Origin of the sequence: Nocardia sp. CY41 (assembly GCF_009829325.1) — a bacterium.
GTDB lineage: Bacteria > Actinomycetota > Actinomycetes > Mycobacteriales > Mycobacteriaceae > Nocardia.
The window spans coordinates 57,672-115,342 of record NZ_VUOS01000026.1 but is presented as its reverse complement, the minus strand read 5'-3'; the positions used below and the strand labels follow the sequence as shown (position 1 = coordinate 115,342).

Annotated in this window: 46 protein-coding genes, 1 tRNA gene and 1 pseudogene (2 of these 48 cut by a window edge); 24 read left to right on the top strand and 24 right to left on the bottom strand. The window is 66.1% G+C overall.

The genetic code is table 11. The features are described 5' to 3' along the window. Positions 1-283 carry the 5' end (the start) of a hypothetical protein gene (locus tag GVY64_RS27970; RefSeq protein WP_159847699.1) on the bottom strand. Its footprint begins 374 nt before the window's first position, so only the first 283 of its 657 coding nucleotides appear in the window; it begins with the start codon at positions 281-283; its stop codon lies beyond the left edge, outside the window. An 18-nt stretch (positions 284-301) separates the two neighbouring features. On the opposite strand from GVY64_RS27970, the gene GVY64_RS27965 reads away from it, so the two are divergent. After that, on the top strand, positions 302-550 hold the full coding sequence (locus GVY64_RS27965) for a hypothetical protein (RefSeq protein ID WP_159847696.1): 249 nt from the start codon (positions 302-304) through the stop codon (positions 548-550). Between the two features lie 21 nt (positions 551-571). Here the strand turns inward: GVY64_RS27965 and GVY64_RS27960 are convergent, their stop codons facing one another. Beyond that, positions 572-3,370, bottom strand: coding sequence for an ATP-binding protein (locus GVY64_RS27960; RefSeq protein ID WP_201298184.1), 2,799 nt, complete (start codon positions 3,368-3,370; stop codon positions 572-574). Positions 3,371-3,585: 215 nt separating this feature from the next. Here GVY64_RS27960 and GVY64_RS27955 point away from each other — a divergent pair, with 215 nt between their 5' ends. Further along, the gene (locus GVY64_RS27955; protein WP_159847694.1) at positions 3,586-3,942 is read left to right on the top strand and encodes a VOC family protein; all 357 of its coding nucleotides are present in this window, start codon (positions 3,586-3,588) and stop codon (positions 3,940-3,942) included. 53 nt (positions 3,943-3,995) lie between these two features. Then, positions 3,996-4,469 carry an iron chaperone gene (locus GVY64_RS27950; RefSeq protein WP_159847691.1) on the top strand — a complete coding sequence of 158 codons (474 nt, stop codon included), beginning with the start codon at positions 3,996-3,998 and terminating at the stop codon, positions 4,467-4,469. Between the two features lie 39 nt (positions 4,470-4,508). Here the strand turns inward: GVY64_RS27950 and GVY64_RS27945 are convergent, their stop codons facing one another. The 5 genes from GVY64_RS27945 to GVY64_RS27925 all read right to left on the bottom strand — a co-directional run bounded on the left by GVY64_RS27945 (position 4,509) and on the right by GVY64_RS27925 (position 10,778). Then, complete coding sequence (locus GVY64_RS27945) at positions 4,509-5,783, bottom strand: dihydrolipoamide acetyltransferase family protein (protein WP_201298183.1); 1,275 nt, start codon at positions 5,781-5,783, stop codon at positions 4,509-4,511. Between the two features lie 19 nt (positions 5,784-5,802). Beyond that, a complete protein-coding gene (locus GVY64_RS27940; protein WP_201298182.1) occupies positions 5,803-6,786 on the bottom strand; it encodes an alpha-ketoacid dehydrogenase subunit beta in 984 nt (327 codons plus the stop codon). A gap of 19 nt (positions 6,787-6,805) precedes the next feature. Further along, positions 6,806-7,951, bottom strand: a complete 1,146-nt coding sequence (gene pdhA / locus GVY64_RS27935; protein WP_201298181.1) for a pyruvate dehydrogenase (acetyl-transferring) E1 component subunit alpha — start codon at positions 7,949-7,951, stop codon at positions 6,806-6,808. An 11-nt stretch (positions 7,952-7,962) separates the two neighbouring features. Continuing rightward, a complete protein-coding gene (lpdA, locus tag GVY64_RS27930; RefSeq protein WP_159847685.1) occupies positions 7,963-9,414 on the bottom strand; it encodes a dihydrolipoyl dehydrogenase in 1,452 nt (483 codons plus the stop codon). 167 nt (positions 9,415-9,581) lie between these two features. Beyond that, positions 9,582-10,778 carry a PucR family transcriptional regulator gene (locus GVY64_RS27925; protein WP_159847682.1) on the bottom strand — a complete coding sequence of 399 codons (1,197 nt, stop codon included), beginning with the start codon at positions 10,776-10,778 and terminating at the stop codon, positions 9,582-9,584. Positions 10,779-10,942: 164 nt separating this feature from the next. Here GVY64_RS27925 and GVY64_RS27920 point away from each other — a divergent pair, with 164 nt between their 5' ends. From GVY64_RS27920 to GVY64_RS27895, 6 genes are all read left to right on the top strand, one after another. After that, positions 10,943-11,341 (top strand): TOBE domain-containing protein, encoded by a 399-nt coding sequence (locus GVY64_RS27920; RefSeq protein WP_159847679.1) that lies wholly within the window; start codon positions 10,943-10,945, stop codon positions 11,339-11,341. Positions 11,342-11,352: 11 nt separating this feature from the next. Further along, on the top strand, positions 11,353-12,132 hold the full coding sequence (modA, locus tag GVY64_RS27915) for a molybdate ABC transporter substrate-binding protein (protein WP_159847676.1): 780 nt from the start codon (positions 11,353-11,355) through the stop codon (positions 12,130-12,132). Between the two features lie 50 nt (positions 12,133-12,182). Then, positions 12,183-12,941: a molybdate ABC transporter permease subunit gene (modB, locus tag GVY64_RS27910; RefSeq protein WP_159847809.1), complete on the top strand. Its 759-nt coding sequence runs from the start codon at positions 12,183-12,185 to the stop codon at positions 12,939-12,941. Beyond that, positions 12,938-13,987: an ABC transporter ATP-binding protein gene (locus tag GVY64_RS27905; RefSeq protein WP_159847674.1), complete on the top strand. Its 1,050-nt coding sequence runs from the start codon at positions 12,938-12,940 to the stop codon at positions 13,985-13,987. Before modB ends, GVY64_RS27905 begins: the two co-directional genes overlap by 4 nt. A 60-nt stretch (positions 13,988-14,047) precedes the next feature. Further along, the gene (locus GVY64_RS27900; protein WP_159847671.1) at positions 14,048-14,866 is read left to right on the top strand and encodes a class II glutamine amidotransferase; all 819 of its coding nucleotides are present in this window, start codon (positions 14,048-14,050) and stop codon (positions 14,864-14,866) included. Between the two features lie 88 nt (positions 14,867-14,954). Then, a complete protein-coding gene (locus GVY64_RS27895) occupies positions 14,955-16,256 on the top strand; it encodes a glycosyltransferase 87 family protein (RefSeq protein WP_159847668.1) in 1,302 nt (433 codons plus the stop codon). A gap of 106 nt (positions 16,257-16,362) precedes the next feature. Here the strand turns inward: GVY64_RS27895 and GVY64_RS27890 are convergent, their stop codons facing one another. Beyond that, the gene (locus GVY64_RS27890) at positions 16,363-17,469 is read right to left on the bottom strand and encodes a class II histone deacetylase (RefSeq protein ID WP_159847666.1); all 1,107 of its coding nucleotides are present in this window, start codon (positions 17,467-17,469) and stop codon (positions 16,363-16,365) included. A gap of 257 nt (positions 17,470-17,726) precedes the next feature. On the opposite strand from GVY64_RS27890, the gene GVY64_RS27885 reads away from it, so the two are divergent. Further along, positions 17,727-18,563: a glutamate ABC transporter substrate-binding protein gene (locus GVY64_RS27885; RefSeq protein ID WP_159847806.1), complete on the top strand. Its 837-nt coding sequence runs from the start codon at positions 17,727-17,729 to the stop codon at positions 18,561-18,563. Positions 18,564-18,643: 80 nt separating this feature from the next. Here the strand turns inward: GVY64_RS27885 and GVY64_RS27880 are convergent, their stop codons facing one another. From GVY64_RS27880 to GVY64_RS27870, 3 genes are all read right to left on the bottom strand, one after another. Further along, entirely contained in the window at positions 18,644-20,071 is a 1,428-nt protein-coding gene (locus GVY64_RS27880; protein WP_159847663.1) for a DUF4328 domain-containing protein, read from the bottom strand. Positions 20,072-20,237: 166 nt separating this feature from the next. Then, positions 20,238-20,921, bottom strand: coding sequence for a hypothetical protein (locus tag GVY64_RS27875; protein WP_159847660.1), 684 nt, complete (start codon positions 20,919-20,921; stop codon positions 20,238-20,240). After that, positions 20,921-21,847, bottom strand: coding sequence for a hypothetical protein (locus GVY64_RS27870; RefSeq protein ID WP_159847657.1), 927 nt, complete (start codon positions 21,845-21,847; stop codon positions 20,921-20,923). Before GVY64_RS27870 ends, GVY64_RS27875 begins: the two co-directional genes overlap by 1 nt. Positions 21,848-21,898: 51 nt before the next feature. On the opposite strand from GVY64_RS27870, the gene GVY64_RS27865 reads away from it, so the two are divergent. Beyond that, positions 21,899-22,393 (top strand): Rv0361 family membrane protein, encoded by a 495-nt coding sequence (locus tag GVY64_RS27865; RefSeq protein WP_159847654.1) that lies wholly within the window; start codon positions 21,899-21,901, stop codon positions 22,391-22,393. Positions 22,394-22,711: 318 nt separating this feature from the next. On the opposite strand, the gene GVY64_RS27860 is transcribed toward GVY64_RS27865, so the two are convergent. From GVY64_RS27860 to rox, 4 genes are all read right to left on the bottom strand, one after another. Then, positions 22,712-23,515 carry a MerR family transcriptional regulator gene (locus GVY64_RS27860; protein WP_159847652.1) on the bottom strand — a complete coding sequence of 268 codons (804 nt, stop codon included), beginning with the start codon at positions 23,513-23,515 and terminating at the stop codon, positions 22,712-22,714. Beyond that, positions 23,508-24,044, bottom strand: a complete 537-nt coding sequence (locus GVY64_RS27855; RefSeq protein WP_159847649.1) for a VOC family protein — start codon at positions 24,042-24,044, stop codon at positions 23,508-23,510. Before GVY64_RS27855 ends, GVY64_RS27860 begins: the two co-directional genes overlap by 8 nt. A gap of 206 nt (positions 24,045-24,250) precedes the next feature. Beyond that, entirely contained in the window at positions 24,251-24,661 is a 411-nt protein-coding gene (locus tag GVY64_RS27850; protein WP_159847646.1) for a nuclear transport factor 2 family protein, read from the bottom strand. A 255-nt stretch (positions 24,662-24,916) separates the two neighbouring features. Next, positions 24,917-26,353 carry a rifampin monooxygenase gene (rox, locus tag GVY64_RS27845; RefSeq protein WP_159847643.1) on the bottom strand — a complete coding sequence of 479 codons (1,437 nt, stop codon included), beginning with the start codon at positions 26,351-26,353 and terminating at the stop codon, positions 24,917-24,919. A gap of 491 nt (positions 26,354-26,844) precedes the next feature. On the opposite strand from rox, the gene GVY64_RS27840 reads away from it, so the two are divergent. After that, positions 26,845-26,929 (top strand) — tRNA-Leu (locus GVY64_RS27840). Between the two features lie 6 nt (positions 26,930-26,935). On the opposite strand, the gene GVY64_RS38075 is transcribed toward GVY64_RS27840, so the two are convergent. Together GVY64_RS38075 and GVY64_RS37350 are read right to left on the bottom strand one after the other, a co-directional pair. Further along, entirely contained in the window at positions 26,936-27,334 is a 399-nt protein-coding gene (locus GVY64_RS38075) for a hypothetical protein (protein ID WP_159847640.1), read from the bottom strand. Between the two features lie 18 nt (positions 27,335-27,352). Continuing rightward, positions 27,353-28,570, bottom strand: a complete 1,218-nt coding sequence (locus GVY64_RS37350; protein ID WP_236567267.1) for a recombinase family protein — start codon at positions 28,568-28,570, stop codon at positions 27,353-27,355. Positions 28,571-29,371: 801 nt separating this feature from the next. Between GVY64_RS37350 and GVY64_RS27825 the strand changes: the two genes are divergently transcribed. The 3 genes and pseudogenes from GVY64_RS27825 (at position 29,372) to mobF (ending at position 35,238) form a co-directional block, all read left to right on the top strand. Continuing rightward, on the top strand, positions 29,372-30,040 hold the full coding sequence (locus tag GVY64_RS27825; protein ID WP_236567265.1) for a VanZ family protein: 669 nt from the start codon (positions 29,372-29,374) through the stop codon (positions 30,038-30,040). Between the two features lie 441 nt (positions 30,041-30,481). Next, positions 30,482-30,676, top strand: a pseudogene (locus GVY64_RS39225) (relaxase domain-containing protein); the annotation flags it as partial. 290 nt (positions 30,677-30,966) lie between these two features. Continuing rightward, the gene (gene mobF, locus GVY64_RS27815; RefSeq protein WP_159847631.1) at positions 30,967-35,238 is read left to right on the top strand and encodes a MobF family relaxase; all 4,272 of its coding nucleotides are present in this window, start codon (positions 30,967-30,969) and stop codon (positions 35,236-35,238) included. A gap of 85 nt (positions 35,239-35,323) precedes the next feature. On the opposite strand, the gene GVY64_RS27810 is transcribed toward mobF, so the two are convergent. Then, positions 35,324-36,220 (bottom strand): phosphotransferase, encoded by an 897-nt coding sequence (locus GVY64_RS27810; RefSeq protein ID WP_159847628.1) that lies wholly within the window; start codon positions 36,218-36,220, stop codon positions 35,324-35,326. Then, a complete protein-coding gene (locus GVY64_RS27805) occupies positions 36,217-37,677 on the bottom strand; it encodes a helix-turn-helix domain-containing protein (RefSeq protein WP_159847625.1) in 1,461 nt (486 codons plus the stop codon). Before GVY64_RS27805 ends, GVY64_RS27810 begins: the two co-directional genes overlap by 4 nt. Positions 37,678-37,987: 310 nt before the next feature. Here GVY64_RS27805 and GVY64_RS27800 point away from each other — a divergent pair, with 310 nt between their 5' ends. From GVY64_RS27800 to GVY64_RS27765, 8 genes are all read left to right on the top strand, one after another. After that, a complete protein-coding gene (locus GVY64_RS27800; protein ID WP_159847623.1) occupies positions 37,988-38,167 on the top strand; it encodes a hypothetical protein in 180 nt (59 codons plus the stop codon). A gap of 151 nt (positions 38,168-38,318) precedes the next feature. Further along, positions 38,319-38,717, top strand: a complete 399-nt coding sequence (locus tag GVY64_RS27795) for a hypothetical protein (RefSeq protein ID WP_159847620.1) — start codon at positions 38,319-38,321, stop codon at positions 38,715-38,717. Between the two features lie 17 nt (positions 38,718-38,734). Next, the gene (locus GVY64_RS27790; RefSeq protein ID WP_159847617.1) at positions 38,735-40,063 is read left to right on the top strand and encodes a phosphomethylpyrimidine synthase ThiC; all 1,329 of its coding nucleotides are present in this window, start codon (positions 38,735-38,737) and stop codon (positions 40,061-40,063) included. 1 nt (position 40,064) lies between these two features. Next, positions 40,065-41,093, top strand: a complete 1,029-nt coding sequence (locus tag GVY64_RS27785) for a hypothetical protein (RefSeq protein ID WP_159847614.1) — start codon at positions 40,065-40,067, stop codon at positions 41,091-41,093. Further along, the gene (gene galE / locus GVY64_RS27780; RefSeq protein ID WP_159847611.1) at positions 41,090-42,067 is read left to right on the top strand and encodes a UDP-glucose 4-epimerase GalE; all 978 of its coding nucleotides are present in this window, start codon (positions 41,090-41,092) and stop codon (positions 42,065-42,067) included. The genes GVY64_RS27785 and galE overlap by 4 nt, the downstream gene beginning before the upstream one ends. Before the next feature lie 260 nt (positions 42,068-42,327). Then, entirely contained in the window at positions 42,328-44,073 is a 1,746-nt protein-coding gene (locus tag GVY64_RS27775; protein WP_159847609.1) for a type I restriction-modification system subunit M, read from the top strand. After that, entirely contained in the window at positions 44,070-45,329 is a 1,260-nt protein-coding gene (locus GVY64_RS27770; RefSeq protein ID WP_159847606.1) for a restriction endonuclease subunit S, read from the top strand. The genes GVY64_RS27775 and GVY64_RS27770 overlap by 4 nt, the downstream gene beginning before the upstream one ends. Beyond that, on the top strand, positions 45,329-48,463 hold the full coding sequence (locus GVY64_RS27765) for a type I restriction endonuclease subunit R (RefSeq protein WP_159847603.1): 3,135 nt from the start codon (positions 45,329-45,331) through the stop codon (positions 48,461-48,463). Before GVY64_RS27770 ends, GVY64_RS27765 begins: the two co-directional genes overlap by 1 nt. A gap of 169 nt (positions 48,464-48,632) precedes the next feature. Here the strand turns inward: GVY64_RS27765 and GVY64_RS27760 are convergent, their stop codons facing one another. Next, a complete protein-coding gene (locus GVY64_RS27760; protein ID WP_159847600.1) occupies positions 48,633-50,843 on the bottom strand; it encodes a hypothetical protein in 2,211 nt (736 codons plus the stop codon). Between the two features lie 493 nt (positions 50,844-51,336). Here GVY64_RS27760 and GVY64_RS39220 point away from each other — a divergent pair, with 493 nt between their 5' ends. Next, positions 51,337-51,588 (top strand): DUF6374 family protein, encoded by a 252-nt coding sequence (locus GVY64_RS39220; protein ID WP_442939638.1) that lies wholly within the window; start codon positions 51,337-51,339, stop codon positions 51,586-51,588. Between the two features lie 434 nt (positions 51,589-52,022). Here GVY64_RS39220 and GVY64_RS27755 read toward each other — a convergent pair whose 3' ends face one another. From GVY64_RS27755 to GVY64_RS27740, 4 genes are all read right to left on the bottom strand, one after another. Beyond that, on the bottom strand, positions 52,023-53,969 hold the full coding sequence (locus GVY64_RS27755; RefSeq protein WP_159847597.1) for an AAA family ATPase: 1,947 nt from the start codon (positions 53,967-53,969) through the stop codon (positions 52,023-52,025). After that, positions 53,966-54,535, bottom strand: a complete 570-nt coding sequence (locus GVY64_RS38070) for a hypothetical protein (protein ID WP_159847594.1) — start codon at positions 54,533-54,535, stop codon at positions 53,966-53,968. The genes GVY64_RS27755 and GVY64_RS38070 overlap by 4 nt, the downstream gene beginning before the upstream one ends. Then, positions 54,532-55,935: a hypothetical protein gene (locus GVY64_RS27745; RefSeq protein WP_159847591.1), complete on the bottom strand. Its 1,404-nt coding sequence runs from the start codon at positions 55,933-55,935 to the stop codon at positions 54,532-54,534. The genes GVY64_RS38070 and GVY64_RS27745 overlap by 4 nt, the downstream gene beginning before the upstream one ends. Before the next feature lie 769 nt (positions 55,936-56,704). Then, positions 56,705-57,671, bottom strand: the 3' portion of a protein-coding gene (locus GVY64_RS27740) for a restriction endonuclease (RefSeq protein ID WP_236567263.1). 644 nt of this gene lie beyond the right edge of the window; the window shows 967 of its 1,611 coding nt (coding positions 645-1,611); the start codon falls outside the window, past its right edge — the gene reads right to left on this strand; it ends in the stop codon at positions 56,705-56,707.

Here is a 57,671-nt window from a genome sequence, read left to right as displayed (position 1 = left end):
CGTAGCGGTGGGCCCACACCAGCACGGCGTCGCGCAGGTTGTGCAACTGCGCGCCGCGGTGGGCGGTTCCCGACCACATGTCGGGCAGGGATCGTCCGAGTTCCGCGTGCCAGATCAGCGCGGGCAGATCATCGATCACGACGGACATCCCGACATGGTTCACCGGACTGTTGGTCGTCATGCGGATCACCCGGTCGGCCGTGGAATGTCCACGAAACAGCCAGATGTCGCCCGTTCTGGTGACCTCGACCGCACGGTCGAGACTGATGCCCGTCCCCGTCATGGTCGTAGCCTATGCGGTATGAGGTGGTGGAAGGCAGTGGGATTGGCGGGTGTGGCCGGTGTGGTTGCCACCGGTGTCGTGGTGGTGCGCGCGGAGCGCCGCCGCCGTGCCTACACACCGGACCAGGTGCGCGAGCAACTGCACGCGCGATTGGCCCAGGTGACTCCGGAGACGGTCGAATCCGGCGCCGCGCAACCGCGGGGCGCGTTCGATATCCGTGGGCTGGTCGGGCGATTGTTCCGTCGCCGGGCACAGCAGCGGAAATAGCGGCGCCGCCGCGTCGATGCCCTATGAGGCGATGCGAGCCATCGGGACGAAGCCGAGTTCGGCGAGCGCGGCCGCGCCGCGGTCGGCATGGTCGCCGCCGGCCAGCACCCTGGTCCGCGCCGCCTGGTAGGGGCAACCGGCTGCCTCGAACGCATCCGCCGTGGCGAGCAGCCGTTTTTGGTCCTCGGAGAGCAGTGCTTCGGCTCGCTCCACGATGGCGCCTGCGACGGGGTTACCGGCGACGACGGTCCGGGCCTCGGCCAAGCGCTCGACGGCATCGGAGGCCCCGGCGAGCACACCGGCTTCGGCCCGCAGCGCCACATACCAGTGCAGCCAGATCCAGGTGACCCATCGCCACACCTCGTGCGGCTCGGTCGCCATCCGTTCGAGTGCCTCGTGCACCTGCCCACGGTGGAGCAAAACGAGTGCGTCGAAGACCGCGCCGTATCCGTGCGTGTGCGCTGGTGACGTACCGAGCCCACGAACCACCGCGTCCCACTCGCCGCGAGCCTCCTGGTCGCCACGGAGCTCGTGAATCATCGTCACACCCGCCACCGCCGGACCGAGGCCCGACTTGGCGGGATCGCCGACCCGTTGCCACGCCTCGAGGAAGCGGACACTCTGGGCGCGAACGTCATCGACTTTGCCCGCCAACGCGTCGGTCACCAGCAGCCAGCTCGTCGCGCGATGTCCGACCTCGGCCAGCAAGGGATGATCCGCGAGCTGTTGTGCCCATCGGCGGGCGCTACACAGGTCGCCGGCGCCGAGTTCGGCTTCGGCGGCCTCGCCGAGCGCGTCGATCAGCTCAGGGGTGCCGACCGGAGTATGCGGGGTGGACTCCAGCAGCACCATTCGCCGTCGTGCGACGGCCGCGGCGGTGAAGGTGTCACCGGCCAGGCTGTGGGCGCCCGCGAGGGTGTCCAGTGCGGCGGACTCGGCAAGCGGATCGCGTGTACGGTGCGCGAGTTCGACCGCACGCTCGGCACGCGCCACGATCTCCGGCACGCGGTCGCCGGACGCGTGCTGGGCGGTGAGCGCATCGGTGAGCGCCCGCCCGGCCTCGGCCAGCGCCACAGCGGCTCGAGCCGCCGGGTCGTCACCGGCGAGCTGCTGTGCCTCGGTGATGAGTGCGATCGCCTCCTCCGGTGGCAGGGGACGGACGAACTTGCTAGCGAACCGGTAGGCGTTGGCGGCGGCGGTCGCCAGGTCGCGGGCCGCGCCGGCGGAGTCACCGGACCGGAGGGCTGCCTCCGCGGCCGCGCGGTGGAGGCGATGCATGTCGTCCCCCCGCATCTGGCATCCGGCCGCGGCCGCGGCGTGCCGGAACATCACGGCGGCGGTGGCCGGGTCGTCCGCGAGCGAGGCCGCCTGCTCGTAGCGCATCTGGGACTCGCCGATCAGATTGCGGGTGAAGCACAGTTGCGCCATGTGCTGGGCCAAGCGGGACGCCTCCGCGCGCCGCTCCGGCTGGTCGGCCGCCCACGCCATCGCAGCGCGGAAATCGTCGGCCACCGCGTCGAATCGTGGTCGCCACTCCGCGCGTACCACCGTCAGATCGGCGGCCACGGCCAGACACCAGCTCAGGTGACGAGACCGGATATCGGCGAGTTCACCGGCTTCGGTGAGCTGCTCGGCTCCGTACTGACGAATGGTTTCCAGCGCCCGGTATTCGGTACCGGCCGGGGACGCCGTCACCACCAGCAGGCTCTGCTCGGCGAGCCGGGCCAATCCGTCGGCGACGACGCTTTTCCCGGAGGCGGCCACCTCCGCGGCGGCCGCGATGGTGAACGACGTCATGAACACCGACACCCGCCGCAGCAGCACGCGATCGTCGGGCTCCAGCAGCGCGTGGCTCCAGTCCAAGGCCGCTCGGACCGACCGGTGCCGCTCCTCGGTGCGCGAGCCCCCGGCCAGCATCCGGAGTTGATCGGACAGCCCGGCTTCGAGGCCGTCCAGCCCGAGTGTGGTCCAGCGGGCGGCGGCCAATTCGATCGCCAGCGCGACGCCGTCCAGCCGCGCGCAGAACGCGGCAACCTGGTCGCGCAGCGCATGATTCGGCGGCCAGCCGCCTGCCTCCGCGCGCTGCATGAACAACTCGACCGCATCCGACGCACCCTCGCCGGCCAACGACATCGGCGGGACCGTGTACGCCCGTTCGAACGGCACCATCAGCCGCGCCCGGCTGGTCGCCAGCACCGTCACGCCGGGACAGGTCGCGAGCAACCGCTCGAGGAACGGCGCCACTCCGTCGCGCACATGTTCGCAGTTGTCCAGCACGAGCAAGGCGTGCCGGTCGGCCAGCGCGGCGGGCACCGACTCGTCCATGGCGCGTCCGGGCTGCTCGCCGAGTCCGAGGGCGAGGGCGACCGTTCCGGCGACCGCGGAGGTGTCCGGACTGGTGAGGGGGACCAGGTCGACGAACCACACGCCGTCGGGATACTCGCCGCTCAGCTCCGCGGCGACCGTCAGCGCGAGCCGGGTCTTGCCGACCCCGCCGGGACCGACCGCGGTCACCTGCCGGTGTTCCCTGAGCATCGCGGTGAGCTCGGCTCGCTCCCGGCCGCGGCCGACGAACGTGGTCAGCGGGGTCGGCAGCACCGGCGCCGGGCGCGACCGATCGGGGCGAGCCGGAGCGGACGCGCGCTGGGCCAGCGCCCTCCGGTCCGGAACCTCCAGCTTGCGCAGCAGCGAGGAGACATGACTTTCCACGGTGCGCACGGAGATGAACAGACGCGCACCGATCTCCGCGTTGCTGAGATGGTCCCCCACCAGCGTCAGCACCTCGGCTTCCCGAGCCGAGATCTCCACCGTCGCCACCATGGCACCGATTCTGCCGTATTCCCGTCGCGCTCAGACTGCACGGTCGGTTCTGCACCGGGGATGTTGCCGTGGACTATCCGTGCGTCGATCCGTGGCCGGTTCCGTGGTCGCCACGGATGTGGATCGGTGGTGCCGGAGGAGATGCTGTGAGCACACCGGTTCACCTCGGCAGACGAGCACCGGGACCACCTGACCGACGACTCGAAGGAGTGATCGTGCCCAGCTCTCCCACGCAGGGAATCAAAACCGTGCTGCATCCCGTGTCGGACTTGGCGGCGGCCAAGACGCTGTTCACCGCCCTGCTCGGCGTGGCGCCGCAGACCGACACGTCCTACTACGTCGGCTTCGACGCCGAAGGCCAGCACATCGGGCTGGTGCCGACCGGCGGACCGCAAGGGATGACCTCGCCGGTGGCCTACTGGCACGTGCCGGACATCGCGGCGAAGCTCGCGGAGGTGACCGCCGCGGGCGCCACCGTGACCGAGTCCGCGCACGACGTCGGCGGCGGCCGCCTGGTCGCCACCGTCACCGATACCGACGGCAACGTCCTCGGGCTCATCCAGGACCGCTGAGCGCCGAACCGACCACCCCCCTCATCCGTACACGCCACGAAGGAAACCAGCTCATGACCGCGCAGCAGACCACCGCCCGCACCAGCACCAAGACCAAGGCCGCCGTCGGATTCACCGATGAGGAGCGAGCCGCGATGAAAGAGCACGCCGCAGAGCTGAAGACGGCCGCGCGCCGCGGCTCGCGGGCGGCTAAGGCGGACGGGGAGAACGACGTGCTCGCGAAGATCGCCGGGATGTCGGAATCCGACCGCGTCATGGCCGAGCGGCTGCACGCCGTCGTCAAAGCCAGCGCTCCGGACCTGTCCCCGAAACTCTGGTACGGCATGCCCGCGTACGCCAAGGACGGCAAGGTCGTCTGCTTCTTCCAGAGCGCGGCGAAGTTCAAATCGCGCTACGCCACCTTCGGTTTCAACGACATCGCCAACCTCGACGACGGCACCGTGTGGCCGACGGCTTTCGCCCTGACGAAGCTGACCGCGGCCGACGAGGCGATGATCGGCGATCTGGTGAAGAAGGCGGTGGCCTGACCACCGCCGCCGGCCCGGCTGCCGAACGGTCGGCCGATGTCAGGTCACGATGCGGAGGGGATGTTCGAGCAGGTCTTTCAGTTGCTGGAGGAATTGCGCGGCCACGGCTCCGTCGATGACGCGGTGGTCGGCGGACATGGTGACGCGCAGGATCTTCCGGGTCACCACCTGGCCGTCGTGCAGGCGCAGTTCGTCGGTGCCGGCGCCGACGGCCAGGATGGCGGCCTCCGGTGGGTTGATCACGGCGGTGAAATGCTCGATACCGAACATTCCCAGGTTGGAGATGGTGAAGGTGCCGCCGCTCATTTCGTCGGCGCGCAGCTTGCGCTCGCGGGCACGTTCGGCTTTGTCGCGGCTTTCGGTGGCGATCTCGGACACGCTCTTCCGATCCGCGTCGCGCAGCACCGGGACGAGGAGACCTGCGGGGGTCGCGACTGCCATGCCGAGGTGAATGCCTCGGTGCCGCCACACTTTGTCACCCGCGAACGAGACATTGACCGAAGGGTTGCTCCGCAGCGTCACGGCGACGGCTTTGATCAGCAAATCGTTCACGCTGACCTTGGTGCCGGTCGGTGCCAGCGTGGCGTTCACCTGGGCACGGAATCCGAACAGCTCGGTCACATCGACGGCAGCGGTCAGATAGATGTGCGGAGCCTGCTGCTTGCTCTCGGTGAGCCGCGTGGCCGACACCCGTTGGATGCCGGTCAGCGGAATTTCCTCGTAGTCGCCTTGGGCCGAAACCGAGATGTCCGCCATGGGAGCGGGGGCGGATGGGGGCGGCGTATCGATTTGGGCTGCACGATGGGCGGTTTCGACGTCTTGCCGGATGACGCGTCCACCTGGACCGGTGCCCACCACACTGGAGATGTCGACACCGAGTTCGTCGGCGACCTTGCGCGCCAGCGGCGACGTCTTCTTCCGATCCGCCGTTCCGCGGGATCCGGCGACGGATTCGCTGACGGCGGCAACCGGAACCGATCGGGTATCCGACACGGCGCCGTTGTCGCGGACAGCCGGCGCGACGGGTGCGGCGGCCGGAGCGGGTGCGCTACCACTCGAGCTGCTCACGGCGGCTGCACTGCCGTCGCCGATGATCCCGATGGGCGTGCCGATCGGCACCCGGGCACCCGCTGCGGCGAGGATCTGCTCGAGCACGCCATCGTCGTAGGCCTCCAGTTCCATGAGGGCCTTGTCGGTTTCGATCTCCGCGAGGACTTCGCCTCGCTCGACCGGATCGCCCACCTGCTTGAGCCAGGAGACGATGACGCCTTCCTCCATGGTGTCGGAGAGGCGGGGCATGGTGATTTCGGGCATGTATGTGTCCTCTGGTGTCTCAGCGTCGCTTGCCGACGGCCGCGAGGGTTTCCACGGCGGCGTTGTACAGCGAATCGGCCGACGGCAAGGCGAGCCGTTCGAGCGGCTTGGCATAGGGGAGCGGCACCTCGGCCATGGCCACCCTGCGCACCGGGGCGTCCAGATAGTCGAAGGCGCCGTCGGAGATGGAGGCGGCCACCTCTGCGCCGATGCCGTAGGTGAGCCAGTCGTCCTCGCCGATCACCGCGCAGCCGGTCTTGCGGACGGATTCGACCAGCGTGGCCCGGTCCAGCGGACGAAGGCTGCGCAGGTCGACGACCTCGGCCGAGTAACCGTCGGCGGCGAGACGCTCGGCGACCTCGGAGCACACCGTGGCCATGCGGGAGTAGCCGATCAGGGTGATATCGGAGCCGGTTCGCGTCACCGCGGCCTTGCCGATCTGCGCAGCCGGAAGGCTCTCGGGAACTTCGCCTTTGGTGTTGTACAGGGACAGGTTCTCCAGGAAGAGCACCGGATCGTCGTCTTCGATGGCAGCCTTGAGCAGCGCCCGCGCGTCGGCCGGGGTGCTCGGCGCGACCACCTTCAAGCCCGGGACGAACGCGTAGTACAGCTCCACGTTCTGCGAATGCGTCGCGCCGAGCTGTTGGCCGCCGCCGCCCGGGGTGCGGATGACCATCGGCACGCTGGTCTGCCCGCCGAACATGCCGTAGATCTTCGCGGCGTGATTGACAATCTGGTCCAGCGCCAGCAGCGAGAAGTTGATCGTCATGATCTCGACGACCGGACGCAGGCCGAGCATGGCGGCGCCGATGGCGGCACCGACGAAGCCCTCTTCGGCGATGGGAGTGTCGCGTACCCGCTTCTCGCCGAATTCGGCGAGCAGTCCGGCGGTGATCTTGTAGGAGCCTTCGAAGACGCCGATCTCCTCCCCGATGAGGAAGACATCCTCGTCGCGCCGCATCTCCTCGCGGAGGGTTTCGCGCAGCGCTTCACGATAGGTCATGACAGCCACGGTGGGCTCCTTAAGCGGTGAAGAGCGGGTCGGCGGGCAGGCGGCGCGAGTCGCCCGCCACGGGCGTCGCGTAGGTGAAGTCGAACAGGCTCGACGGCTCCGGATGCGGGCTGGAATCGGCGAATTCGACCGCGGCGGCGACCGCGGCGGCCACCTCGGCTTCGACCGCGCCCACGGTCTGATCGTTCAGCACACCGGCGGCCAGCAGCACCTCACGCCAGCGGTCGACGGGATCGTTGCTCCGGGCGGTCGCCACCGCTTCCTCGGTGCGATATTTCGCCGGGTCGACCACGGAATGCCCCTTGAGACGGTGACTGACCGCTTCGAGCAGCGCGGGTTTCCGCTCCCGCCGCGCGGTTTCGATCAGCTCACCGGCCACCTCGCGGACGGCGAGGACATCGGTGCCGTCCACGCGCTCGCCACGCATGCGGTAGGCGGCGGCACGCTTCCACAGGTCCGGTTCGGCGGAGGAGCGTTCGACCGTGGTGCCCATGCCGGTCTGGTTGTTGATCACCAGGAACACCACCGGCAGGTTCCACAGGGCCGCGATGTTCAGCGACTCGTGGAACGCGCCGATGTTCGTCGTGCCCTCGCCCATCTGGCACACCACCACGTCGTCGTCGCCGCGGTAGTCGATGGCCAGTGCCGCGCCGACGGCCAGCGGAACCTGACCGCCGACGATGGCGTAACCGCCGAGCAGGCGGGTCGCGGTGTCGTACATGTGCATGGAACCGCCCCAGCCCTTGGAGGTGCCGGTGGAACGGCCGTACAGTTCCGCCATGACCCGGCCCGGCTCGATGCCTTTGGCCAGCGCGTAGCCGTGCTCGCGGTAGTTGGTGAACAAATAGTCGGTGGGTCGCATGGCCGCGCCGAGCCCGACCACCGTGGCCTCTTCACCCAGGTTGAGATGGCAGTATCCGCCGATCTTGGCTTGCTGGTAGCTCTGCGCGGTGCGCTCCTCGAAGCGGCGCACGAACAGCATGTCGCGGTACAGCCCGCGCAGCGTATCGGGATCCTCCGCAGCGAGGCGTACGTCGGCCTGATCCATCGAGGTTTGCGCGGCGCCGCCGTTCGTCCGGCTCGGTGCGGAGGACTGTGCGGCCTCGGGCCGCGTCGTCTTGCGGCTCGGTTTGCGAGAGGTGGTGCTGGTGGTCACGGCAGGTCTCCTCAACGCTTCCTGGGCGCGATGTGCACAGGCAGTCCGAGTCCGGCCAAGGCCGCCTCCATGCCGATCTCGCCGAGGGTGGGGTGGGCATGGATGGTGTCGGCGAGTTCGTCGAGGGTCGCCTCCAGCGAAATGGCCAGTGCGCCTTCGGTGATCAGGTCACTGGCCGACGGTCCGATGATGTGCACGCCGAGCACTTCGCGATGCCGCCGCCCGGCAACGATTTTGACGAAACCTTCGGTGTCGCCGAAGGTCTGGGCCCGGCCGAGTGCCGCGAAGGGGAACCGCACGGTGACGACGTCGTGCCCGGCGGCGCGGGCCTTCGCCTCGGTGAAACCGACGCCGGCGATCTCGGGGTGGGTGAAGGTGGCGGCGGGTATCACGGTGTAGTCGATGTGCGCCGGGTGGCCGGCGATCACATCGGCGGCGGTGAGCCCCTGATGCGAGGCGACGTGTGCGAGCAGGGCGCGCCCGGTGACGTCTCCGATGGCGTAGACGTGCTGGACTCCGGTACGCAGCTGTTCATCGACGGGGATGAAACCGCGAGCGTCGGTGCTTATTCCCGCGATGTCCAAGCCGAGGTCGGCGGTGTTGGGGCGGCGCCCGACGCCGACGAGCACCACGTCCGCGTCGAGTTCTCGCGCGTGCTCGCCTGCCACGCTGACGCGCAGCACGTCGGTCTGCGCGATGGACTCGACCGTGGAACCGGTGAGCACGGTGATGCCCCGCTTGGTGAACGACCGCCCCAGGGCGGCGCCCACATCGTCGTCCTCGAGCGGGACCAGGGTGTCCTGCATCTCGACGATGGTGACCTGAGAGCCGAAACTCGCGAACAGGCTGGCCCATTCCGCGCCGACCGCGCTGCCGCCGATGACGACCAGTCGTGCGGGCACCTCGGTCAGCCCGAACGCGCCGTCGGAGGTGATGACGCCCGGCAGGTCCGCGCCCGGAATCGGCAGCCGCGCAGGCACCGATCCGGTCGCGATGATCACGTCCTTCGCGCTGATCGTGCGGGTGGCGGTCGCGGTCGGCGCGGCGGCATAGCGGGGGCCGCCGGGGAAGATCGGCGATCGACCCGCCTCGAACACTTCGACACCGGTCGGGCCGGTGAAGCGGGCGTGCCCCTCGATGACCGTGACACCGTTCGCGGCGAGCAGGCTCGCCACACCGTCGGTGAGTTGCTTGACGATGCCGTCCTTGCGCTGGCGCACCGCGGCGAAGTCATAGCGTAGGTTGTCGGCGTAGACGCCGAAATCGGCTGCGGTGGCGAGTGTCTGGAAGATCTCCGCCGAGCGCAGCATCGCTTTGGTCGGAATGCAGCCCCAGTTCAGGCAGACTCCGCCCGGGCGTTCCTTCTCCACCAAACCGACGCGCAGGCCGCGTTGGGCCGCGCGGATGGCCGCGACGTATCCGCCCGGGCCGCCGCCGACCACCAGTAGATCGAAATCCGGCACTCGTGGTGCTCCTCGTCCTCGATGATCAGATCCACCGCCGGTTGTGGGGTGGATCATCGCTATCGAGTGTTGCCGTAGCGGAGTGCACAAACAATCGCCACCAAGCCCAGTAGTGCGTTTGTCGAATTGGGCGCTGAGCCCAATCGGGTGCGGCCTGTGCCGTGGGATCAGGCTCTGTCCGGTGCCTCGACGAGGTCGAGCGCGGCCAGCGCCAGGGACAGTTCCACATAGTTGCGCCGGCCTTCGAGTGGGCGGCCGAGCAGGGTCGAGACGCGGTGGAGTCGATTGATGACGGTGTTGCGATGGCAGTGCAGTCGCGCCGCGGCATGGGCGGCGGAGCAGTCGTGCGCCAGCCAGGCAGCCAGGGTGTTCAGCAGCGTCCTGCGCTCGGCGGCGGCCAAGGCCAGGATCGGACCGAGCGTGTGCGCGACCAGCATGTCGGTCAGGTCGGTCGAGCGCAGGAGCAGCGCGTGCTGGAAGCGCTGATGCAGCGGTACGAGTCCCGTCGTGTCGGGGGGCAAGGTCTGCAAGGTCAGCAGTGCCCAGCCGTGCGCCGTGCCGACCTGCGCGAGCCCGCTCACCGCGGGAGAGGCGCCCGCGCGTCCGCGGATGCGCGGTTCGATTCGTCGTAACACCGCGGCGACGTCGTGGCGCTCGACCGCTATCAGCCCCACCGTCGAGTCGACGCGATCGTGCCACACCGACCGGATGCCGATCGCTGCCAACGCGGCTTCCGTGCCGGTGTGCACCGCCTCTGCGCCGCCGTCGGCCACGACGACGAGGTAGGCGCTGGCGACCGGAAGGTTCAGCTCACGGGCGGCGCGCGTGGCGAAGGTCGTGTCGTGGGCGCGGCCGGCGAGTAGGTCCTCGAGCAGAGCGTGGCGGCGGCGTTCGTCGCTGCGCAACTGTTCGAGTTCGGTGCGGCGGTAGGAGGTGACCAGCGACGAGGACAATCCGTCGATCACCGCCCACAACGCGGTGCCGACCGCACGAATCGCGCCCGGGGCGAGTTCGTCCGCCTTGTCGAGCAGGACCTCCCACACGATGCGGCCGCCGAGCCGGAAGGTGCGGAGCATGGCTTCGAGCGGTACACCCTGTTCGGCGCGGCGGCGGCCGATGGACGCGGCGACTTCGTCGTCGAACGCGGTCGTCGGAGAGTCCAGCAGGTCGAGGATGCGGGTCACGTACCGGCGGCAGCCGTCGACCAGGTCGGCGCGGGCGACCGTCGAGTAATCGGTCCATTCCGGGTTGTCGGTGAAGATCTCCGCTATCAGCCGCTCGGTCAGAGCCGGAATCTCCGCACGACAGGCGCCTACCAACTCCTGTGTGCACGTTGCCGGGATCGCCTTGTTCGATGTCGACATGTCGCTCGGAGCCCTTCTCGTCGGCCGTGCCCACGACTGCGCAGGCGGCGGCATATCCCGACCGTATCGGGTCGGGACGATTCGTTCGACGGAGAGTGCGGGTATCCGGAATCGCGGTTGGTCCCGGCTTTCATCGCCGCGAATGCGGCAATATGCTGTGGATCGTGTCGAATCTACGGATCAGTGAAGCGGCCGCGTTGCTGGGCGTCAGCGACGACACGGTGCGTCGATGGATTGATCAGGGCCGTCTCACCGCGACGCAGCTCGACAACGGCCGCAAAGGAGTCGGGGGCCGTGACCTCGCCGAATTCCTGCGGGCCAATGCCGAGGCGCCCGCGCCCGGTGCGACGGTGGCCGCGTCGGCCCGCAATCGGATGCGCGGAATCGTGACCCGGGTGGTGAAGGACACGGTGATGGCGCAGGTGGAGATGCAGGCCGGACCGTTCCGGCTGGTGTCGCTGCTGAGCCGGGAATCGGTCGACGAGCTCGGCCTGGAAGTCGGCAGCGTCGCTGTCGCGTCGGTGAAGTCCACGCACGTCGTCGTGGAGATACCGGAAAGTTGACGAGAGTGGCAATGTTTCGCAAGTTGGGTGTCGCGACCGCGACCGTGCTGGCTGTCGTGACCCCGACGGGCTGCGGCGCGACGGACACGACCGAGCACGCCGACGGACAGCACGTGTCGGGCACGGTGACCGTGTTCGCCGCGGCGTCGCTCACCGAGACGTTCGGCGAGCTGGGCAAGCAGTTCGAGGCCGCGCACCCGGGTGTCGAGGTGGTCTACAGCTTCGGCGCGAGTTCCGCACTCGCTCGACAGATCATCCAAGGCGCACCCGCCGACGTGTTCGCCTCGGCCGCTCCGAAAAACATGCAGCAGGTGCGCGACAAGGGCGAGGTCACGACCGCGCCGGTGACCTTCGTGCGCAACCGGCTCGAGATCGCGGTCCCGAAGGGCAATCCGGGGCACATCACCGGGTTGGCCGATTTCGGCAAGACCGAGCCCAAGCTCGCGTTGTGCGCGGAGCAGGTGCCCTGCGGCGCCGCGGCCCAGACGGTGTTCGAGACCGCGGGCATCACTCCGCAGCCCGATACCCGCGAGCAGGACGTCAAGGCGGTGCTGACCAAGGTCACGCTCGGGGAGGTGGACGCCGCGCTCGTGTATCGCACCGACGTCCGCGCCGCGGGCGGCAAGGTCGAGGGCATCGACTTCCCGGAATCGGCCGCGGCGATCAACGACTACCCGGTCGCGCCACTGGCGCACGCCCCGAACGCGGCGGCCGCCGCGGCCTTCGTCGACTTCGTGACCTCGGAAAAGGCCGAGTCGGTCTTCGCCGCGGCGGGATTCGACACCCCGTGATCGCGCCTTCGCGGCGGCGGGCGGTACTCGGACGGCGACCGGTCGCGCTGATGCTGCCCGCCGTCTGCGGGCTGGCGTTCCTCCTCGTGCCCCTGATCGGGCTGCTCTGGCGGACGCCGTGGGCGACCATGCCGGATCGGCTGTTCAGTGCCGAAGTCGGTCGAGCGCTGCGGCTCTCATTGGTGTGCGCCACCGCGGCCACAGCGATCTGCCTGATTCTGGGCATTCCCCTGGCCTGGGTGCTCGCGCGCGCCGCACTGCCGGGGCGCGGGCTGATCCGCGCCTTGGTCACCGTGCCGCTGGTGTTGCCGCCGGTGGTCGGCGGTGTCGCGTTGCTGCTGGTCCTCGGCCGGCGTGGGCTGATCGGGCAGTACCTCTACGAATGGACGGGTGTCTCCCTGCCGTTCACCACCGCCGGTGTGATCGTGGCCGAAGCGTTCGTGGCCATGCCCTTCCTGGTGATCTCCGTCGAAGGAGCGCTGCGGGCGGCCGATCCGCGCTTCGAGGAAGCGGCAGCCACGCTCGGCGCCACCCGGTGGTACGCGTTTCGCCGGGTGACGTTGCCTTCGGTCCTGCCCGGCGTGGTGGCGGGCGCGGTGCTGTGCTGGGCGCGTGCGCTCGGCGAGTTCGGCGCCACGATCACGTTCGCAGGCAACTTCCCCGGCCGCACGACCACCATGCCGCTGGCGGTCTATCTCGCGCTGGAGACCGACCCGGACGCCGCGATCGTGCTCAGCCTGGTGCTGCTCGCCGTCTCGGTCGCGGTGCTGGTCGCGATGCGCGAACGCTGGATACGGGGGGCGATGTGAGTTTGGCGGCCGATCTGCGCATCCAGCGTGGACGTTTCGCGCTCGAGTTGCCGCTGCACGCCGCACCGGGCGAAGTGGTCGCCTTGCTGGGACCCAACGGGGCGGGCAAGACCACGGCTTTGCGTGCCCTGGCGGGGCTGATCGCACTGACGGCCGGGCATATCCGGCTGGACGACGTCACCTGGGATGCGCCACCGTCGGCGTTCGTGCCCGCCGAACGCAGGCAGGTCGGCGTCGTGTTCCAGGACTATCTGCTGTTCGGGCACCTGACGGCGTTGGAGAACGTCGCCTTCGGCCTGCGCGCCCGCGGATATCGCCGCGCCACCGCGCGGGAGCGCGCCGCCCGATGGCTCACGCGTGTCGGACTGGCGGATTACGCACAGCACAAACCCCGGGCGCTGTCGGGCGGGCAGGCCCAGCGGGTGGCACTGGCCCGCGCGCTGGCCATCGAACCACAACTGTTGCTGCTCGACGAACCGCTCGCCGCCCTGGACGCGGGCACCAGAGTTCAAGTGCGCTCGGACCTCGCTCACCATTTGCGCGATTACCCTGGCCACACCGTCCTGGTCACCCATGACCCGCTCGACGCCATGGTCCTCGCCGACCGGCTTGTCATCCTCGAGGACGGCGCGATCGTCCAGCAGGGTCCGCCGGCGCAAGTGGCGGCGAGGCCCCGCTCGGATTACGTGGCCACCCTGATGGGCCTCAATCTCTACCGCGGCAGCGCGCGGGGTACGAGCGTCGATCTGGACGGCGGCGGCAGCATCACCCTCGCCGAACCCACGCAGGGTCGCGTCCACGTGGCATTCAGCCCCAATGCGGTGAGCCTGCACCCGCAGCAACCCGTCGGCAGCCCCCGCAACAGCTGGCCGGTCACCATCACCGGGATCGAGCAGCACGCGCACATCACGCGCATTCGTCTGGACGGGGCGCCACCTGTTCTCGCCGACATCACGCCGGCCACGGTGGCCGAATTGCACCTGCATCCGGGGCAGCGACTGTGGGCCGCGGTGAAGGCCACCGAAACCCGTTCGTATCCGGCGTGACGCCCGAGAGGTGTGGCCGAACCTCGGTCACTTTGCTTCAATCGATGTATGTGCAGGTGGATGGCTTATTCCGGGGAGCCGATCCTGGCCGAGGACCTTTTGTTCCGGCCGGTGCACTCGTTGATCGATCAGAGCTTGCACTCCCGGCTCGGGGCGACGACCACGAACGGTGACGGGTTCGGGATCGGGTGGTATGGCGAAGGTCCGCGCCCCGCGGTGTTCAAGGACATCGAACCGGCGTGGAACGACCGCAACCTGCGGGAGGTCGCGGCGCAGGTGCGCACGCGGCTGTTCTTCGCGCACGTGCGCGCGTCGACCGGAACGGCGGTGCAACGCAGCAACTGTCACCCGTTCCGGCACGGGCATTGGTTGTGGATGCACAACGGATCGGTGCTGGGTTTCCACCAGTTCAAGCGCGATCTGGTGACGGCGGTCGAGCCTGCCTTGTTCGCCGACATCGAAGGTTCGACGGATTCCGAAGTGCTCTTCTTCCTGGCGCTGACCTTCGGGCTCGTCGAGGACCCGTTCACCGCGGTCGCCCGCGCGGTCGGCTTCGTCGAAGAAGTCGCCCGCGCCCACCAGGTCGACGCCCCGGTGCAGATGACGGTCGCGACCACCGACGGCGACTCGATGTGGTTCTTCCGATATTCCACCGAACGGCGGTCGCGGTCGCTGTACTACTCCAACGACGTCGCGAAGGTGCGCGCGCTGCATCCGGAGGTGCAAGCGTTGCGCGAGCTGGGCGAGGACGCCCGCTTCGTGGTCTCCGAGCCGCTGCGCGACCTGCCCGGGGCGTGGAACGAGGTCGAGGAATCCTCGGCCGGCGTCGTCCGCCTCGGCCACGACGAAACGCGTCCGTTCCAGCCGATCGCCCCCTGACCTCCCGGCCGTGCACTTCCCACGGGAAGACGGCGAATCCGATTCCGACGCTACATGTTTGGTCCGGGCCGGGCCGCAGGACGGACAGATGTCGCGACGGTTAGGCTGCCTTGTGCGCGGACTGTCGTCGGTATCGAAATTGTGGTCGGTGTGGGCGGTCACCCGCATACTGATGGTGGTGTTCACGGGAGCGACCGCACTGCCGCACAGCATTTGGGACGCTTCGGCCGCGGACTTGACGCTCTACCGCGAATGGGCCCAGCTCATCGTGGAACACAACGTCTTTCCCCTGGACGACGAGCGGTGGCAGTACCCGCCCGGAGCGGGCGCGTTGCTGGCGGTGCCCTGGCTGCTCGGTGGCGGGTTCGGATACAACTGGTTGTTCTTCGCGCTGGTCGCCGCGGCGGACGCGAGCGTGCTCGGCTTGCTGCTCCGGGCCGCGCGGGGTGAGCACTCGGCCACGGCGCAGGCCGGGCCCTGGCTATGGACCATCGGTGTGGCGTTGCTGGGGCGGGTCTGTTACGGACGATTCGACCTGATAGTGGCCGCGGCCGCGGTGGCGGCACTGCTGTGGTCGACGCGCCGCCCCGCCGCGGCAGGCGCGGCCGCTGCCGCGGGTGTGCTGCTGAAAATGTGGCCGGTGGTGGTCGTGCTGGGTTTGCGGCGGCGGGCGCTCGGGCGCGTGAGTGCGGCGACGATCGGTGTCGGTGCGGTGGCGGCCGTAGTACTGACAGCATGGGCTCCCGGTGCGTGGTCATTTCTGGAGTTCCAGTCGAAGCGCGGCCTGCAGATCGAATCTGTCGCCGTCACACCACTTTTGATTGCCCGGTTGTTGCACAGCGGTTGGACCATCGTGCATCGATACGGGGCAGAAGAGTTGGTCGGGCCCGCGGTGTCGGTCGTGGCTCGCGGCTGCGTGGGCGCCACGATCCTCGGCGGCGCGGTGTTGCTGGTCATCTGGTGGCGCATGCGGCCTCCGGCAGCGGATCTGGCATTGGCCGCGGTGTTGATCGCCTTGGTGACCAGCCGGGTACTCAGCCCGCAATACCTGGTCTGGGCCGTGGCGGTGGCCGCGGTCTGCGCGCTCGACCCGCGCACCACGCAACGGCCTGTGCTGTTGATGGTGCTGGCGACGGCGCTGCTGAGCCAGGTGGAATTTCCGTTCGTCTACGACCGGGTGGCCACCGGAAGCTGGCCGGGAGTACTGGTTCTGACAGTGCGCAACGGCCTGCTGCTGTATACGACCGTGTGGTCCGTGGCACGCCTGTGCCACAACACGTCTGGGCAATCCGGCGAAAACGGGGACCGGCGAGCCACTTCCGCGCTGGCGGCCGCCGCTTCCCACGGCGAGAGCGTTCGCGAGAGCAGTGCAGTTCCGGCCGGCGGCTGACGACGTGAACGACTGACCGCAGTCGATCCGACCGGCACAGCCGCCGACCTACCGCAGATTGCTGCCTTCCGGCGTGGCACAGTCGCGGCGGGGGCGGGCTTTCGGATCAGAGCTCGGAGACCAGGCTCGCCGCGGCGTCGATCGCGGCGGCCTCGTGATCGAGTAGGACGTCGCCACCCTGTGTCGAGACGATCGGCGTGTACGGGTCGTCCACGAATTCTTCGCCGAGCAGTTCACGCAGCACCGCGAGCCCGCAGAACGGAACGTAGTGCGGGCTGTAGCCACCTTCTTGCACGAAGGCGATACGGCCGGAGCTTGTTCCGTCCGCGATCTCCAGCATCCGCCGGGTCAGGTGCCGGAAGCCGCCGCTGGTGACCATCTGCCGAGCCAGCGGATCGAGAATGCTCGCGTCGAAGCCCGAAGCGACGAGGATCAATTCGGGCGCGAAGGTGCGCAACGCCGGCTCGACCACTCGGTCGATCGCATGGAGATACGCGGCGTCACCGCTGCCAGGGGGAAGCGGCACATTGATCGCGTAGCCGTATCCGTCACCCGAACCACGCTCCTCCCGGTAACCGGATTCGGGCGGGAAACAGAGATGCTGGTGGATGGAGATGGTCAGCACCGAGGGATCCTCGTACCAGATGTCCTGAGTGCCGTTGCCGTGGTGGACATCCCAGTCGACCACGGCGATCCGCCGCACGCCGAGGACTTCTTTCGCGTAGGCGGCGGCGATGGAGACGTTGTTGAAGATGCAGAAGCCCATGCCGGTAGCACGGGTCGCGTGGTGCCCCGGCGGATTCACCAGCGCGTAACCATTGTCGACCGTACCGTCGAGCACCCGCTCGACGAGCGCGATCGCCCCGCCCGCCGAAAGCGCGGCGATCTCGTAGCCGCCCCTGCCGAAGGACGAGACGCCGTCGCCCGCGTCCCCTCCTTTCGGCTGCATGCTCTCGGCCTTGATCCGCTCCAGATGTTGCGCGGTGTGCACCCGCAGTATGTCCGCCTCGGTGGCGGGTGCCGCATCGATCGAATGCAGCTTTTCGAGCAGGCCGGATACCGCCACCAATTCGTGGAACCGCCGTTTGGTGTCCGGATGCGCGAGGTGATGGCCGATCGGCTGAAGACCGACCGTGACGTCGGACGGGAACAAGCTTCCGCTACCCGTGTCGGCCCACCCGTAGAGGGTGTTCCACACGTAACCAGTTGCCATGGAGATCTCCTGCAGTTGGCGGACCACCACCGTCCGCCTGGTCCGATCTTGGTCTCGGGGGCGACCGCGCCCATTACAAGCACAGCAGCGACCACACCGCAACTGGGAAGCTTGTCACCTGCGGCGGCGCGGGCAAGCTTTCCACCGGCGGGGAGGCTTCCGGTCGGGCGCAGGCGGGTTCCGGGAAAGATGATGTGTCGTCAGCACCCGGCAGCCGGCCCGGCCTGGCAGCTCAGCTCGAGAGGGAATCGAATTCGATGAGGATGAACCGAACACTTCGCCTTGCCATCGGGGCGATCGCCGTCGCCCTCGTCGCGACCGCCTGCGGTGGCGGCGGCGACGCCGCGACCACCGAAGATCACGTGCGCGAGGGCAAGTTGACCATCGGCATCAAGTTCGACCAGCCCGGTCTGGGCTTCCGCGAGGCGGACGGCTCGTTCCAAGGCTACGACGTGGAGATCGCCAAGTACGTGGCAGGCAAGCTCGGCGTCCCGCCCGAGGGGATCACCTTCAAAGAAACGCCCACGGCGCAACGCGAGACGATGATCATGAACCGCGAGGTGGACTTCATCGTGGCCACCTACTCGATCACCGACGAGCGCAAGAAGAAGGTCGATTTCGCCGGACCGTACTTCATATCCGGGCAGGCCCTGCTGGTGAAGAACGAGACCACCGATATCACCGGTGTCGAGTCGCTGACCGGCAACAAGAAGCTCTGCTCGGTCAAAGGCTCTACTCCCGCGCAATACGTCAAGGACCACTACGCCAAAGATGTTCAGCTGGTCGAACTGGACAACTACTCGCAGTGCATCCAAGCTTTGCGCAGCGGAGCGGTCGACGTCGTGACCACCGACGACATCATCCTTGCCGGCTTTGCGGGCCAGGTGTCGGGCGAACTGAAGCTGGTCGGCGATACGTTCACCACCGAGAAATACGGCATCGGCTTGAAAAAGGGCGATCAACAGACCCGCGCCAAGATCAATGACGCGATCGAGCAGATGATCGCCGACGGTTCGTGGCAGAAGGCGTTCGAGAACACTATCGGCCCGCTGCGCGGCTCGACTCTGACGCCACCCTCGGTCGATCGATACTGATGCGCCTGCACGTGCGGGTGGCTCGGTGCGAAGAGTGGGTCCCGGCGCGATGCAATGCCGTAGGACCCAGCTGAAAGGGTTCAGGAAGTCGGCTGCTGCCAGGCGGCGGCGTATCGGGGCTCCGCCGCCGCCTGTTGCCCACCGTCGATCTGCCGGATCACCGGCACGAGCAGAGCCGCGGTGAGCGCGAAGAACCCGGTCGTCGCCCACCACAGGATCGGCTGCTGCAGCAGCAGCGCGAGCCAGGTCCATATCCAGGTCGTCAGCCAGCTCAGCCACCAGAACGCCACCAGCGGGCTGTAACCCGCGCCGGCGGCCCCGCCCGGACGGCCGGCTCGGTGCACGTCGCCGACGACAAGAGCGGGAAGGACGAGATTTCCCAGGGGGAGAAACCAGCTGCCGATCGTCCAGCCACGCCCGAGCGTGTGCACGTTCGGATCCAAGTACTCGGCGTTGATCCTGGCCCGCCACAACCAGCACAGGAACAGCACCCCGGCGAGCATGAGCGTGACGCCCCAAACGAAGATCCCCAGGAGGGTGAGCGGTGCCCACGCGTCCATCGCGGCCTCGTATTCCGCCGTGCCGGTGGGGGTATCACGCACCGTCTGATAGTTGGGCGACGCGACGGCGATCAGCGCCGGGCCGACGACCACGGTACAGCTCAGCGCGGCCGCGACGATTCCAAGGCCACCCGGCGCGAGCTGCGGCACAGGGCCTACGCCCGGAACCGATGGTGCCGCGGCCGGTGCCACGACGGCCGCTTCCGGCTCCGGGTCGGCGCCGATGTACTCCGCCCGCTCGGCTTGCCAACGTCCGATCCGGGTCAGCAGCACGGTGAGCAGGCCGGCCGCGATGGCGAGCAGGATCAAGCCCGTGACGTGGACCAGCAACCCGGCACCTGCGGAAACCGCCGAATCCTCGAGTCCGCGCCTGACGCCGATCGAGAGAAGGTAGGCCAGGAAATACAAGGTAGCCGCGAGGACGAAGGAGAACCACCAGACGACGACGTACCTCGTCGTCGAGGAGGGGACCAGGCGCACGGCGTTCCGTGGGGTGGCCGGGTCGCTGGCCCGCTGGATATCGTCGACCAGAATGGGCGGAACGATCCAGTTCACCACCGGGAGAAAACCTACGATGGCCCACACGCCGGGGAGCCGATGCTGTGCCGAGCACAGCAATTCGGCATTGCGCCGAGCACGGTAGACCCAGGTGATGAACAGCAGGCCCGTGACCATCTGCAGGCCCATGGCGATCCACGTGACGGAGCCGACGGCCGCCACCCACCGATTCAGCGAGTCCTCGGCGGCGCCGAATCCGTCCGCTTCCCATTCCTGAAGGCGCGCACTCAGCTGCCAGGTCAGCACCAGCTCGACCGCGCGCAGACCCGTCACCGCTGTGGCCCCGGCAACGATGACGAGCCCGAGCCCGCGCACCGAGCGGAACGACGCTGGAATGCCCGAAGAGGAAAAGCCCGCTGTGCGTCCGTGTTCGGTGCGGCCCGTGACCATGATTCCCCCGTAACGTCAGCGAAAATAACCTGCCAGTATGGCATGGTCTCCGACGCTCGGGCTATGACGCGAAGCCAGCCGAGAGGTTACCGCTGCGGAAGGATCGCCCGAAAAGTTGCGCATACTCTTTGCGACTCACGGCCGTGCCGCACGGCTGGACCGGCGGTCACGCGATGCGGTAGGAGAAGAGTTTGTCCAACTCAGGGCCCAGATCTTCGATGTCGAAGTCCCGCTCGTAGGTGACGACGATCTTGTCGGACGGCAGGTCGGGGGAGACCCAGTATTCCATCCCGCTGTAGGTCTTGCCGATGCGAAGCAGCCGGGTCGCGTCGATCTCCCGATCCCATCCGGGAATTCCGTCGGGAAAGCCGGCCACGGCGGCGTAGGTACGCATGGTGCGCGGGGACAGGATCCCGTAGGACTCCCAGTCCTCGGCGGTGTAACCGGCATGCACTTCGCGCAGGAAGACGCGTATCGGGGTGGGAATGCCCGCCCACAGCGGTGGCGTGGAATCGCGTGCGGAACTGGGGTCCCAACCGATCCACACCACCCACGGTTCATCGACGCCCGCGGCGGTGTAGACGAGCACACACTCGCCGCGCAGCAGACAGACGCGCACGTCTGCGAGCTGTTCATCGAGCGCCGCGGTGAATCTCGGAAGCAGTCCCACCAGATCGCTGTTCCACAGAGAACGCGCGAGCCGCCCGCGCTCGGCCGGTTCACCGGACTCCGCGATCGGGCGCCACTGCGCCGGGACCGGAGCGCCGTCCATCGTCGTGGCGTCGACGAAGACGACCGGGCTGTCCTCCTCGAGGGCGGTGACGATGTCCTCGGGGTCGATCCGGGGCACTATCTGCCTCCCTGAAATTCGAGGAGATCCTGAATCAAGCGCGTCAGTTCCGCTCTGATCCGGTTCTCCAGGGCCACCTGCGCGGCCTGCCAGTTCGGGTCGACCCCGAGTATGTCACCCACGCTGCGTGATCCCTTGGCCCGGTTCGCGGCAAAGGACAGCCATTGCAGATCCAGCGCGGCATTGGCGACCATGATCATGTATTCAGGTGTCAAAGCGAGGAATCCTGGCATGTGGAACAGTTCGGCCAGCGGCACGACGTGGTCCAGCGATACCGCGGAGCCTCCTTTGGCGTCCTTGCCTATCCGTCCGCCCGGGTAGGCCGGGTCGCGATCGCCGACCGCGGGCCGGGACTGCCCCTGGAGTGGACCGGTGACCTTGCTCTTGCTGGGCGGACTGATCTCGCGCATGACCTCGTACAGTTCGCGAGCAGGTGATTGTTTCGGCACGGAGTATCCCTGCTTGCCGCCGATGGGGTAGGGGAGTGCGTATCCGGGCGGAACCTTGTTCTTGGCCGCGGCGGCTTTGTCGATCTGGCGCGGGGATGCCTGGGCCGGTAGGCCGGCATCCACCAGTCGCTGCACCGTGCCGACACATCTGCGTAGATTGTCCTTGGCGCTGCCGTATTCCTGATTCAGCCTGCGCGCCTCGGCGTTGTACGCTTCGTACGCCGCTTGCTGGCGCGGATCGAACACATTAGGGCGCGCATTGTGTTGCGCGATGGCCTGTTCGACACGTGCTACAGCCACTTCTTGCGCTTCGCACAAACGTTTCGGTGGCGCGGGAGCAGGCTGGGCAGACGTCGGCAGCGGCGGAGGAGGCGGTTGAGCGCTCCCTGCCGGAGCGCCGACCAACGCGGCGCACACCAGGAGCGCCGCCATCATCAATATGCCGAGGCGGCTGGATTCAGCAGGCCGATGCGCCATGGTCCCCTCCGTAATCTCAACGGTAGCACCGGTTTCCGACGGTGGGCTACCGTGGATGCCATCGCCATCGACCCGGGGGAGCAGGCAGTTGTGACCGATTCACCACCACCTCGATTTCAGTTCTCCCGCTCCGGATTGCTCGTGTTCATCACGGTTTTCGCGCTGGCTGGTATCGGTGGCGCGGTCGCCCTCGTTATCCAGCAGGTGGGAGCGAAGGGCACCGACGATGCCGAAATAAGCTCGGTGCTCCTGGATTTCGCGAACGTCGTCGAGTCGGGCAGCACGCAGCAGGTGGTCGAACTGCTGTGCGCCGAGGAGGCCGCGACCTTCGCCGATCGCGTCTCCGGCGGCGAAGAGGCCGAGCAAGGCGGTGCGACCGAGGACGGCCGGCGGCAGCGTCCGGTCGACATCTCCGACATCGTCATCCGGGGCGACATCGCCTCAGTTCGAGTCGCGCGTCCACCGAGCGAGCCTCGGCCACTGTATCTGCGCAGGGAAGACGGCCGCTGGAAAGTATGCGCACCTGTAGCGGAACAGTTCGGATAGACACACCGCCGTGACGAGGCGACTGATCCAGATCGGCCGTGCCGCCGTCAGCGCCGCAGTTCGATACGACGGCAGCTGCTCTCCCGCGAGCGGATACTTCGGCACAAGGGCAGCGCGGCCGCGTTGGCCGGGCGCCGATGCACACGCGGTGAGCGCCGCGCCGGGCCAGCGGACTGCGCGGCGCCTACCAGCCCTGCGCGAGGCGCACTACCGCTGCGGCGGACAACGGGACTGCTCGGTGTATCTGCGGCTTCCGCACGAGGGCAGGCGGGCGGTAGGCGTCGGCGTCGTACGGGTGCGGGTTTCCGAACCCGCGCTCTACTCCCAGGCCGCCGTGTCGGGGTCGATGCCGTGGGCACGCGCGCCGGCGTCGATGATTCGACGGAACCACGTGGCAAGGCCGGCGCGGATGCCGTCGTAGTGGGCGGCGAATGCCGGATCGGACTCGAATCTGCGGCCGAGACAGACCTGCATCTGCCGGGTCAGTGGAAAGTACGACGCGAAAACTTCGCGGTGCCGCTCGACGAGTCGATTCGCTTCCGGGCTCCCGGGTGTGACGCCCGCATCCATCGCCTCCCCGAGGGCGCGGTCGAGGCAGGCGATGTCGTCGGCGATGGCCTGCCATTCCTCCGGCCCGCGAGAGGCTGACCGTTCGGCGTACTGCAACCATTGCGTCGTGTCTCCATAGCGCTCACGAGCTTGGGCGGGCCAGTCCGGGTTCCATCGGGGGCCGAAGATCGCGGCCTGCTGCTGAACGCTCAGCAGCAGGCCGCGTTCGTGGGCGTCGATCATCCGATCCACTCCCGCCCCGAGCTGCTGGAGGCGGTCGATCCGTTCGTCGATCAGGGTGCGCTGCGCGCGCAGCGCGCCGGGCACGTCTGCGGTCGGATCGCCCAAGATGGCCCGGATATCTTCCAAGCCGAGGCCGATCTCACGGTAGACGACGATGCGCTGCAGGCGTTCCAGATCGTCAGCGGTGTAGAGCCGGTATCCGGCGGCCGTGCGCAGCGACGGTCGCGCCAGACCGATCTCATCCCAGTGGTGCAGCGCGCGGACTGTCACGCCCAGACGCGCCGAGACCTGACCGACGGTCACACCATCGGCGTCGGTGGCATCAGGCATGCTCATCATTGTCGCCGCGACCGACGCCCGGCGCGGTGATCCCGATGGCCGCGAGGTTCCGCGCTTCCTCACTTGCCGGGTCGAAGGGTTTCGCCGCAGTGAAAACGATCCGCGCGTTCTCGGGGGTGATCACCACGACATCGCGGGTGTTCCAAGGAGTATCCCGCGGGCCGTCGACCGAGTTCGGGCGCAACGCACGACAGGCCTCGATGAGGGGATCGACCTGGTTGAGCACGCACGCGAAGCTGAAGCTGATCGCCGGCGCCTGGTCCGGAACGCTCTCCGCCGCGACGAGAAGTACGTCCTGGAAAGCCCATCGACGCAGATGCACAAGCCTGCCGGGGATGGCGAACAGCTCGAAGAACCCGAGCCCACGAATCCAGAACTCCACCGACGCCGCCAAATCGCTCGTGGGGATCGTCACGAAGGCGGGCATCCCATAGATACCCCGAAACGGCTGCGGTGCGACCGCATCCGGGCCGGGAGCAGGCACGGGACTCATCTCGAATGCGTTGTAGAAGTTACTCATACACCCCACCCTCCAGCCTCACGCAACGTGAGGGTCAAGCGGAATTCCTGAGTTCGTTCGCGGCTCGGGCAGTCCGTCCGGCCGTCGGACCCGGACAACGCGCCGGGTGCGGCTCCGCCTCGTAATCCCCAGTTCTGCGATGTCGTTGCCGCGGAACGATTCCGAGAGCTTGTGGCTCCAGGCATGTCAAGCTCTCGGGGGAGCGGTCAATCCATGCGAATCCAGGCCGGCATGATCCGTGTCGCGCTGATTCGCCAGCCCGCCGGCGTCCGCACCGCAGTGCATGCCTGCCGGAGACCTCCTGTCTGGTGGGGTGGCTGACCGTCGCGGTAGTAGTACACGATCGAATTCGACGAGACATCGGCCTGGTCGCCGTCGACGTTCACCAGCAGGTCGGTGGTCGTGTGCTGAGTATGTTGCCCTTCGACCTCGGCTTGGCGCATGTAGTCGACGACCTTCTCGATGCCGCGGACTCGGATGCGCGGCGAATCGACCTCCACATCGTCGGTGAAGACAGTGGGGGCATCCTCCCACCGCTGCTCATCGAGCAGACGGGCGAAGCGGCTGAACAGATCGGCGATTTCGATGCGGTCGGCGATCACGGTATTCGTGGACATGACACCCCTTTTATTGGAGACTCCAACATTGGCATGGCCAACTATACCGCCACTAGTTGGCCTTGCCAACGATCTTGGCTTCGCCCTGGAAACCCCTATGACCGCGAATGCGTCGGCTGCCGGACCGATACCCGCAAGTCGTAGCCGGGTGCGGCGCCGGAATGCCGATACCGGATCGGTGGGCGGTTGAGCGAGCAGACGGGCTCCCTGATCCGGCTCGCGCCTCCGTCGTGGCGTTCAGGCCGCCTGTCGGGCTCATGACGATGCGGCGGCCCCGAACCACTTCGGCAGATGGTTCCGCAGATCCTGCTGATCGTCGCCGACCCACGCCACGTGGCCGTCCGGTCGCAGCAGCACCGCCTGCACGTCCAATTCCTCGCTGACGTCGACCACGTGGTCCACCCGATCCGCCCAACCCGCCACCGACAACAAGCCGATCTGGTCGAGCAGCAGCCCGCGGCCGCTGTGCATCAGCTCGTAGAGGCGCCCCCGCTTCAGGGTCACGTCCCGCATCCGCCGCCCGAGCAGGTCATGTCCCTCGCCGAAGTCGTAACGGACCCCGATGGCGGTGATGATCCCGGTGACGTACCGGTTCACCTCTTCGAAGTCCATCAGCGTCGAGAACAGTTCGCGCAGCGCGGTCGCGCCCGGATCGGCCCCCATCAGCGTCATCTGCGCGCGGGTGTTCTCCAGCACGCGGGCGCCCACCGGGTGCCGTTCCGCGTGATAGCTGTCCAGCAGTCCCTCCGGCGCCCAGCCGTCGACCTCGGCGGCCAGTTTCCAGCCGAGATTGAACGCATCCTGGACGCCGATGTTGAGTCCCTGGCCGCCGGTCGGTGGGTGGATATGGGCGGCGTCACCGGCCAGCAGCACCCGGCCGACGCGGTAACGCTCGGCCTGCCGGGTGGCGTCGCCGAAGCGGGTCAGCCAGCGCGGTGAGTGCACCCCGAAATCGGTGCCCGCCGTCGCCCGCAGCTGGCGCTTGAACTCCTCGAGGGTCGGAGCGCTCGCACGGTCCTCCGCGACTCCGGCGGCGGGCACGATGACGCGATACAACCCCTCACCGTCGCCGACGCGCACGGCGCCGAACCGCTTCTGCGTCTTGTTGATCTCCGCGACGACGGCGGCGACGACGGCCGGGTCCTCGGTCAACTCCATGACGCCCAGCAGCGTCTCGACCTTGGAGGGCTCGCCGGGAAAACCGACGCCGAGCAGCCTGCGCACCGTGCTGCGGCCACCGTCGCAGCCGACGAGGTAGCGCGAGCGCAGACGCGCGCCGTCGGCCAGTTCGACGGTCACCCCGTCCTCGTCCTGACGCAGCCCGACCACTTCGCAGCCGCGCCGGATCTCGGCACCGAGTTCACGGGCGCGCTCGTCGAGCAGCCGCTCGGTGACCGGCTGCGGAGTGGCGAGCCCGTACGCGTGAGCCGTGTCCAACCGCTCCGGCCACGGCTTGATGATGCCGCCGAAGAGACCACCGACCTGGAACTTCTCGCTCACCGCGAGGAACCGGTCCAGCAGGCCGCGCTGGTCCATGATCTCGACACTGCGAGCGTGCAGGCCCTGGCCGCGGGACTGCCCGCTCGGTTCGGTATCCTTCTCCAGCACAAGCGTGTGCACATCGTGCAGCCGCAATTCACCGGCCAGCATCAAGCCGGTCGGCCCGCCGCCGGCAACGATCACGTCGACCACTGAAACTCCTCTGTCTCTTCACCGGCAGTTTTGCGCGGTTCGGCGGCGCGTACCCGAACTCGCTTGCCGAGTCCCTGTCCCACGGGCGGTCCGACATCCCGCAAGACGCCTCCGTCGCCGAAGCACCCCTACGTTCCGGGAGCCCGATTTCCGCAGGTTCTGGCTTCGGCTGGAGATTCTGCAGCACCCCCGGGGCCTTGCCGCAAGGCCCCGGGTGCGTTATATGTTGAGAGTGGGAGGGAGCGACTTCCTTAGCCCGCCTCAGGTAGTCCACTTCGGACGCATCTCCGCGAAAGCGCATTCCCCCCCGCACGCCTCCGATCGCCGGGTGTCGCCGGTCGCGACCCGCACTCCACCCGTTGATGCGTCATCTATCTACCGCCGTCACGGCGAACCTCTATCACCGCCCATCCCGACCGGCTCGAGAATCCGCAGGTCCAGCCGCGATTTGGTCCACACGGAGTGATCCGATAATCTTGCTGAGCACACCGGTCCGGGTGGCGGAATGGCAGACGCGCTAGCTTGAGGTGCTAGTGCCCTTTATCGGGCGTGGGGGTTCAAGTCCCCCTCCGGACACAGACACTACGCACACGGGTGGTTGTGGAGCAGTTTCTGCCACGCCACCCGTTTTTCATGGTCATAGGTGAGCTTCAGGCCGAGTTGCCGGTAGACCTCGAGTTTGTCGGTGGGGTCAGCTGCCTTCAGTATGTGAACCAGCCCGCCCAGCGAGGTCACAAGCTGGTGGATCTCCTCCTTGTTCAAGTGGTGATCCGCGCGTTGCTCGGCTTCCAGCGCGGTGAGCTGTGCCGCGGTGGCCTGGCGTTCGCGCTGAACTTGTTGTGTCCAGCTCGCCACAAGAGCCGGGTCGGTGCCCGCTTCCAGTGCTGCTCGGTACCGGGACAGCTTGCGGTCGTGTTCGGCAAGCGATCGTCGTGCACTCTCGATGGCGGGTGTGTTGTCGGTCTGGGCGTCTTCGAGCATGGTCAGCGAATGCTCGATTCAGTCGGGGTGGAAGATGTCGGCCAACCATGCATAGATGGGGCCGCTGAGCTGGTCTTCGCGCAGGTAGACGGTCGTCGGGTGGTCGAGCTTGTTGGCGAGGGCGTACTCGGAGGGATACCGGCAGCGGTAGTGCGGCAGCCCGTGGTTCCAGTTGCCTTGCATCCGCCGACCGCAGGCGTCATGGAACAACAGCCCCTTGAAGGCGTACGGGTGCTGACGACGGGTCGTGGTCCTGCCCGTCGACTGCGGGCCTTGAGCGGCAAGCCGAAGTTGCGTCTGCTCGAAGACGTCCTTACTGATGAGCGCGCCATGGGCAGGTTGGTCGGAGTAGACCCACTCCGTCTTCGCGTTCCACGCCATTCGGGTGTGATGGCCCAAGGCGACGTCATCGACGTCGATGAGGGACTCCTGCTTGCGTTGTTTGTTCCATACCTCGTAGCCGGTGTAGCGCGGATTGCCCAGGATGGCGCGCACCGCGCTCTTGGACCACGCGGCGCCGGAGCGATGGCTGTTGCGCCTGCGGTCGTAGGCCGACGGGCACAAGATGTTGTCGGCGGTGAGGCGTTGCGCGATAGCGAAAATCCCTATGCCGGACAAGTATTCGCTGAAGATCCGTTGCACCACCGGCGCGGTGACAGGGTCGGGTTCAAGGGTATGCAGCCGTTTACCGTCGGCGGCTTTGCCCGGATTCGGATGAGGCCCGGCGTCTGCGAGACGGTACCCGTAGGGTGGCCGGCCGCCGAGGTAGCGGCCCTCGACTTGCGCTTGCGCGGCCATGGCGGCGCGGACGCGGATCTTGATGCGGTTGCGTTCGCCCTTGGACATGCCCCCAAACACCGACATGATCAGATCGTGTGCTTCGGAGTCCGGGTCGATCGGACCACCGACCTCCGGCACCCACAGTTGCACGCCGTAGTGGACGAAGACCGGAAACGTCAGCCCGAACTGGTTGCCATAGAACGCGCGCTGCGGTTCGCCGATCACGACCGCGTCGAACCCTCGCTCGGGTTCTTTCAGCAGCTCGAGCAGCCGCCCGGCCGCAGGGCGCCGCTTCCACGGAATCGACCGCGACTGCCCGATGTCGAAGAACTCCGCGACGATCTGCCCGTGCTGACCGACCAGGGCGTTCGCTCGTCCGAGCTGCCAGTTGCGAGATGCTTCCGGATCTTGCTGGTCTTCGGTGGAGACCCGCCCGGCGAAAGCGAACCTGATCATTGCTGCGATTCCTCCTGCTGGATGAGAAAGACATCGGCGTTCGGTGGTGACCTGGCCGAACTGCCTCCTTATCGGAAGTTGCGATGGAGGGAGTCGGCCGTGGTGTTGATGCTGGACTCGGTCGGGGACTATCGACGGTCTCGCCACGAATCTCGCGGACGTGTCGGAGAATGATCTCCAGCAACACTTTAGCGGCTATGGCGTTGAGCTGAGGCGGGTCCTCTGGAACGACGACAGCGACATCGTTCGTGCGGCTTCGGGCAGCCTGATCATGCGCGTTGCTGCCATCAGGGCGCACGGCGCACGTCCTCGGCTACGCTGGCCGACTGGTAGCTGACCGATGACGACCGGCACCTCGTTCTGTACCAATCACGAGCCGCGCGCGTTCGGTCGTGGCTATCCCTCCGCCAAGAACGGCAGACCGGTGTGCTGGTGCGAGTAGAGGTGAACGATGAGCGCGCCGCCGCGGGAGACAAAGGCCCAGGACGGGCTCTGGCGCCGAGATGGCCAGTAGAGGGCTCACCGTGGAGATCGAAAGGCATGGCTCCTCCAGGCCTGCCGATTCTCCCGCCTTCCATGAAAGCCGAAACACGGCGATTTCGCCACCACCTGTAGCCGAGGGTCCGTCACAGCGCCGACAGATGCGCACTCGAGCTCCATGAGCTGTTAGCTCTCAATGGATGCGCGTGGGCGGCGATAAGTGCAGTCTGTGGGTGGGATTTTGGCCAGGTCTGTGGCGCTGGTCATTTGGGTGATACTGGCGGTGTGAACGGGACGTGGGAGGCGTGGGGTCGGGTCGTGGTGGCCGCGATCGCCGCGATACCGGTAGCCGGTCTCGTGGCCTGGTGGCTGGCTGGTCAGCGCGGGTGGCGGGCGGCGCTGTGCGATGTAGGGATGGTGACGGGTACCGCGCCGTGGTTGTGGATGATTCTCACGCCGACCGGAAGAGGTCGTTCGGTGAATCTCGTGCCGCTTCGTGATCTGGCCGAGCAACTGGCCGACGACCGGGTAATCGAGCAGTTCGGCGGGAATCTGTTGGTCTTCGCCGCACTCGGCTTCCTGTTGCCGGTGCGTCGACCCTGGTTCGCTCGCTCGTACCGCATCCTGTTGGCGGGAGCAGCAGCTTCGATCGCGGTGGAGACTGCACAGTTCGCCCTCGCTATCGGCCGTCACTCATCGGTCGACGACGTACTGTTGAACGCGGCCGGTGCATGCCTGGCGGGCCAGCTCTCACGACATCTGTGGGCGTCGCGCGCAATCACCGACCGCTCCGAACCGGCATTGCCCGAAGAGCCGACACAGCGCATCGTCTCCGAGGGAGACGGCGTCGGCCAGTCGACTTCCCCGAGTAGGGAGATCATCGAGAAGTGCGTGGCCGCTGGGGCGATGCCAGCCATCCGCGACGAACTGCTCCGATCGACAGATCCACGCTCAAGACCGATCCCGCTGGATACACGGAAATCGGCATGAACGGAGATACTGCGCCGCAGTCGATCTCGTGACGCCCACCGCCCGCCCATCGGCACTACCGTGGGTCTCGGCACGTGATAGCTGCTGGGGCCGAGTCCTTGACCTGCTCTCTGCCGTCGGCATTCATGAACATTCCCGAAAAGGTATAGGTCGCGACACGCCGCCAGGATTGGCGAACAACTGACGTCACAGTTCGCGAACAGAGCCAGCCAGGCCCATGCAACCCTCAATTCATTCGATCTCACAGAATATTCGAATGCTCAACTCGCAACTAGCATGTGCTCCCACCGCTATCCAACCAACCTCTCGCCAGCCCTTCCGCTGAACTCAAAACTGGCCACCACCAGCACATAGAAACAAGGATCTGCCACACCTCATGCTCCCTGGTCGCGGAAACATCACGGTCACTTCGCAGTAAGAGCGCGTACGGTGGATTGTGTGATGTCACTAGCAAAGCTCGGCAGTGGCGACGGCTACACCTATTATCTCCGCTCGATCGCCACGCAGGACGTGAACGATCGCGGTCCGCAGGACCTTTCGACCTACTACAGCGAGCGCGGCGAATCCCTCGGTCGCTGGCTGGGTTCCGGCCTGCCGAACGTCGGTATCGAGGCCGGTGAGGTGGTGACCGAAGCGCAGATGCGGGCGTTGTTCGGTCACGGTCTGCATCCGAACGCCGAGGCGATGATCGCCGCCGAAGTAGAGGCACTCGCCGCGGATGGCATCTCGCGCCGTACCGCGCGGGCGCACGCGGTGCGGCTGGTCCGGCTGGGTGCCCCGTTCACGAAACACGCGGTGGCGGAGTACTCATACCGCTACGAGCGGGCTCGCGCCTACGCCGCCTACAACGCCGAGCACGGCCGCGTCGACTACGCCCGATCCCGGCGGAGCAGCGCAGCCGCATCGCCTCCGAAGTCTCCCAACGCATGTTCGCCGAGGAATATGGCCGCCCACCCCGCGACGACAGGGAGCTGTCGGGCTGGGTGGCTCGCGCCAGCCGGGCGCCGTCGAAGCGGGTCGCTGGTTTCGACCTCACTTTCTCGCCGGTCAAGTCGGTGTCGACGTTGTGGGCGCTGGCCCCACGTGAGATGTCGGAGAAGATCGAGGCCGCCGTGGATGCCGCCCTGCGCGATGCGCTGGCCTATCTGGAGCAGCACGCGGTGTTCACCCGGGTCGGGCGGCACAGCCGCCGCCAGGTCGACGTCGTCGGCGGACTGATCGCCACCGCATTCCAGCACCGCGACTCCCGTGCCGGTGACCCGAATCTGCACGTCCACGTGGTTATCTCGAACGCGGTCAAACGCCACGACGGACAGTGGGGTGCACTCGACGCCAGGATGATCTACCAGCACAACGTCGCCGCCTCCGAGCTGTTCAATACCCGGCTGGAGCACTACCTCGAGCAGTCGGTCGGTGTGCAGTTCGCCGAACGCCACAGCAGCAGCCGACGCCGGCGCGGGAAGCGGCCGGTACGGGAGATCGTCGGCGTCCAGGAGCGCCTGGCCGAGGAATGGTCGAAGCGGTCAGCCGCCGTGGACGCCGAGCTGACCACCCGCACCACGCGGTTTCAAGCCGAGCGTGGCCGCGAACCAACACCGGCTGAACTGCACGACCTCGCCCAAGAAGCCACCTTGAAAACCCGCGGCCAAAAGGTGGCGGCCCGCTCGCGTGCTGAGCAACGCGCCGACTGGCGCCGCGACGCCGTGCAGTTGCTCGGCGGTGAGAGCGCAGTCGATGCGATGGTCGCGACCTCACTGGGACAGCCGATCCCGCAGCGGGAGGTCACCGACGCCGCGTGGGTCGCCGCGACCGCCGCGAGAGTGGTGGAGGTCGTGTCCGATTCCCGGGCGACCTGGCAGTTCCGCCACATTCGCGCGGAAGCCACCCGCCAGCTGCGCGGCAGCATCAACCCGGACAACTGGCACATCCTCATCACCCAGGTCACCGACACCGCCTTGAGCGAGCCGCGGTCGATCCCGCGCGGCACACCAGAGGCCGAAGACATCGCACCCACCGTCGAGGCATTGACCCGCCGCGACGGAACCAGCGTGTTCACCACCTCCGGCTCCCAGCTCTACACCAGCCCACAGATCCTCGCTGCCGAGGAACGCCTGATAGCGGCGAGCCTGCTCGAAGGCGGGCGCACTATCCCGGCGGCTGCGGTGGATGCCGCGATCATCGAGCACGCCGCCAACAACAACGGCCAGATGCTCAACAACGGCCAAGTCCAGTTGCTGCGCGAGTTCGCCACCTCCGGACGCCGATTCCATGTCGCGATCGCCCCGGCCGGGACCGGGAAGACCACCGCCATGGCCGCGCTGGTGCGCGCCTGGACCACCGAAGGCGGCACCGTGCTCGGGCTGGCACCGGAAGGACCAGCCGCCGGTGTCCTCGGCAGCGAGATCGGCGCGGACTCCAAGACCGTGGACATGCTCGTCACCGTGATCGACGACATCCGGTCGGGCGAGCGGGCCCTCGATGACGCACCGGACTGGGTGCGGGCGATCGGACCCCGCACCCTCGTCGTGCTCGATGAGGCGGCGAAGACCCCCACTCTGAAACTGGATTCGGTCGTGTCCTGGCTGATCGAACGCGGGGCCAGCGTGCGGGCGGTCGGTGATGACCGGCAACTGTCCTCCGTGCAGGCCGGAGGCGTGATCCGCGACATCGTCCACCACGCCGGCGCCGCCACCCTCACCAACGTCGTCCGCTTCGACAACCCGAGCGAGCGCGCCGCCAGCCTCGCCCTACGCCACGGCGATACGGCCGCGATCGCCTTCTACACTGACCACGGCCGCGTCCACGTCGGCACCCTCGGCACCGCCGTCCACGCCGCGTACCGGGCCTGGCGGGCCGACTACGCCCACGGCCGCGACGTCGCCCTCCTGGCGCCGACCAACGAACTGGTGCGCCAGCTCAACACCCTCGCCCGCGACGAACGCCTCCGCCGCGAAGGCCTGCACGGACCGGAAACACTGCTCTCGGACGGGCTTTCGGCATCTGTCGGAGACATCATCACGACCAGGGAGAACAACTATCGACTGCGGATCTCCCAAACCGATCACGTCCGCAACGGCTACCGCTGGAAAGTCCGTGCCGTCCACCCGGACGGGCGGATCACCGCTACCCACATCGGATCCGGCCGCAAAGTCACCCTGCCCACCGCTTACGTGCGTGAATGCGTCGAGCTCGGCTACGCCCGCACGATCAACTCCGCCCAAGGGCTGACTACCGACACCTGCCACGGCGTGCTGACCGGCAGCGAGGACTGCTTCCAGCTATATGTGCTGGCCACCCGCGCCCGCGTTGGCGGACACCTCTACCTCGCCACCGCAGGCGACGGCCAGGACGCTCCCGCCCAGACGTGGAGCGCGCTGCACCCACCGACTGCGATCGACATGCTCACCCAGATTCTCGGCCGCGACGGAAGCCAAGTCTCCGCGACCACCCAGGCTCGCCAGGCCGCCGACCCCCAACGCCAACTCGCCGGAGCCATCGACGCCTACCTCGACGCGCTTGCCACGGCCGCCGACGCACACCTCGGCAGCGAGCACCACACCGCCGTCACCGCAGCCGCCGAACGACTCATGCCCGGCCTTACCGACGAGGCGGCGTGGCCAGTGCTGCGTCAGCACCTGGCCATGATCGCCCTGACCGGGCGCGACCCGATCACCGCGCTCACCGACGCCGTCACCGCCCGGGAGCTCGACACCGCCGACGACAAAGCCGCCGTACTCGTGTGGCGCATCGGCAATCGAACCATCGACGGCGGCCCGCTGGGATGGATCCCGGTGATCCCGCCGGTGCTGCGCGACAACTCCGACTTCGGCGAACACCTGCGGGTACGCGCGGCCCAGATCAAGGACCTCGCCGCCCGAATCGGCGCTACAACCCACACCTGGACACCCGAAACTGCACCAGTGTGGGCGCGGCAGCTCGTCGAGCGCGACCTGAACCTCACCGCCTCACTCGCCATCTGGCGGGCAGCACACGCGGTCCCCGACCACGACCGCCGCCTGACCGGACCGGTGCAATACCCAGTCGACGAACGCCGCACCCAGCTCCAGCTCGATGCCGCAGTGCGGTCGCGTCTGAGAGATGTCGACACCAAAACCCGCTGCTGGGCAACGCTCGCCCAAGAAGTCGACCGACGGATAACGACCGACCCGTACTGGCCACAACTGGCCGAGGAGTTGTCCCACGCCGCCGCCACCGGCCTGGACGTACCGACTGCCGTCCGCACCGCCGCCACGCAGCGCCCGTTACCGGATGAACAGCCCGCCGCAGCACTGCGCTGGCGACTGGTCGAAACGCTCGACGAAGCGCAGCGCCGCCACGCCGACCAACTCGCCCGCGCGGTCTCTGAACTCCGGGTCGACCAGTGGCGCCGCATGAGCGATCGGGATCTGGAAGACGAGATCCAGTCTGCTCGACGCGATTTCGATCTCGACCCGATCCTGGACATGGGTCTCATCATCGAACGTAGCCAGCGATATGACCGCGGCAGCGACGCCGACGCTGTACGCCGCGCTCACGCCGAACTCGATCAACACGCGGCAGCGATCTACACCGCCCGCAACGCACAGGCCGCAGTCGTGACCGCCGAACACGCCCTCACCCTCGCTCACCGGCAACAGGCAACCGCGCAGAACAACCCACCAAAGATCCCCTGGTGGCGAACCAACACCGCCTCCGCACGCGCCGCACGCGCGGAGCACGCATCCCGCCTCGAGCACCTGCGCCAAGCCCTCAACGACGCCGAACAAGACCTGCTTGCTGCCCGCGAGACTGCCAGCCGCGCTCAAGCCGCAGTGCGCATCGCGCAGGACAACTGGGACTCCATCCTTCACCGTGCCGACAACCACGCTGCGCGAGCCGCCGAGCTGGCGACCGCAGACCAGAGCGACAGTGCCTTCGCACGCAAACTGGCGCAGGCAGAACAGCGCTGGCTACGCGAGGAGCGCCAACTCGATGACGCGTTCACCGAACAGCAACGCCGCGCACAGCTGACATCTGAGCAGCGCGACCTCGAAGACCGGGCTCGCCGCCATCTCTACCTCAATACGCACCACGGGCCGGCATTTGCAGAGACAACAGCCCGGACCGTGACCGGGGCGAGCCGCGAAGAGCCATTCGACACTCCGGAAATAGGCACTGACTACGAATACAGCCACGACGACTACGACTACGGACCGTAGTGATGCTGCTTCTGCGCCGAGCACACCAGCTGGTAGTCGCTCGGCCCGACCACCGCGATGGTCGGGCCGAGAACGACGCACGAGATCACGACACCGCCTGCCATACTGCGGCCTTGTCCCCGGTTCGCAACGATCGGATGCGATGTCGTAGTTCTTCGGCCGCCGCGGGCTTGGTCGGCGCAAGCCGGATGTAGGCACCGAGGGAATGCAGTTCGGTGATGTCGCGCAGCAGGGCCCATCCGGGCCAGTCGAGAAGGTCGTAGCCATAGGCGGCTGCGAAGCGTGCCCGCTCCTTTTGTGGTTGGTGGAAGTGATCGGGCAACCCGTTCACCAGGTCGAGTTCGCGTGGCCCGATGCTGCATTGATCCCAGTCGACCAGCACCCACTGCCCGTGATCGCAGACGGCGTTCTCGCTGTGGACGTCGACATGAACAAGACCTTCCCCGAGCGGGAATTCGGTCTGGATGAACTGGCCGACCAGTGCCTCGGCGCGGGCGCGCAGCCACGCCCGGTCAGAGTCGGTGAGTGCAGGTGTCGTCCGCTCGCCATCGAGGGCTAGGGCTTCGAACAGCCGCCGCAGCGGCTGGTATCGAGGCACGGGGAACGGCGGCTGCGCTACCGAGTGCAGCCGCCGTATGAGTGCGCCGAGGTCGGCCGGGCACGGCCGATCTGGTGTGGGGCGGTAGGGCCAGAACGTAGCGATTGCGCCGTTGGCGATAACCGGCTGCGTCCCGGACGCTGGAGTGAGCGCGATGGGTGGGGCTTCGGCTGCCAGCCAACGTGTGACGGCGATGGCGGTGTGGGCGCGCTCGCGCCGGTAGGCGGTGTCGGGTGCCAGGCGCACGACGAGATCAGCGTGCGGCAGCAACCACACTGCGTTCGACCGATGATGCAGCAATTGCGCGTCGCGGTCGTCGACGCCGAACTCCTGACAGGCGGCGCGCACGGCTGCGCGACCGGGAAGCTGGCTTTCGGTGGTCATGAGGCCGCAGAGGCGAGAACCGCCCTCAGATCGCCGCGCAATTCAGCGACGATCGGATTGCTGTCGTGCTGTGCGGCGATGGTGTCCAGATCGCGGAGGCGCACGTAGCATCGGGGTGAAGATATCTCGGTGATTGCCGTGATCGCCTCGCGCCCGTGCCGGTTGGCTGATTCGAAATCACCCGCTTGCAGACAGGCGCTGGCAAGGGTGGGTAGGGCGACGGCGCGGCTGCGCGCATGTTCGCTGGCGTGGCCAGGGATCGCTGTGGACAGACGCTCGACCGCCGATTGTGCGAATTTGGGGTCGGAGAGCGACAGCAAATACATCGCATGGCCGTGTTGAGCGGCGATTTCCGCGGGCGTGACGAACCATGCCCAGGAGGGAGTGGTGTCGGGTTCGGCTGCGGCGTAGCGGTCTTCGGATAGCCCGAGGGCGCGCTGGGTGGCTGCGGAGTCGTTCAGGGATGCCCAGCACCAGCCCATTACCGTTGCGATGTACCCGGCGGTGATGGTGCTGATCGGATGGCGCCTGTTGGCGGCGGTCGATGAGGCAAGTTGCACGAATTTCAGTGCTTCATCAGGTCGTTTCAGATGCAGGGACTGGTGGGCCATGTCGAGCAGAATGCTGACCGTCAGGTCGGTGCTGCGCGGATGGTCTTCTCCACGGTGCGCCGTTTGCAAGGCGTATGTCCACAGTTTGCGGGCCGAGTCGTGTTCTTCGATGTCGTAGGCCAGCCAGCCGGCCATGCTCGCCAGGTCGGCGGTGGCGATCCACAGACGTGTTCGAACGTCCGTGGTGCATGCGGCGCCTTCCAGGGCGCGGACTTGATGCAGTTGGGTGAGTGCCGCGGTCCGGCAGAGTCCGCCGCCGTGCGCGAGGTCCCATTTCCGGAATCCTTCGGTGATGGCTTCGATGGCGTCGATGTCGGCGGATCCGATGTGTGGTCGGGTGACTGGCTCGAGCCGGTCAGGGAGGATGCTGCCCAGCCGGTCGAGCTGCGGGTGAAGATGGGAACCGAGTGCGGCTGCGGTTGCCAGGGTGATGAAGTCTCTACGTTCCACCCACGTCACCTCCTCGCGGGCCAGATTACTCGCAGTCCCGGAGCCGAACCCGAGCAGCGACGCGGGGATCGCAAAGGTATCGGCGATTCTGGCGATCAGCTTGGCGCTGGTGAGACGGCGTTCTCCGCGTTCGACGGCTGACACTCTGGACTGTGTGAGGTCGAGCAACGCGGCCAGCTGAAGTTGTGAGAGGCCGGTTGCTTCGCGAATCAAGGTGAACACCACGCTGAAGTCGTGGTCTGCCAGCGCCGCGCGGATCGTGGGGTCGTCGAAGAAGTCGGCGGTGAGCGCGTGCTTGAACCCGGCAGCTGAGGCGCAGTCGGCGCAGAGGTTTCCCGTGTGGTTTGCGGGCAGCGCCGTGCGGCATGTGCGGCAGATACGTCCCCCAGTATTCATATCTCACCTCAGTCGGTTGACCGCAGTTTGTCTCACAGTATGCGGTGGATGGCTTCTACGTGCGCAAATGCCCCTTTCGCCTGATCCCAGCCCGTTGTTGACGATGCGCAAGCCCCAGTGGGGCTAGTCCCGTCGGGCGTTGGGACGGCAAGCCGCGGCCGCGAATCTGGGATCAGCACCCGATGCCGGGGCATGCGGTCGACTCCTTTCCGCCCTTCGCAGGAATCAGCAACGGTTGGAGCCGGATTCGGACGCTGTGCGACTGGACCCGGCATCGGCGTGCCCACCCACCGACTGTCAGGGAGCTGTCGTGAAAATTTCGCAGAACACACGGGATCTGTGGGCCGCGCAGTATCACGACTGCGCGGTCGAACCCATCGATTTGGATCTGGACCGCGCCCGCTTCATTCTCCACGCTCATGCCGCCCATGGCGGCCGATGCCTGCCCTACCTCACGGCGATGGCCTACTCGTTCGGAACCGAGGTGTAGCCCGAGCATGCCCACCGAACACCACACACCCATACTCACTCGTTCACCGCAGATGACAACGGCTGCGCGACAGGATGTCTCGCTCTCCGGGCGGGATTCTCGGCTGCCTCGGATTCCGGACTGGCACGGGCTCTGCGCGGCATTCCGCGGCGTGACGGGCCACAACCCGGGCGACCATCTGATCACGCGATGGGCGCAAGCGCTGGCGCATCTGCACCGCACACGCCGCGTCATCCCCGAACGCGCGGCCGAAGTCGACCGACGCCGAGACGATGTCGTCACGTTGATCGACAACTGGGTCAGCACCCACATTCAGCCACGACGCGGCACCGAACGCATAGGACCGGCAGTGGATGCCCTGGCCGCCGCGTACGTCGATGCCGAACTGACGCTGGCGGCTGCCGAGCACGCGTCCGAACCCGTCGTGCATGAGGCATGGATCCACGTCAGTGCCCTGGCTGTCGACTGGGCTGACCTGATCACCGAAGTCGTCGACGGCCAACCGCCCGCACCGCGGCCTACCGGGCCCGCCACTCCGATACGTCCCTGATCGAAAGGACACACCAAATGTTCACCCTCGCAACAGATCCCCAGTTCATCGCCACATGTCAGGCCGAAGACCTCGACCCTGACACCGCCGCCCGCAGGGTCGAAAGCGGCACCCTTGTGTTCCTGCGGTCGCACGCGAGCCGACGCATGACGGCCTTCACACCGCTGCTCGTCGGTGAGGACACCCGCCGCAAAGTCGCCGCTCTCGTCGGACTGGGGCCGCGTGACCGCGACCGGCAGACCATCGTGGAAAGCATGGCGGTCATCCTCGCCGCTGGACCCGACGCTGTCATGGACCTGACCACCAACCCCGAAGGAGTGGCGCTGCGCGCGGATCTGAAGGAAGTCATGGGCGTACCGCTCGGCGCATGCCTGACATACGACCTGTTCGCTGACCCGCGTAAACAGCTGAGCCGCAACGAATTCCTGGACCGATTCGAGCTCGGGTTGGCCGCTGGCGTCGACTTCGTCCTCATCCACGCAGGCATCAACCCCGCCCTCGCGCAGATGAGCGAGGAATCCGACCGAATCATGCCCACGACCTCACGAGGCGGCGGGTTGCTGGCCCGCTACATGCGCCTCCATCACTGCGACAATCCTCTGATCGAGTACTTCGACGGAATCCTCGACATCTGTCGCCGCCACGAAGTCGTCCTCGACCTCGGCGACATCTTCCGCCCCGGCGCCACCGCCGATGCGGACGACGACCTGAAATGGCACGAGATCCACCTGCTGGCCGAACTCCGCAAAGACGCGTTGAACGCCGGGGTGCAGGTGTTGTGCGAAAGCGGCGGGCACATGCCGCTGCACCGGATTCCCGAACTGATCCCCGCCTACAAAGAAGCGCTGGGCGGTGCGCCGCTGTGGCTGGCCGGACCGATGGTCATCGACAACGGCGTCACCCTCGACGACACCGTCAACGCCCTTGGTGTCGCGGCGGCCGGACAATGTGGCGGCGACATGTTCGCCTCCATCACCCACAACGAGCACTACGCCATGCCTACCGCGCCCGACACCGCCACCTCCATCCGCATGGTCCGTGTCGCCATCACAGCGCTCGACCTCGTGCGTGGCTGGGAACCCGAAATCGCACGGCAGCGCGCGATCAGCGTGGCCCGCCGCGCCAACGACTGGGACATCCAGCAAGGTCACGCCCTCTACCCCGGCCTGGCGGGCAACGCGTTCATCACCCACGGCCTGCGCAAAGGCGCGCCCTGCACCATCTGCGGATCACTATGCCCCCACATCACAGCGAAAAAAGTGCACGAGGAAACACCCGTCCCCGCCTACCAGCCCGGACCCGTTCTGCTGCCCATGCCCGCGCCTTCCATCGAACCGGAGGCATGAAGTGGACACCACCGCCTTGGCCGAACGCATCATCTCCCGACTCCCCCACGCCACCGCCGTCGCCCGGGAAGCCCTCGATATCGCCGAAGACCTCCGCACGCTCGGGCACTGCGTACCCGCCGACGACTGGCTGATCGTCGGCGGCTCCCTCGCCCGCGGCGAACCCACCTTCATCCGCCACGACGGCAAGCCGCTGCTGATCAGCGACGTCGACCTCCTTTACGTCCACTACGGAGACCATCCCTCAGCTCAGAGCCAGGAACTCGTGTCCCTCGCGGAGAAACACTTCGCCGCAGTGGATTTGATGACGTTGTCGCTCGGCGACTACCGCGCCATCCAAACCTCCCTCGGGCACGACTTCAAAAACCTCGGCCTACCCGTCACCGATCGCGGCCTACCCGACCACCACCCCGTCACACTCGACGTCCGCGACGCTTACGAAATCCTGCTTTACTACACCCAGGCCTACTTCTGGCTCGGCCTCCACGACCAATGGTCCGCCGGAACGGCTTCCACGCACTCTCACCTGCTCGTCAGCCGACTGTGCGTAAAGATTTTGCGAGCTACGGCCATGCTCGAGGGCGCCTACGCCCACCACGACTTCGGTCACATGGCACCGCACCTCGCCGAACAGATGCGCGCCGAGCTGCGCTGGCGAGCCGACCCCACCCAACCGCCGATGGATCCGGGACGATTCTGGACCTACCTCCACCACGCCTTCACCCGGTTCGACGCCGAGTTCGGACAACCACGCTCCGACGCGGTCAACTACACGCGCTACGCCGTGACCAGCAGCGGCCGAATCGTCGCCCGACACCACCAAACCGTCCACGCCCTCGCACACGCCATGGCCGACGCATGGCACACCACACCCGACCCGACCGCATTGACTACGGTGAAGCAACGCGCCTGGGAACGCATCACCGGCTGGACCGGCAGCGCACGCCGAGAAAGCCCCGAAGAACACTTCCGCGCGCACAAACAGACCATCCACGACCACCTACTCGCCATGAAAGTGCAGGTCAGATGAAAATCCTGGTCACCGGGGGTGCAGGATTCGTCGGAGCCACCGTCACACGCCTGCTCCTCGACGCCGGACACAACGTCACCGTCATCGACGACCTCTCCCGCAACGACGACCGCCAAATTCCCCACGACGCCGAATTCATCAAGCTCCGCGTCCACGACATCGCCCAAATCCTCACACCGGGCTCCGGCTACGACGCCGTCCTGCACTTCGCCGGCCTCATCGCCGCAGGCGAATCCATGCACCACCCCGAATGGCACTGGGACAACAACACCCGCGCCTCCCTCGCCCTGCTCGACGCCATGCACACCGCCCACGTCAGCAAACTCGTCTTCTCCTCCACCGCCGCCGTCTACGGCGAACCCACCCATCTGCCCCTGCTCGAAACCTCACCCACCAACCCAGTCAACACCTACGGCGACACCAAACTCGCCATCGACAAAGCCATCACCACCTACACCCGCGCCTCCGCGCTCGGCGCGATCTCCCTGCGCTACTTCAACGTCGCAGGCGCACACGACTGCGGCGACGGCACCATGATCGGCGAACGCCACAACCCCGAAACCCACCTCATCCCCCTCGCCCTCGACACCGCCCTCGGCCACCGCGACAAACTCACCCTCTACGGCGACGACTACCCCACCCCTGACGGCACCTGCATCCGCGACTACATCCACATCACCGACCTCGCCCACGCCCACCTCCTCGCCCTCAACACCATTCACCCCGGCGAACACAAGATCTACAACCTCGGCAACGGCATCGGCTACTCCAACTACCAAGTCATCCAAGCCATCCGCGACGTCACAGGGATACCGTTCGACATCGAGACAGCACCACGACGGCCAGGCGACCCCGCAACCCTCTACGCCTCATCCGAACTCGCGCAACGCGAACTCGGCTGGACACCACAGAAACCAGACATCACCGACATCGTGCGTGATGCGTGGCAGTTCCACAGTAGGCATTCGAGATAGCTCCAACGCGGTGCCGGGCGCGCAGCGGAATCCGCCGTGCCGGTATCTCTCGCCGACATTTGGAAGAAGCGGCCGACCGTGACGGATTCGCTGAGCCGGTCGCTGCTGCCGACCTTGTGGCGCGCAGGGTGTTGTGATGCGCGATGATGTTCTTGTTACGCACCGGCTGCTGCAGCCTGTGCGCCGCCTGTTTGGACGGCACGCACGGGTCGCGCTGGGCGTCCAACATCCACCGTCGAGCGAGCCTCGTAAGGAGCCGTGTGAGCACCCTCGGTAGTTTTATCTGGTCGATCGCCGACCAGCTTCGGGGTCCCTACCGCCCCAACCAGTACGGCAACGTGATCCTCCCGCTCACGATCCTGCGCCGCCTCGACTGCATCCTCGAGCCCGACCGGGAGACGGTGCGCGTGCTGGCGGCGAAGTACGACAACCCCAACCGGCTCAAGATCGAGGTCAAGAAGGTCACTGGGCGGCCGTTCTATAACACCTCGAACTACTCCTTCGCCAACCTCCTCAAAGACGCCGACGGGCTGGCGGACAACCTGGCCGACTACATCGACCGGTTCTCGCCCGATGTCGACGTGTTCGAATACTTCGACTTCAAGAAGGAGATCCTCGCCCTGGAGAAGGCGGAGCTGCTGCGTGAGGTCATTACGTCCTTCAAGGCCGTCGACCTGCATCCGGACGTCGTCTCCAACGCCGATATGGGCGATGCGTTCGAGTACATCATCCGCAGGTTCAACGAGGCCGCGAACGAGACCTCCGGTGACCACTACACCCCGCGGGATGCGATCCGGCTGCTCGTCGACCTGCTCTTCGCCGAGAAGGACGCCGACCTAACCGAGGCCGGCATCGTCCGCACGCTATACGACCCGACTGCGGGCACGGGCGGCATGCTCGCTTTGGCCGAGGAGCACCTGCTAGAGCAGAACCCCGAGGCGAAGCTGAGCCTGTACGGCCAGGAGTACAACCCGCAGTCGTACGCGATCTGCAAGTCCGACCTGCTGGCCAAGGGCCACGACGCGACCAACATCGCCTTCGGCAACACGCTCACCGATGACGCGTTCAAGGGCCGCCAGTTCGACTTCTGCATGTCTAACCCGCCGTACGGCGTCGACTGGAAGCAGTACGCCAAGGCGGTCACGAAAGAGCGCGACGAAGCTGGCCCTTACGGCCGGTTCGCCCCTGGCCTCCCGGCGACGTCGGACGGGCAGATGCTCTTCCTGCTCCACCTGGCCCACAAGATGCGCGCCCGCGAGGACGGCGGCGGGCGGGCCGGGATTGTGATGAACGGCTCGCCGCTCTTCAACGGTGCCGCTGGGTCCGGCCCCTCCCAGATCCGCAAGTGGTTGCTGGAGAAAGACCTGGTTGATGCCATCGTCGCGCTGCCGACCAACATGTTCTTCAACACCGGCATCGCCACTTACATCTGGATCCTCGACAACACCAAGCCCCTCCACCGCGAGGGCCATGTCCAGCTCATTGATGGCACGTCGTTCTGGACCAAGATGCGCAAGAATCTCGGCTCCAAGGGCCGCGAGATCAGCGACACCGACCGCGCCGAGGTGGTGAAGTTGTACGCCGACTTCACCGACGCCGACCCGGACTACTCCAAAGTGCTGCGCAACGACGAGTTCGGCTATTGGACCATCCCCGTCGAGCGACCCCTCCTCGACGAGTCCGGCAACCCCGTACTCGACCGCAAGGGCCAGCCCAAGCCGGACCCGAAGATGCGCGACACCGAGAACGTCCCGTTCACCTACGGCGGCTCGACCGCTGGCGCGGCCGCCAAGGTCGAGGTCATTCAGGCGTACTTCGACGCCGAGGTGAAGCCGCACGTACCCGATGCCTGGATCGACTGGGCCAAGGTCAAGACTGGCTACGAGATCCCCTTCACCCGCCACTTCTACAAGTACGTCCCGCCCCGTCCTCTCGCCGAGATCGACGCCGACCTGGAGAAGCAGGTCGCCAAGATCCTCGACCTGCTGCGGGAGGTCGAGGGGTGACGCAAGCGCAGTTCGATTTCGAGCAGGCTTGGGCGGGCAGAGTTCCGGCCCGCTGGCGCTGGACTCGGAATAAGGAGCTTCTGGCCGAGTCACCGGCTGTCACTGTCGATGGCTCGGAGGAGCTCCTCAGCGTTTCGCATCTGACAGGCATCACTCCGAAGTCGGAGAAGAACGTGACGATGACTGCGGCGGAGAACCTCGATGGCTACCGCTTGGTGGACACTGGCGATCTCGTCATCAACACGATGTGGGCGTGGATGGGAGCGCTCGGCGTTGCGAGGCAGCCCGGGATCGTGAGCCCGGCGTATGGCGTCTACAGGCCTCGCCCAGGTGCGCCGTTCAATCCGGTGTTCTATGACTACCTCTACCGATCGACCCCGTACGTGATGGAGATGACTCGTCTCTCGCGCGGCATCTGGTCCTCGCGGCTGCGGCTTTACCCGGATGTCTTCCTCGGCATGGCGATTCCGGTACCGCCACCGGAGGAGCAACGCACCATCGCCGACTACCTCGACCGCGAGACCGCCCGCATCGACACGCTCATCGAGGAGCAGCAGCGGCTAATCGAGATGCTTCGTGAACGCCGGGACTCGATATGGGCCACATGTGTTGAGAAGGCCCGACGCCTCGGGCGTCCCGCTACTGTTCGTCGCGTCATCGAGTCGATCGTCGATGGTCCGTTCGGATCTTCACTCACGTCAGCTCATTACTCGGACGACGGGGCCCGCGTGATCCGACTTGGCAATATCGGCATGAACGAATTCAAGGACGGTGACGCCGCGTTCATCCCACTTGACTACGCCGAGGAACTCGAAGCGCACACCGTCGAGCAAGGTGATGTCGTTGTCGCTGGGCTTGGCGACGACAAGATGCCGCTCGGTAGGGCGGCGGTGGTGCCCGCACTTGGGCCGGCGATCGTGAAAGCCGATTGCTATCGCCTCCGACCCAACGAACAGGTGGGTGCGGCGTACCTTGCTTGGGTGATGTCTGCTCCGCAGACGCGCTCACAGATCATGCTGCTTGCTCGCGGCTCGACCCGTGCACGCCTCAATACGAAGGTTGTGCAACAGGTTGAGATTCCCCTTCCGGACAGGGACACGCAAGATGCGCTTGTGGCCCGGTCGGACGCCGATACCGCGAAGATCGACAGACTTATTGCCGAGTCGGAGCGGTTCGTGGAGCTCGCTCGTGAGCGGCGGGCAGCGTTGATCACGGCGGCGGTGACGGGGCAGATCGACATGCGGGAGATGGTGTGATGGCCGGTCACAACGAGGTCGTCTTCGAATCCGAGATCTGCGAGTACCTAGCCGACCACGGGTGGCTCTACTCCGACAATGACACTGGGTACGACCGGGAGCGGGCGCTCTTTCCCGAGGACCTGTTCGCCTGGCTGGAGCATACCCAGCAGGCGGCGTACGAGAAGGCTTTGAAGGCGGCGGGGTCGCAGGCGAAGTTCCTCGACGTGCTGGCCACGGCGCTCGACAAGCCTCTCGAACATGGTGGCGGGACGCTGAACATCTTGCGTAACGGGGTGCAGTACATCGGCGGTGGCCGGTTGAAGATGGCGCAGTTCCGCCCCGAGACGAGTCTGAACGCGACCACCAACGACCAGTACGCGGCGATGCGGGTGCGGGTGATGCGGCAGGTGTATTTCTCCACCGCTGACACGCGCAGCATCGACCTGGTCTTCTTCGTCAACGGGCTCCCGGTCGCCACTGTCGAGTTGAAGACCGACTTCGCCCAGTCTCTTGATGAGGCGATCAACCAGTACCGCAAGAAACGGCATCCGCTGACCAACGGGCGGCCGGAGCCGCTGCTGTCGTTCGGGCATCGGGCGCTGGTGCACTTCGCGGTATCCAACGACCTTGCCGCGATGACCACCCGGCTCGAGGGCGAGAAGACGCACTTCCTGCCGTTCAACATGGGTCACGACGGTGGCGCGGGCAACCCGCCTGGTGCCAAGAAGAGGTCGGCGACGGCGTACCTGTGGGAGCGGGTCTGGGAGAAAGACGCCTGGCTCAACATCATCGGCCGGCTGATGATCGTGGAGACCAAGCAGGAGTGGGATGTCGCGACTGGGACGTCGGTGCGGCGTACAAGCATGCTCTTCCCTCGGTTCCACCAGTGGGAGGCCGTGACGAACATCGTGGCCGCGGTGAGCGAGGAGGGGGTGGGGCGTCGCTACCTGATCGAGCACTCGGCAGGGTCAGGGAAGACGAACACCATTGCCTGGACCGCGCACCGGCTGGCGCGTCTGCACGTGAACGACGAGAAGGTCTTCGACTCGGTGATCGTGGTCGTGGACCGCACCGTGCTCGACGGGCAGCTCCAGGAGGCGATCCGGCAGATCGACGGGTCGGGGAAGATCGTGGCCACGATCAGCCCGGAGGACGTCCGCAAGGCGGGGGCGAAGTCGAAATCCGGGCTGCTGGCGACCGCTTTGAAGAACGGGGAGCTGATCATCGCGGTGACGGTGCAGACATTCCCGTTCGCCCTCGACGAGATCCGGGCCGACTCGTCGCTGAAGGGGCGTCGGTTCGCGGTGATCGCCGACGAGGCGCACTCCTCGCAGTCTGGCCAGATCTCCTCCAAGCTCAAGGCCGTGCTGACCGCGGAGGAGATCAAGGAGATCGAGGACGGTGGGGAGATCGGCATCGAGGCGATCCTGGCCTCGGAGATGACCGAGCGGGCCGAGTCGGAGAACATCTCCTACTTCGCGTTCACCGCGACGCCGAAGAACAAGACCCTGGAGCTCTTCGGCCGCAAGGGTCCTGACGGGAAGCCGGTCGAGTTCCACCTCTACTCGATGCGGCAGGCGATCGAGGAGGGCTACATCCTCGACGTGCTCAAGGGCTACCAGACCTACGACACCGCGCTGAAGATCGCCGGTAAGGCCGAGAGCGGCGACGGTGGCGAGGTGGAGGAGGCCGCGGCGCGTAAGGGGCTGATGCGGTGGGTGAAACTGCATCCGACCAACATCAGCCAGAAGGTGCAGATCATCGTCGAGCACTTCCACGCCAACGTCGCCCACCTGCTGGAGGGCAAGGCGAAGGCGATGGTCGTGACCGACTCGCGCAAGGCCGCGGTGAAGTACAAGAAAGCGATCGACGCCTACATCGCCAAGCGGGCCGCCATGGACTCCTCCTACAACTACCGCACCCTGGTCGCCTTCTCCGGCTCGGTGACTATGGCCGAGGACGAAAAGTGGGCTTCGGACTGGGGGCCGCAGCCGAGCAAGGCCGACGAGTTCACCGAAGCCAACCTCAACCCCGGCGCCGGCTCGGACCTGGCTGCCGCCTTCAAGGGCGCGACCTACAAGATCATGTTGGTCGCCAACAAGTTCCAGACCGGGTTCGATCAACCTTTGCTCTCGGCGATGTACGTCGACAAAAAGCTCTCCGGGGTCACTGCCGTGCAGACGCTGTCTCGGCTCAACCGCACCCATCGCACTGCCGGTGGGGAGCAGAAGCGAAAGACGTTCGTCATCGACTTCGTCAACAAGCCCGAGGACATCCGGACTGCGTTCGAGCCGTACTTCACCAATGCCACCCTGGAGACCGAAACCGACCCGTACGTCGTCGTCCACCTCGCCACCAAGCTCGCCCAGGCCGGGATCTACACGCCGGGGCAAGTGCGCGAGGTAGCCGAACTGTGGGTCACCCGCAAGGGCAACAACGCGCTCTCGGCCGCGATCAGCCCGGCCAAGAGCGATTTCGCCCGCCGCTACGCGGCGGCGATCGAGGCCGACGACAAAGTCACCCTCAACACCCTCGACCTGTTTCGCAAGGACGTCTCCACCTACGTCCGGCTCTACGACTTCATGAGCCAGATCGTCGACTACGGCGACCCGTACATGGAGATGTTGTCGATATTCCTGCGGCTCCTGGAGAAGGTCATCGCAGACTCCTCCTGGGCCGCGGAGGTCGACCTCTCCGACGTGGTCCTGGTCGGGGTCAAGCACAACAAGGGCATCGCGGTCGACATCTCGCTGACCGGTGACGGCGAGCTCAAGGGCATCAGCGCCGCGGGCACCGGCACCCGGAAGGAGCCGAAGTACGTCGCACTACAGGTCGTCATCGACAAGATGAACGACCTCTTCGGTGCCGAGTTGTTCGCCGAGTCGCAGGTCCGTGAGTTCGTGCAGGGATTGGTGCAGCGGCTGCTCGCCTACCCGGACCTGGTCAACCAGACCAAGGTGAACTCGAAGAAACAGTTCATGGAGTCCCAGGACTTCCAGGCGGCGGTCACTGAGGCGGTCCTCGACAACCAGGAAGCTCACAACACCATGGCCGACTACTTCTTCAGCGACGGCCCTGGCATCAGCGCTGTAATCATGGCGCTCGCGGACGCCTTCTACGAGGCAGCGATCGATCAGCAGACGGACGTGTGAGCGGCCCGGCCCCGGAAGAGACCGTGTGTGGTACGTACTCAAGCACTCCTTTGCCAGGTCGCCCTCGGCGAAGAACACAGGCGACAGTTCGACGCCACCCAAGAGAAGGGGCCCTGTACCTCTGTGGATCTCACCAACCTGTATCAGGAATCTCATGCCGGGATGGTGACTAAAGCAGGCCGACGATCTGGAGAACGTCGCTGAGCGTTGAATCTACCGTCGTATGACCATGCTCAAGGCTCTTTAAGACCACCGCTCCCTGTGGCGCCCTGTCGACATGGAACGTCGACCAGTTCCGGCACACCGGGCAATCTTTGCCGATCAGGAATGGCCGGAGGAGATGCAGTCGCTGTTCGGGGCCGCGGAGGTAGAGACTGCCGACTTCCAACTCGTTGTCCGTATGTTCGGACGAGCTGACTGGTACGACTGGGTGGTCACCCATCAACTCGCGGTACTCGATGTAGGAACGCCGAGTCAGCGAATCGCGCCGTACCGCAGCTACCTGCACAAGTGGCCAGTCGGTCAGGAATTGGGCGGCGTCGAGGAGGATTCTCAAGTCTTTGGCGGCGTCTCGCACCGCGTCCGGCAAGTCGGCTGCGTCGGTGTGACGCATGTGCGCTTGATCGTTGCGTCGGTCGGCGAGTCGTTGCCGTGCACCATTGACTGCGGCATTGGCGAGCAAGCCACGCAGATCACCGAGCGGATGTGACGGCGTCATGGATCGGAGCCGCTTAGTGGTGGCGGCCTCGGTCAGGACTGCGGTCCATTCACCCAGGCCTGGCCCCGCGCGGCCGGTGCAAAGTTTCGCCCGTAGCTCGCCGGCGGAGCCGAGTTCGATACCCTCCTGGCGGGTCAACGCCAACGTCACCAGCGCGCAATAGCACAGCAGGATCTCGGTCGCGTCCAGAATTGCTCCATAGGCTTCCCTGGTTGGTGCCGTACTCTGCAGTACCTCAGCGGTGCGCCAACGTGCGGCGACCGGGTACGGGAAGCGCGTCCGCACGGTGTGGCCGAGGTCGTCCAACAACGAGGCAGCCTCGACACGTAACCGCAGCGTGCGGCCGGACTCTATGATGCGTCGCCGAGCTTCCGATGGCGTGTCGCCGCGGAACACCGAGGTAAGGATTTCATCGGCCTGCGCCTGCCATCGTTGAAGGCGATCCTTCGCTGCGTCCAGACCATCCAACGCGTCGGCCAAATCCTGATCCGGTCGCGGAACAACCATTTCTGCCAACGGCGTCGCCAAAATTTGCACCACTTCCTGGGCATTGTTCAGCGCGGCGTTGAGCAGCGTCAGAGCAACAGGAGTTCGGAGGAACCTCAGGGCGAATTCTCTGTCTCGCGTCGCCTGCCGGTCACGGGGTCTCATCACCAGCAGGTGGTCCGAGGCCACGGCCGGAAGGTCCTCCGGGCGAACGGTGACTAGCACCAGACCACCGGAATCGTTGCGACGGTACATGCGCCGCACCAGTACGTCACCTACCGCGAGGTGGAATTGCTCGGCTATACAGGACCACCACGTGTCCTCACTAGGTGCTGCCAGGACCCCATCGCGGCCGACGTCCTGGCCCCGCAGAACCCGCGCCGCACCCGCGGTATCGGGCGCACTTTCCTTTTCTTTAAGCTCCAGGTAATGGATCCTAGGCGGGAACTCATACAGCTCGCGCAGGCGAACGACACCGCCGAACCCTGACAGGCTTGCACGCTGCTGCTTGACAGCTGGGTCGTGAGCATCGAAGTTGAGACCGATATCCGCGTCTGGAATCTCGCGCAAAACGTAACCGAACTTGCTGTGGCCTCCGCCTTGCTCCAACAGACGTGCGAAGTCGGATCTGACATCGTCGGCGTCGGCGTCCGTCGGAACGCGAAACATCCTCAGAGGGGGCGCAGGATCAGTCTTGGCCCGAAGTACGACAGCTGCGACTCGAAAGCGGAAATGCGCAAGGGGGGTAGGACGTCCGGCCTCGATTACCGCCACCACGTCCCAGTGTGCGTACATGTACTGCCGCATCGTCACCGCAGCCCGGGAGCTGAGTTCCCCCGCAGGCAAGAGGACTGCCAGGCCCGAATCACGCGAATACGGCCGAAGCTCCTGCATGTGCTGGTCGTAGTGTGGTCGGCGCGACTCGGCGGCGCGCTCCCACAGAGGAATCCATACGACACTAGGATGCGCTTCCAGCAGTGCCGACAGCATGGCTGAAAGATTCTCACCAGCCGCGTAGACCGCGCCAGGCCCCCAGTCCAGCGAGCGGCAGTCTGCATCTGGCCTCTCCTCAACGAGCACGGTTGGCTCATCGCCCGCCGAGCGTTGCAGAGCCAATGCCAGCAACTGCAGTAGTGCCCCTAACGGAGTATCGGTAACCATGAGTTGCTCGTCCAATATCCTTCTGCCTCCCTGCGGATCTCGAAGTATGAACCCCTCCGCCTCCTCCATAGTTTGATGCCACACGAGGAAGTCGCTGATGACTTGGTCCCCTTTCCGGGCATCGCGATAGCCGGGGGATGCTGCCGGCTTCCTGACTAGCATCACCGCCGAGCACTCAGGCTTCCGCTATTCGTGCCGCACGGGGTGCCGGTGCTGGCTGTCATCATGGCGTTCGGTTCCCCTAGGGTGGGCAGGCGAAGCCGTGACGCGGGTGAGCGATACGGGCACCACCGCCGACAATTGGGCGGTCCGATGTTCGGAGATGTCTGCCCACCACAACGGATCCAAGGCCTTGGCCGAGGAAGCGCGTCGGGCCTCGGCCTGGTCGAAGCGCTGCTGCTCTTGAGTCGCCCCGCCCCAGATGATTGGGTATCTCCACTGGTCCGCGCTTGAGGCGATTCAGGCGAATGCCGATCGAGAATACGGGGAATGACCGATCACGGTGAGTATGGTTGGTGTGGCACGGAGCCAACTCCTCGATACCGCCGCATTCGGTACCGCGCTCACTACCGAGCAACTCGAGCAGATCGCGGCCCGGCTCAGCGAGATACTGCGGAATTACGCCGAAGCCGACACCCGCAAGTACCCGAGGTTGCGGCGGTCTCTCCGACCTCGATGGTCGCGGACCATCCACCCACTGGGACGCGGGCCGGCCTCGCGCGACCCTCAGCCGCCACCGCCAGGCGACACGACAAGCTAGGGCCTCGATACCAGCGGGCTACCGGCGAGTCTCGTCGGGTAGGAACTGCAACGACGAGAAGGCGTCCGAATGGCCGGGAACCTCGGCCACAGGTACAGCGTCCAACCAGGCATGAGCCCGGAAGACCGTGATGCATTGACCGAGGCAGGTTATGACCCGGATGACCCCGCCGTTATAGATCGCATGAGCGCTGTCGAGCGTGGCCTCGGTTTGCTTCGCCAACGCTGGCACACACACACACGTGCACAGCGGCCCTACAAGCGATCCGACAGCACCGAAGGTCGCCAGACATGGTGAACCGCGCGGGCGTGACGACCGCGACCGAGGTGAACGCGCGGGTGAAAGCTGGCGGAGGGGATGCGCTCGAAGAAACGTGCCGAGTGTGTGCAGCAGCGCCAGCCGTGTCACCCCGGGCCTGTCCAGCGCGGCCCCGATCACGTCACCGAGTCAGGACGTCCGCCGTTGCGTTGATGGATGCTGTCCACGCTGGACGGGCCCGGGTGCTCGATGGTCGAGACTGTCGGATTGTCGTAGTCGAAGCTCAGCTGCGCGTATTCGCGAATGTAGCTCGTCGGCAGTTCGTTGTCCGCAATGATGACCTGCAGTCTGCCGGGAACGGCCGCGACTTGGGTTGTCAGCACTCGATACATCTCCGCAGCGAGGCTGTTCGCCGTGTTCAGACCCATGCGCGGGCTGTCGATGAGCAGGAAGGCGGGATAGGGTGTCTCGACGTTACGCAGTGCTACCGCCATCAACGAACACCAGTACGCCACCTGAGTGGCGGTGGTGGTCCCACCTGCCAGCTTGGCCCGCACGTGGAACGGTGTTTCGTTGATGACGGGAAGATAGGTCGTCCTGTCGATTCGCGCTGTTTCGATGTCGGGGATTCCGATGGCTCGCACCATAGCGTCGAACTCTTCACTGATCTCCTCGATGATCTCTGTTCGACGTTCTTCTACCGCTTCCACCGCATCGCTATGCCGTCCCTCGACCACCGCGTACTCCGAACGCAGGTCATCCACTTCGACCCGCAACTCATCAACCGTTTCCCATTGACGAATGATCGATTCCATGTGCTGCTCGTCGACCTGCGCCGCAGCCGATTCCTGTGCGGTATCGGTGAATTCCTGAAGCCGTGGACTGATCCGCTTCGAGGTCCTCTCTTCCACAATCATGTTCAGTTCGGCGACAAGCTGTTCTCGCTCGCGCGTTGCGGCTGCGACGGATTCGCGATGATCGTCCAGCACTCTGATTTGCGCTGCCATTTCGGCGAGCTGACCGGTGAGCTGTTCGATCTCATACTGTGTGTGACCGTGATCGTCGACGATTGTCTCGTTTTGCAAGCACAGGCGACAGGACGACTCGGGCACCGAGCGATGGGTCACCGACTGCATGCAGCGAGGACAAACGCTGAACTCGATGGAGGCGAGCCGCTGCCCGGCTTCCCGCATCCGGCCCAGTCGGTCGAGGTCGGCCTGGACTCGTGCGGTCTCGGCGATACATTCGTTGCGACGGCGACGAGTCTCGGTATCGGCCCGGTTCAGCTCGGCCAGTTTGAACTCGGCCTGAGTGAGCATGTCGCGGAGAACACGAGTCTTCCTGTCGGAAACCGGGTCAGTCCTCTGCCTCAAGGCCGCCATGCGCAGCTGCGCCTCCTGGTACCGCCGAGCAGCTACCTCTAGCGCGACCTGTGCTTCTTCCCGGGTCTTGGTCCCACTGTCGCGCAGGAATGTGATGACCGTGTTGTACCGTGTTTCGGCTGTGACGATCTCCCCCCTGAGCTTGTTGAGCTTCGATGCCAGGTTTAAGATGTCCCGATCAGTGAGGTCGAACAGCAGCTCGAATACAATACGACGCTTGGCCTTGCGGTAGTTGTCCTGCGAGTGGGCGATGTCGCGATTGATCTGTCCTTGCGGCACATAGAGGTAGTGGAAGATGTCGCCGAAGGTGATGAGGTCACCTTCTCGCGTACTCTTTCCTCCGGCTGCCGCGCGCATGTCATCAGGAAGTCCGAGAGCTTCCATCAGCAGCGAGTTCAACGCAGGCTGCTTACGATGATCGGTGTGCTGGTCGGGCAATCGCTCGTTGCTCGACAGATCTGTGACGCGTACCTTCTTCTTCTTCGTGGGATCCAGGCTTCGGGCCAGTCTCAGCCGTTCGTAGCCGATGCGCATTTCCAGCGTGACGGACTCGATATGGTCTGTGGCGACCGGGGCTATCGTAGCGTCGAGGCCGAATCCGAACTTGATGAGTTCGAGCAGGGTTGTCTTGCCGACCCCCGTGGGACCGGCCAGGACGGTGAGATCGTTGGTGAATTTGTACTCGACCTCCCCATCGGTGGTGGACAAGACCACCCTGGTGATACGGAAGCGGACACTCACCGGATCACCTCACGGTGCGGACGATCCATCAGTCCACCCAATCGTTGGTAGATGAGGTCTTTCAACGCGCTCCCACTCATCCCTGCGGATGCTTCGGCGATCACGGCGCTGCGTGCCGCGACGGTAGCCCACCGAGGGCTCGCGGCCAGCTGGTCGGCCAGACGCCCGCCTGGCGCTGTCGTCGTGACGGCGACGCTGCCCTTTCGAGCCCGGGTGTAGCGCAGCAATCCGCGGCCTATGAGAGCGCCGAGTATCGCGTAGTACCGATCGTCCCAGGGCCCGTACTTGTATCGGATCATCGGAGCCTCGACGTCTGTTGGTGCGACGAGCTCGCCGGGGCTCAGATGTAGGCGCCGATCGTGTGGGTCGACCGCGTCGAGCACCTGCGGGGCGAGCGCGGTGTAGCGGAGCAGGAAATCGAGCTTGGCCAGCTTGGTGAGGCCGTCCAGTTTGTTCGCGTTGCCTTTGGTCGCCGATACCGCTCTCACGAGCAGGAGAACGCGGGCCTGATGGTAGGCCAAGTCCTCGCGCACCAAGGCGAGTTCGGTCGGGTCGAGATCGATCATGATTCGTCCTCGTCACGAGCCAGGTTGGCGGCCAGAACGGTCGCGGCATCGAACCGTTGACCGAACCACACCTTGCACTCCTCGGCCAACTGGCACATACCTCCCAAGGCGAGGTCGGGATCCATTCCCAGTGGAAGCACACCCTCGGGCAGGGCGTTGATGTCGTGCTCGAACTGTCGCCACAACGCCGTGCCACGCAGCGGCGGACGTCCAGGGGCGCTCGTTGAGGAGTCGCTCACCTGTTGCAGCCGTCGTTCCAGCCGCCGTCGTTCGGCGCGCGCGGTGGGATCGCCACTCTCTCGTTCACGCCAATAGTCGAGGTAGTCCTGCCGCAGGGCGAGCGCGCGTTGGATGGTGTTGTCTGAGCATTGTTCCTGGTCCATCTTCACTTCCAGGCGTGATGTCAGAGGAAGACGCGGAACGGGTTCGAACCCTGCTGGATTGGAGGAGGCCGTGCGAATCACGATATCGAGGTCCTCCATTGTCACCGTCCGGCTGTCGATGGCCCGTTCCAGTTCCGGCGCGATCACTGATCCCGTGCGGTAGGACTCGAAGATGACAGGCAGGCCGCCTCCGGGGAGTGGCCCTCGGCTCCGCATCCGTGCTCGGAATATGTCCAGTACCGCTTCCCAAACAGCGACTGCTATTGCGGTGCTCACGCCGATACTGTCCAGCACAGGTTTGACGTAGCGGCTCGGTGCCAGATCGGCGACATAGTCTCGGTGAGGGCGGTTCTCATCAACGGTCAGCGCGGCTAGGAACCGGGCGACTTCGTTCTTTCGCTCGTCCGATGACAGTGCGGGCACACGATCCCCGTCCCAGCGACTCTTCGTCTGGTCGCAGTACTGCGGAATCTTCGTGACAACGGCGCTGACAACGTCCGTGTGCGTGCCGACTCCGGTGACCGGCTGAGCAGCTCGTTTGAGGCCTTTGAAATGTTCGACCGCTGTCATCAGCTTCTTCGGCTCGCCGGTACCACTTAGTCCGCCGGAGGTCACGAGGCGGCAGGTCGGGCGCTCGGTCAGGGCCGCCCAGCGGTTGAACAGATGAGCCAGCCCTCCGTCCTTCAGGAGTTTGACGTAGGTGCTGTAGGGCCCGACGGAGGGTTCTCGGTGTTTGCCGGATACCACTTCGATCCCGTCGCTTGAGATGAGAGACCAGTCTTCGTGCAATTCGCACACCACCTTGGCACTGCTCAGATCACTTCCGGCGACCAATGTGCGGAGCAAGAGGGCCAGCCCGTCGGCCGCGGCCATCGCAGCCTGCCAATCGTATCGATCGGCGGTGTTGGCACCGGCGTCGTCGAGCTGCGGGACCGAGGCCATCAGGGTGATGGGATCCATGCCCTCTAGGCCGTATTGCACGAGATGCGCCTGGGTAGCAACGGGCTCGGTCGACACAGCCGAAGTATAGGACCGACCTCGTGCGCGCCGAGCCGAACGACCGGACGCGACCCATCGAGACCGGGGTTCGCCCCTCGCACGCCTTGGACCGGCGTCTCAACCGAGCGCTTCAAGCTCAGTGGGCTCGCCCGCACTGACTTTCGACAACGACCGTGGCACCGGGTATATCCGTGTGTCGCACCGGGGTACGAGTTCAAACACCCTAGTCTGCTGCACCTTGGAACGAAGGGTGCACCAACACGCGCGAGCTGCTCACCGAGATCCGAGCACGAGGATATCGCGGCAGCCGAACGATCCTGTTCGACTTCCTGCAGCCACTGCGCACCGCCCAGCGCACACCCCGGCTCCCAGCCAAGCCCTTATCGGTCCGCCGCTTCGTTACCTGGCTGATGAGCCATCTCACCACACTCGATCCCCACGATCAGCAACGCCTCGACACCGTGCTCGACGCCAGTCCGGAACTCACCGCTCGCCGGGCACGTACGTGCTTTCGCGGTGATGATGCGTGAGCGACGTGGCGGCGAATTGGACGCGTGGATGACCGCAGTCGAATCCGACGACCTACCAGCGCTGCGCTTCTTCGTCCGAGGCCTGCGGCGTGACTACGACGCCGTCCGCGCCGGTCTCACCCTGCCCTGGAGCAGCGGCGCCGCCGAAAATCCGAACGTAACTCGGTGGTGTCCATTACCACATACGGAGGACGGTCGAATCTCATGGCCTGCTCAATCCGTGCAGCAGTATGTTGCCCACGCCTGTCTTGAGCGGCTCATGAGCGCGTGGACGGTCCCCTGCGTCGTGAGGGCTTGATTGCGCCGGGAATGACATCTTTGCCGAGATGCTCCTTGATGAGATACTTCAGTTGCGCGCCGTCGATCAGCTGGATGCGATTGTGTCGTCGCGCGAAATCGTCGCTGGCCTTGCCGAACCATGAGGTCGTCACCAACACCCCGCGACTGGCGTGCTTGTCCTCCATGACACCTGCCAATGCGCGCACCGCATCGATCTCGACCACCTTTTTGTAGCGCTTGGCTTGAATGACACACTCGCCGCCCATGACAGGGTCGGGGTTGATCGCGATGGCGTCGACACCATCGTCCTTGGACGGCTGGGTGACCCACGACTGCATACCTATTGCTTCGAACAGCTCTCGCACCAGCTGTTCGAAGTCCTTCCACGGCATCTCCACTAACACGGGTCGTGAATCGAGCTGGCTAGCCACATCAACCGAGTCGGCCCGCTTGTAGCGAGATAGGTCCGGGTCGAAAATCGGTCGAACCGGCTCGAGATCCCAAGGATGTGGGGAAACGATCGCGTTCAAGTGCTGCTGTAGGCACGCCACAGGATCCAACTCGGTCAGCACCAGATCCTCAAACTGCGCGCGAGTCGCGGACACGCTGATCAAGACGTGATCCTCCGGCCGCCCAGTGGCCTTGTTCCGCCCGGCGACCACGCCGTTGACCGCGACTTCCTCGACCAGAGAGCCCGGTCGCACAGCAAAAGCATCCCGCATCGTGAGCAACACGAGTCGGCCGAGCAGATCCGCATAACGTTGCTGCACTTCTTTGGGCGAACGAGCAGAACTCACAATCTCATCGCGCTCGCGGACGTAACGGTATTCTCGCTCTGGTGGGATGACCTCGATCCCTGGAAGCCTCCGGTCGATCAACAGCCGCCGAGGCTGTGACTGATACGCGACCTCGACATCGATCGGCAGGTTCACAGGCAGTCCCGCT

Bases quoted from the DNA above. Each gene is read 5' to 3' on its own strand.
- GVY64_RS27965 (WP_159847696.1), top strand. From the start codon at position 302: ATGAGGTGGTGGAAGGCAGTGGGATTGGCGGGTGTGGCCGGTGTGGTT.
- GVY64_RS27960 (WP_201298184.1), bottom strand. From the start codon at position 3,370: ATGGTGGCGACGGTGGAGATCTCGGCTCGGGAAGCCGAGGTGCTGACG.
- GVY64_RS27950 (WP_159847691.1), top strand. From the start codon at position 3,996: ATGACCGCGCAGCAGACCACCGCCCGCACCAGCACCAAGACCAAGGCC.
- GVY64_RS27945 (WP_201298183.1), bottom strand. From the start codon at position 5,783: ATGCCCGAAATCACCATGCCCCGCCTCTCCGACACCATGGAGGAAGGC.
- GVY64_RS27940 (WP_201298182.1), bottom strand. From the start codon at position 6,786: ATGACCTATCGTGAAGCGCTGCGCGAAACCCTCCGCGAGGAGATGCGG.
- GVY64_RS27925 (WP_159847682.1), bottom strand. From the start codon at position 10,778: ATGTCGACATCGAACAAGGCGATCCCGGCAACGTGCACACAGGAGTTG.
- modA (WP_159847676.1), top strand. From the start codon at position 11,353: ATGTTTCGCAAGTTGGGTGTCGCGACCGCGACCGTGCTGGCTGTCGTG.
- modB (WP_159847809.1), top strand. From the start codon at position 12,183: ATGCTGCCCGCCGTCTGCGGGCTGGCGTTCCTCCTCGTGCCCCTGATC.
- GVY64_RS27900 (WP_159847671.1), top strand. From the start codon at position 14,048: ATGGCTTATTCCGGGGAGCCGATCCTGGCCGAGGACCTTTTGTTCCGG.
- GVY64_RS27895 (WP_159847668.1), top strand. From the start codon at position 14,955: ATGTCGCGACGGTTAGGCTGCCTTGTGCGCGGACTGTCGTCGGTATCG.
- GVY64_RS27890 (WP_159847666.1), bottom strand. From the start codon at position 17,469: ATGGCAACTGGTTACGTGTGGAACACCCTCTACGGGTGGGCCGACACG.
- GVY64_RS27885 (WP_159847806.1), top strand. From the start codon at position 17,727: ATGAGGATGAACCGAACACTTCGCCTTGCCATCGGGGCGATCGCCGTC.
- GVY64_RS27880 (WP_159847663.1), bottom strand. From the start codon at position 20,071: ATGGTCACGGGCCGCACCGAACACGGACGCACAGCGGGCTTTTCCTCT.
- GVY64_RS27870 (WP_159847657.1), bottom strand. From the start codon at position 21,847: ATGGCGCATCGGCCTGCTGAATCCAGCCGCCTCGGCATATTGATGATG.
- GVY64_RS27860 (WP_159847652.1), bottom strand. From the start codon at position 23,515: ATGCCTGATGCCACCGACGCCGATGGTGTGACCGTCGGTCAGGTCTCG.
- GVY64_RS27855 (WP_159847649.1), bottom strand. From the start codon at position 24,044: ATGAGTAACTTCTACAACGCATTCGAGATGAGTCCCGTGCCTGCTCCC.
- GVY64_RS27850 (WP_159847646.1), bottom strand. From the start codon at position 24,661: ATGTCCACGAATACCGTGATCGCCGACCGCATCGAAATCGCCGATCTG.
- GVY64_RS38075 (WP_159847640.1), bottom strand. From the start codon at position 27,334: ATGCTCGAAGACGCCCAGACCGACAACACACCCGCCATCGAGAGTGCA.
- GVY64_RS37350 (WP_236567267.1), bottom strand. From the start codon at position 28,570: ATGATCAGGTTCGCTTTCGCCGGGCGGGTCTCCACCGAAGACCAGCAA.
- mobF (WP_159847631.1), top strand. From the start codon at position 30,967: ATGTTCGCCGAGGAATATGGCCGCCCACCCCGCGACGACAGGGAGCTG.
- GVY64_RS27810 (WP_159847628.1), bottom strand. From the start codon at position 36,220: ATGACCACCGAAAGCCAGCTTCCCGGTCGCGCAGCCGTGCGCGCCGCC.
- GVY64_RS27805 (WP_159847625.1), bottom strand. From the start codon at position 37,677: ATGAATACTGGGGGACGTATCTGCCGCACATGCCGCACGGCGCTGCCC.
- GVY64_RS27790 (WP_159847617.1), top strand. From the start codon at position 38,735: ATGTTCACCCTCGCAACAGATCCCCAGTTCATCGCCACATGTCAGGCC.
- galE (WP_159847611.1), top strand. From the start codon at position 41,090: ATGAAAATCCTGGTCACCGGGGGTGCAGGATTCGTCGGAGCCACCGTC.
- GVY64_RS27765 (WP_159847603.1), top strand. From the start codon at position 45,329: ATGGCCGGTCACAACGAGGTCGTCTTCGAATCCGAGATCTGCGAGTAC.
- GVY64_RS39220 (WP_442939638.1), top strand. From the start codon at position 51,337: ATGGTTGGTGTGGCACGGAGCCAACTCCTCGATACCGCCGCATTCGGT.
- GVY64_RS38070 (WP_159847594.1), bottom strand. From the start codon at position 54,535: ATGATCGATCTCGACCCGACCGAACTCGCCTTGGTGCGCGAGGACTTG.